The organism is Bradyrhizobium sp. UFLA06-06, from assembly GCF_054820065.1.
Map to the genome: position 1 here is coordinate 1 of NZ_JADFUD010000064.1, position 46564 is coordinate 46564.

At 62.7% G+C, this 46564-nt stretch carries 35 protein-coding genes; 12 read left to right on the top strand and 23 right to left on the bottom strand.

Features of this window, described 5'->3' with window-relative positions; all coding sequences use genetic code 11:
* From IF803_RS34745 to IF803_RS34785, 9 genes are all read right to left on the bottom strand, one after another.
* The coding region (locus IF803_RS34745) for a serine/threonine-protein kinase (RefSeq protein ID WP_461195308.1) at positions 1–1260 on the bottom strand (1260 nt) is incomplete at its 3' end.
* Complete coding sequence (locus IF803_RS34750) at positions 1257–2033, bottom strand: PP2C family protein-serine/threonine phosphatase (protein WP_461195310.1); 777 nt, start codon at positions 2031–2033, stop codon at positions 1257–1259. The genes IF803_RS34750 and IF803_RS34745, both read right to left, overlap by 4 nt.
* A 6-nt stretch (positions 2034–2039) precedes the next feature.
* Complete coding sequence (tagF, locus tag IF803_RS34755; RefSeq protein WP_461195312.1) at positions 2040–2741, bottom strand: type VI secretion system-associated protein TagF; 702 nt, start codon at positions 2739–2741, stop codon at positions 2040–2042.
* Positions 2738–6289, bottom strand: a complete 3552-nt coding sequence (tssM, locus tag IF803_RS34760; protein ID WP_461195313.1) for a type VI secretion system membrane subunit TssM — start codon at positions 6287–6289, stop codon at positions 2738–2740. Before tssM ends, tagF begins: the two co-directional genes overlap by 4 nt.
* A 45-nt stretch (positions 6290–6334) precedes the next feature.
* Complete coding sequence (gene tssL / locus IF803_RS34765; RefSeq protein WP_016843431.1) at positions 6335–7549, bottom strand: type VI secretion system protein TssL, long form; 1215 nt, start codon at positions 7547–7549, stop codon at positions 6335–6337.
* 308 nt (positions 7550–7857) lie between these two features.
* Positions 7858–9195 (bottom strand): type VI secretion system baseplate subunit TssK, encoded by a 1338-nt coding sequence (tssK, locus tag IF803_RS34770; RefSeq protein WP_028339365.1) that lies wholly within the window; start codon positions 9193–9195, stop codon positions 7858–7860.
* A 48-nt stretch (positions 9196–9243) separates the two neighbouring features.
* Positions 9244–10620: a type VI secretion system-associated FHA domain protein TagH gene (gene tagH / locus IF803_RS34775; protein ID WP_461195315.1), complete on the bottom strand. Its 1377-nt coding sequence runs from the start codon at positions 10618–10620 to the stop codon at positions 9244–9246.
* Positions 10621–10632: 12 nt separating this feature from the next.
* On the bottom strand, positions 10633–11196 hold the full coding sequence (locus IF803_RS34780) for a DUF6931 family protein (RefSeq protein WP_028339367.1): 564 nt from the start codon (positions 11194–11196) through the stop codon (positions 10633–10635).
* Positions 11197–11201: 5 nt separating this feature from the next.
* Positions 11202–13070, bottom strand: coding sequence for a type VI secretion system Vgr family protein (locus tag IF803_RS34785; protein ID WP_461195316.1), 1869 nt, complete (start codon positions 13068–13070; stop codon positions 11202–11204).
* Positions 13071–13422: 352 nt separating this feature from the next.
* Between IF803_RS34785 and IF803_RS34790 the strand changes: the two genes are divergently transcribed.
* The 9 genes from IF803_RS34790 to IF803_RS34830 all read left to right on the top strand — a co-directional run bounded on the left by IF803_RS34790 (position 13423) and on the right by IF803_RS34830 (position 25392).
* Positions 13423–14736, top strand: coding sequence for a type VI secretion system protein TssA (locus tag IF803_RS34790; protein ID WP_461195317.1), 1314 nt, complete (start codon positions 13423–13425; stop codon positions 14734–14736).
* 129 nt (positions 14737–14865) lie between these two features.
* Positions 14866–15393, top strand: coding sequence for a type VI secretion system contractile sheath small subunit (tssB, locus tag IF803_RS34795; protein WP_461195318.1), 528 nt, complete (start codon positions 14866–14868; stop codon positions 15391–15393).
* Between the two features lie 17 nt (positions 15394–15410).
* Positions 15411–16913, top strand: a complete 1503-nt coding sequence (tssC, locus tag IF803_RS34800) for a type VI secretion system contractile sheath large subunit (RefSeq protein ID WP_461195320.1) — start codon at positions 15411–15413, stop codon at positions 16911–16913.
* Between the two features lie 52 nt (positions 16914–16965).
* Positions 16966–17451 carry an Hcp family type VI secretion system effector gene (locus IF803_RS34805; RefSeq protein WP_028339372.1) on the top strand — a complete coding sequence of 162 codons (486 nt, stop codon included), beginning with the start codon at positions 16966–16968 and terminating at the stop codon, positions 17449–17451.
* A gap of 68 nt (positions 17452–17519) precedes the next feature.
* Positions 17520–18068 carry a type VI secretion system baseplate subunit TssE gene (gene tssE / locus IF803_RS34810; RefSeq protein ID WP_461195322.1) on the top strand — a complete coding sequence of 183 codons (549 nt, stop codon included), beginning with the start codon at positions 17520–17522 and terminating at the stop codon, positions 18066–18068.
* A 1-nt stretch (position 18069) separates the two neighbouring features.
* Positions 18070–20037 carry a type VI secretion system baseplate subunit TssF gene (gene tssF / locus IF803_RS34815; RefSeq protein ID WP_461195324.1) on the top strand — a complete coding sequence of 656 codons (1968 nt, stop codon included), beginning with the start codon at positions 18070–18072 and terminating at the stop codon, positions 20035–20037.
* The gene (gene tssG / locus IF803_RS34820) at positions 20001–21065 is read left to right on the top strand and encodes a type VI secretion system baseplate subunit TssG (RefSeq protein ID WP_461195326.1); all 1065 of its coding nucleotides are present in this window, start codon (positions 20001–20003) and stop codon (positions 21063–21065) included. Before tssF ends, tssG begins: the two co-directional genes overlap by 37 nt.
* A gap of 98 nt (positions 21066–21163) precedes the next feature.
* A complete protein-coding gene (gene tssH, locus IF803_RS34825; RefSeq protein ID WP_461195328.1) occupies positions 21164–23800 on the top strand; it encodes a type VI secretion system ATPase TssH in 2637 nt (878 codons plus the stop codon).
* A 5-nt stretch (positions 23801–23805) separates the two neighbouring features.
* Positions 23806–25392, top strand: a complete 1587-nt coding sequence (locus IF803_RS34830) for a methyltransferase regulatory domain-containing protein (protein ID WP_461195330.1) — start codon at positions 23806–23808, stop codon at positions 25390–25392.
* A gap of 89 nt (positions 25393–25481) precedes the next feature.
* Here the strand turns inward: IF803_RS34830 and IF803_RS34835 are convergent, their stop codons facing one another.
* The gene (locus IF803_RS34835; RefSeq protein ID WP_028339378.1) at positions 25482–26111 is read right to left on the bottom strand and encodes a hypothetical protein; all 630 of its coding nucleotides are present in this window, start codon (positions 26109–26111) and stop codon (positions 25482–25484) included.
* 129 nt (positions 26112–26240) lie between these two features.
* Here IF803_RS34835 and IF803_RS34840 point away from each other — a divergent pair, with 129 nt between their 5' ends.
* The 3 genes from IF803_RS34840 to IF803_RS34850 are packed head-to-tail and all read left to right on the top strand — an operon-like array spanning position 26241 to position 28763.
* Positions 26241–27119: a hypothetical protein gene (locus IF803_RS34840; RefSeq protein ID WP_057019602.1), complete on the top strand. Its 879-nt coding sequence runs from the start codon at positions 26241–26243 to the stop codon at positions 27117–27119.
* Between the two features lie 36 nt (positions 27120–27155).
* Complete coding sequence (locus tag IF803_RS34845) at positions 27156–27353, top strand: hypothetical protein (protein ID WP_461195332.1); 198 nt, start codon at positions 27156–27158, stop codon at positions 27351–27353.
* Between the two features lie 27 nt (positions 27354–27380).
* Positions 27381–28763 carry a hypothetical protein gene (locus IF803_RS34850; protein ID WP_461195334.1) on the top strand — a complete coding sequence of 461 codons (1383 nt, stop codon included), beginning with the start codon at positions 27381–27383 and terminating at the stop codon, positions 28761–28763.
* A gap of 222 nt (positions 28764–28985) precedes the next feature.
* Here IF803_RS34850 and dhaK read toward each other — a convergent pair whose 3' ends face one another.
* The 13 genes from dhaK to IF803_RS34915 all read right to left on the bottom strand — a co-directional run bounded on the left by dhaK (position 28986) and on the right by IF803_RS34915 (position 46558).
* Positions 28986–29969 carry a dihydroxyacetone kinase subunit DhaK gene (dhaK, locus tag IF803_RS34855; RefSeq protein ID WP_461195335.1) on the bottom strand — a complete coding sequence of 328 codons (984 nt, stop codon included), beginning with the start codon at positions 29967–29969 and terminating at the stop codon, positions 28986–28988.
* A 36-nt stretch (positions 29970–30005) separates the two neighbouring features.
* Positions 30006–30428 carry a hypothetical protein gene (locus IF803_RS34860; RefSeq protein WP_225159946.1) on the bottom strand — a complete coding sequence of 141 codons (423 nt, stop codon included), beginning with the start codon at positions 30426–30428 and terminating at the stop codon, positions 30006–30008.
* On the bottom strand, positions 30421–32037 hold the full coding sequence (gene ptsP, locus IF803_RS34865) for a phosphoenolpyruvate--protein phosphotransferase (RefSeq protein WP_461195349.1): 1617 nt from the start codon (positions 32035–32037) through the stop codon (positions 30421–30423). The genes IF803_RS34860 and ptsP overlap by 8 nt, the downstream gene beginning before the upstream one ends.
* 1 nt (position 32038) lies before the next feature.
* The gene (locus IF803_RS34870; protein ID WP_461195337.1) at positions 32039–32341 is read right to left on the bottom strand and encodes an HPr family phosphocarrier protein; all 303 of its coding nucleotides are present in this window, start codon (positions 32339–32341) and stop codon (positions 32039–32041) included.
* Between the two features lie 31 nt (positions 32342–32372).
* Positions 32373–32765 (bottom strand): dihydroxyacetone kinase phosphoryl donor subunit DhaM, encoded by a 393-nt coding sequence (gene dhaM / locus IF803_RS34875; protein WP_304495859.1) that lies wholly within the window; start codon positions 32763–32765, stop codon positions 32373–32375.
* Complete coding sequence (gene dhaL / locus IF803_RS34880) at positions 32762–33385, bottom strand: dihydroxyacetone kinase subunit DhaL (RefSeq protein ID WP_461195339.1); 624 nt, start codon at positions 33383–33385, stop codon at positions 32762–32764. Before dhaL ends, dhaM begins: the two co-directional genes overlap by 4 nt.
* 21 nt (positions 33386–33406) lie before the next feature.
* A complete protein-coding gene (locus IF803_RS34885) occupies positions 33407–34432 on the bottom strand; it encodes an ABC transporter ATP-binding protein (protein WP_028339387.1) in 1026 nt (341 codons plus the stop codon).
* Positions 34425–35522, bottom strand: a complete 1098-nt coding sequence (locus IF803_RS34890) for an ABC transporter ATP-binding protein (protein WP_461195341.1) — start codon at positions 35520–35522, stop codon at positions 34425–34427. The genes IF803_RS34885 and IF803_RS34890 overlap by 8 nt, the downstream gene beginning before the upstream one ends.
* Before the next feature lie 4 nt (positions 35523–35526).
* Positions 35527–35745, bottom strand: coding sequence for a hypothetical protein (locus IF803_RS34895; protein WP_461195343.1), 219 nt, complete (start codon positions 35743–35745; stop codon positions 35527–35529).
* On the bottom strand, positions 35742–36719 hold the full coding sequence (locus IF803_RS34900) for a carbohydrate ABC transporter permease (protein WP_016843403.1): 978 nt from the start codon (positions 36717–36719) through the stop codon (positions 35742–35744). The genes IF803_RS34895 and IF803_RS34900 overlap by 4 nt, the downstream gene beginning before the upstream one ends.
* The gene (locus tag IF803_RS34905) at positions 36716–37690 is read right to left on the bottom strand and encodes a carbohydrate ABC transporter permease (RefSeq protein ID WP_155258372.1); all 975 of its coding nucleotides are present in this window, start codon (positions 37688–37690) and stop codon (positions 36716–36718) included. Before IF803_RS34905 ends, IF803_RS34900 begins: the two co-directional genes overlap by 4 nt.
* A gap of 71 nt (positions 37691–37761) precedes the next feature.
* A complete protein-coding gene (locus tag IF803_RS34910) occupies positions 37762–39123 on the bottom strand; it encodes an ABC transporter substrate-binding protein (protein WP_461195346.1) in 1362 nt (453 codons plus the stop codon).
* 484 nt (positions 39124–39607) lie between these two features.
* Positions 39608–46558 (bottom strand): immunoglobulin-like domain-containing protein, encoded by a 6951-nt coding sequence (locus IF803_RS34915; RefSeq protein ID WP_461195348.1) that lies wholly within the window; start codon positions 46556–46558, stop codon positions 39608–39610.
* Positions 46559–46564 lie beyond the last annotated feature (6 nt).

Below are 46564 nucleotides of genomic sequence, written 5' to 3' on the forward strand. Positions count from 1 at the left end.
CAGGATGAAGAAGCAGTCGCCGCCCGCATATTGGGCGACATATTTGCGGATGCGCTCGGCTCGACCCGGCCCGTCGGGGGACGGAGACGGCGTCAACGTCGGCTGAGACGGCAGCTTCACCGGCTCCTGACGTGTCGGGGGTGGCGGAGCAGGCTCGCTCGGCGGCGTGGATGTCCCGGCGAGTTTCGGAGGTGGCGGCAAAGCCGCCAAGCCCGATGTCCTCCAGACAAATTTATAGAATGTGTACCCACCGCCGCCCAGCAGAAGCAGCAGCGCCGCGACGCAGGCGCCGAGCCAGATGCGGCGGGAGTTCCGCGTGGTTGATGGCGCCCGCTCCTGCGGCGCAGACATACCAGCCTGCGACTTCGCCAATGGATCGAAGCCGTAGAGCGGTGCTGCGGACGGCTGCGCCGAACCCGCCGGCGTCCAGTTGGCGACCTCCGCCATGGTCGGGCGCAAGGCCGGGTCCGGCTGCAGCATCCTCTCGAGAAGTGGCCTGATGCGCATGTCCACTGCGCCGAGATCGGGCACACGCCGGCGCTTCTCGACCAGTTGAAACTGGCTTCCGCCCATATCGAGCTTTTGTCCGGTCAAGGCATGGAACAGCACGAGACCAAAGCTGTAGACATCGGACTTCGCGGTGACATCGTTGCCGTACAAGCCGACCTGTTCCGGCGACGCGTAATTGTCCTTGCCGGCGAAGCCGGAACCGATGATGGTCTTGTCACCCATCTGCGTTGACCGGGCGATGCCAAAGTCGATGATCTTCGCCCGCCTCACATCGTCGAGCGGCACGATGATGTTGTCGGGGGAGACATCGCGATGGACAATGCCGTGCTCGTGAGCGGCCTGAAGGCCCGATGCGACCCGCTGCATCAACTTGATCAGCGCTTCGAAGGTCAGCGGCCCATCGTCGAGCATGTTCGACAGCGAGCGTCCGTTCACAAACTCCATCGCCAGATACGGTCGCTGCAGTGCGGGTTCGACCGTGAACAGGAAGTAGCGAACGATTGCTTCATGCGGAAGATTGTGGAGTGCTGCGGCCTCCCGCCGGAACAGCGCAAGCGCCGCCTCGTTGTCGACCATGTCGGGCAGCAGCATCTTGACCGCGACGGGCGATCCGGTCTGGATCTCGCGGCAGCGGTAGACCTCCCCCATGCCGCCTGCCCCGATCATCGCCTCGATCTCGTAAATGCCGTTGAGCCGGGTGCCGGCCGGCACACCGCGGTAGGATGACCGAAACGGATCGTTCGCGGTCATGGTCGCGGCTCCTGATCGAGCGGCGTCCTCGTGGGCTCTGAGGACCGTGGCGCGAGCAATCGCACGATCACGATCGTGACGTTGTCGAGCCCGCCGCGCTCAAGCGCGAGCGCGAGCATGTCGTCGCAGGCTGTCTGGGCAAGGCGAGTGGCCGCGTGCTGCTCGATCTCGTCGTCCCGCACGTGTCGGGTCAGGCCGTCACTGCAAATCACGAAGATGTCTTCCGGTTCGGCCGGACCGGTCACCACCTCGAGCTCGGGGTCGGCGACGACACCAACGGCCCGGGTGATGGCATTGCTCGGCCAGTCCTGGACCTCTTCGCGTGATAGCGCGCCATCAGCGATCAGTTCCTCCAACTCGCTATGATCGTGCGACACCTGTGTGATGCCGTGGCGGTTGATCAGGTACACCCGACTGTCACCCGCCCAGATGCAGGCATAATGGCCGTCGCGTACGAGCAGGACTGCCGTTGTGGTCCCGACAATGGCACCCTGCCTTTCATGGCTGAGGGCCAGGATCTGCTGGTTGGCGCTGAACAGGCGCGCCTCGCATTGAGCCAACAGGTCCGCCGCGGAGTCCGGCGCGCCGATGGAATCAAGCGACTCCACCACGATGCGGCTGGCAAGATCGCCTGCCTCGTGACCGCCCATACCGTCGGCGACGGCCCACAGGCCGACGTCGGTTCTTACCAGGTATGAGTCCTCGTTCCGCGCCCGCACCCGTCCGGCGTGAGTGACGCTACCGACATCGAACAAGGAGGGGACGTGTACCATCGCGCGTCATCCCGTCCCGGACACTTCGCGGCCAACGTCGCCGGTCAGCAGCGTGGAATAGCGAAACGGATCCGGCAATCCGCGGCAGCAGAGTGCGATCGGCGAGAACCCTTCGCCCCCGGTGGTCCACCAGAAACTGGCCGCAGCATAGACTTGAGGGTTGGCGCCGCAGAGCGTGCCGAACGACTCGGCAAACCCATCGACCGTCGAAACCATTCCCAGCGTCGCGTCGCTCAGCGACACGACCGGCGGTCCATCAGTCTCCCGCGTCCGCAGACGTGGAAGCGCGAGACGATCCAGTGCATCGGAGATCTGCTCGAAGGTCGCAGCCCGGTCCAGGGTCGAGAGCAGGAACGTCTCCACTTGCCCATACCACCCGTCCTGCGGATCGATGTGCGGCGGCGGCAGCGCGGCGTCGCCATCCGGCACCGCATGCAGCGTCAACGGATAGTATCGCCCCACGCCGTCAAGCGACGGCATGATCGCTCCTGCGACGGTGGTGCCGCAGATCGCTCCGCCAAGCCAGAATCGCCAAATCGGCGCGGTCAGGAATGCTTCCTGCCAGTCGGCGCCGAGTTGATGGCGGCTCGCGGAGATGGCAGCTTGCACCCACGGCTCCCAGACTTCCAGGAAGCTGCGCGGCGTCGCGATCGCGATGAAATCACGCTTCGCGCCGATCTTGCCGAATAAGCCGCATCGCATGGTCATATTCCGGTCGGGCAACGAAACTCGCGGAGCACTGACAGGTTTAGCGGATTGCGCAACGATCCGGTCGAAATCTGATAGTTGAGCTCACGTCCGGCAACAATGAACGTTGCGCTGGCGGATTCCGCCTTGGCGACCAGCGAGCCAGCCTCCAGCATTCGGAACAATGACCAGGGGCCGATGCGCTCGAGTACGGATGGCGAGCCGGTCTCGTTGCTGACCGAAATTGCCGTCCGCGGCGATGGGCCGGGCCAGAGCACCGTAGTCGGTGAATTGCTCTGCGGCGGCGGCGGCGGAGGAGCGGGTTGCGGCGCGCCAAACATGGAGGGAGCTGCGGCTGGTCCTGGTGTGGTTGGGCTCGTGATCGTCGTGCCGCCGATCTCGGTCTTGACTGTGATGCCCGGTCCGGCCGCAGCCGGCGGCCGGATTGCAAAGGACACTGCCGGCACACCGCCGCCAGTCTGGAAGAAGGCGTCGCGGATATAGGCGGCATTCTGGAACTGCTTCAATGTGTCGGGCGAGAACGATCGGCCGACGGGGCTTTCCTTCCGCCAGACCCATTCGGATCGCGACGTATCCGCATAAGGCGCCAGGAACTGACTGAAGAACTTGTCCATCACACCGTTCGGGCTGAACAGCTTGGCGAAATCCGCGAGCGGGACTTCCTGACCGCTGCTCCGGACGAACGGGTAGCGGTTGGTTACCGTCTGCTGACAGACCGGCGTGACCTGATCGCGCAACGACTGCAGGATCTGACCAGCCGTGGAGGCGGCGATGCTGCCTTCGAACTCCGCGGCCGCCGCCCGCAGCATATCGGAAAATGGCGGCGGCATACGCGAGGCATTGTTGCGTAGCGCTGCAACCTGGGTCTGAAGCCCCGCCGTTGCTTGCGCCGTCAGTTGCGGATTCTCGACCATCAGCGTCAGATTCTGCGCGATGTCGTTCAGGTTTGCGATCGTCGAGTCGATCGGCCGGCGGGTGCTCTCCCCTTCAAGGACTGCATGGTAGGGTTTGAACTGCGACTCGATCGCCGCGCCAGGCGTACCGTCCTGGGCATTGTTGAACAGCGCTGGCGTGGTCACCGCGGGCGGCGCGGCTGGCGTGCCGGCGTTCGCCGGCTTCGGGCGTTCCTTGGTCAGCATCGTCTCATCGCGCACCGACTCCAGGATTTGCCGCAGCGGCGAGGTCGGCGCCGAAAGCGCCCTCAGCACTTCGTATTTCGGTTTGTCCGCGAGTAATTTCTTCAGGCGCAGACTGCCGAGCGCAGTCCGCCACGTCGTCACAAATTCATTGGAGTAGATGCTGAGCAGATCGCCGGCCAGATTGTCATACTGCTGGTCGATTGCCGACTGCTGGCCGGCGTCGCCCAACACCCAGCGCTCCCGCTTCATGCGTTCCGACAATCCGGGCAGTCGAGCGATGAACTTCTGATTGAAGCCGTTGTAGGTGAAGAACTCGGGCACCCGCACATTGTCCAAGGGCTGCCCGGTCGTGGTTTCGAAGACAACTGCCACGTCCGGACCGCCTCGGCGGCTGGCGATCCAGTCGCCGGCGGTCGATCCACGAGCCTCCGACTTCAGGAACTCGTAGGCACGTTGCGAGACGCTGAGGCGCGCCAATGAATTCTGGGCCTGCTTGATCAGCCGTCCGTCAAGCTCGACCAGCGGCGGCTGCTCGGTTTCGAGGTCGAACATGGCGACGAGATTTTCATCGAGCAGACGCCGCCCTTCCGCGTTGGTCGCGCCAGGATACAGGTTGTCCGCCCAGTCGCGCTGCATCCAGGAACGGATCAGCTCGCGGTCCGGGGATTGCAGGCCGCCGAGCATCAGGTAGACCTTCAGCGCCTCATAGACGAAGGCAGGCTCGTTGATGCGCGCATTGAGCTGCTCTTCCAGGCGGTACAGCAAGCGAGGCCTGAACATGCGCTCAAGCGCGGTGTGATAGGCTGCCTTCGCGGGTGATAACAGGCGCGCATGTTGACTGAGCCCGTAGCGCGCCGAAAGTGCTACCGACTCATTCCGTGAGGCATAGCCGGCCGGGGCGTTCCGCAACCGATAGAGCAGCGGCAGCACCTTGTCGAGATCATGATCGGCGATCAGCGTTTGCTTGATGAGCGGCGCACCGGCGGTTGCATACTCGTTGTCCGCCTGCAAGCTCTGCTCGATCAGCTCGGAGTTGCGCTTGTAGCTGGTCAGCCACGCACCGATCAGCCCGATCGCCACCAAACCTATCACCGACAGCGCCGCAGTCTTGAGGATCAGGGCGCGACGCACCGCAGCACGGTCGGTCGAGACCCAGTCGGCCTCGCCGATGATGACCTTCGAAATCAAATCGGCGAGAAAATAGCTCTTGCCGGTTCCAGAGTACGATCCGGCCCCGACTTCCTCCGCGCCGAACGTCCGCGCCAACGATCCGATCAATTGATCGATCGGCGTACCCTGCTGGGTACCCGACGTGAAATAGAACCCACGCAGATTGGCGTTCACGTGATACCGCGTCGGCTCAAAAATCTGGTTGAGGAAATCGTGGATTTGCGGCTTGAGCCGCGCCATCTGCGCCGGGAAGCCGAACAACTGCACCCGGTGCTGCGGCGTCGGCTCGTCCTGCAGACGATCGAGCGTTTCCTCGCTCAAACGTTCCAGCAGGCGATCGAACTCGACCGGGACCTGCCCCACCAGATTCTGGGTCTTGTCGGCGGTCTGGAAAGTGGCCCCCCAGACCTGGCGCCGGCCGGCCTCGCCGAGATAGGCGAAATATTCGGTGAAACCGGCAACGAGATCGGCCTTGGTGAACAGCGCGTAGACCGGGAAGCTCACTTTCAGCCTTTGATGCAGCTCGAGGAGCCGCATCCGGATGGCATCGGCATGAAGCGCGAGCTCCTGCTTCGGCAGCGTCAGCACGTCCTCCAGACTGATCGCGACGAGAACGCCGTTGATCGGCTGGCGCGACCGATTCTTCTTCAGGATGTCCAGGAAGGACAGCCAGCTTTCCTTGTCGGCCTTGCTGTTTGAATCCTGGGTTGTGTAGCGACCGGCGGTATCGATCAGCACCGCCTCCTCGGTAAACCACCAATCACAGTAGCGAGTACCGCCGACCCCGGCGATCGCCGCCGGCGTTGCCCCGCGCGCGAGCGGAAACTTGAGCCCCGAATTGACCAGCGCGGTGGTCTTTCCCGCACCTGGCGGGCCGATGATGACGTACCAGGGTAGATCGTAGAGATAACCGGACTTGTTGCCGCTCGCGGTCTTGAGTGTTGCGAGTGCATCCTTCATGCGCTCCTTGAGCACCGGCTCGTCGCTGACAGCCTGGTCCGCACCGCTGACGCCGTCGGCGATCTCTTTGGCGTTCTTGCGTCGCTTGAAGAAATGAAGACCGGTGACGCCTGCTGCCGCGGCGCCGAGCAGTAGGATCGCGATCTGGCGAACGATGTGATTTTCCAACGGATGCCAGTCGCCGAAAGCAACGAAGGGACCGGCGAGGTAGATCACCGCCCCAAGCGAGCTGAGCCCGACTCCATAGAGAACGATGCGTAGTATGTCCTTAGCGAGCATATTGACCGGTACCTGTCGCTTATCGCGTGAGCTTCTGGCGTCCGCCTATTCGCTACGTTCGATGAAGATTTCGACCCGACGGTTTTTAGCTCGTCCCTCAGGCGTCGAATTGCTGGCAATTGGTGAATCCGATCCCTTGCCGTCGACATCGATGCGCGAACCATCGGCCAGTCCGGGCTTCAGCGCGGCGGCAACCGCCTTGGCGCGCTCGACCGACAATTCGAAATTCGAGGGGAAACGCACGGTGCGGATCGGCGAGCTGTCGGTATGGCCAACCACCCGGATTCGGCCGGGCTCCTTGTCGAGCGTCGCCGCGACGCGGGCCGCGATCGGCTTGAAACCATCCAGGATGGTTGCCTGGCCAGAGGCAAACAATGCGAGATCGCACACCCTGATCACGATGAAGCTCGCCGTCTGATCCGCCGTCATGGCGCACGCCGTCTTCTCCTGCGCAAGCGCGTTGCGAATGCGCTGCAGCTGGGTGATGCGGTCCGGCGGTGGCGGCGGAGGCGGTGGTGGCGGCGGCGCAACGACGCGGCGCTTGAGCTCGATCGGATCGCCGGGATGCAATGCCAGCGCGACTTGCGCAGCATTCTCTGCACGGCCAGCCAGCAACGTTCGCAGAACGAAATAGGATCCCGTCAGCAGCGCGGCGACCACAGCCGCCACCAGCCAAACCGGAATGCGCAAGTGCTTCCGCCGACCGGCCAAGGCCTGGCCCCGCCAGTGCGGCGACAAATCATTGGTCGGCTTGGGCCGAACCCGGCGCAGCGTTTCATAGAGGTTGCGCTGAATCACCTGGAGGTTCGCAAGCCCGCCCGGCGACGTCCGATGAATGCCCTGGAATCCGAGCGCAAGGCAGGCGTGCTGGAGTTCGAGCACCGGATAGTTGACGAGCGGATCAGTCTTCAAATGGTCGAGAATCTCGAAGAAGCGTACGCCGCCCACGCGCTCGCCGAAGAACCGGCTGAGCATCGAGTATTGGGCCCAGACGTGTCGATCGTCTGTCGGTATGTGTTGCACAATATCGTCGGCGGTCGCGCACAGGATATACTTCGCCGTATTGGCCTGGTGCTCGGAAATGCCCGCCGAGCGGATATCCTTCTCGAAGAACTTGATGGCGTCGGCGACCTGCTCCATCAGGCTCGCGAATGACGCCCGCATCAGTGCGACGCGTAGCCGGCCAAGCAACTGCAGCAAAGGGCCCCCGGCGCGCATCACCGGATTGGCGTTTGGCGCAACCAGATCGTCGACACGCAAGGGCGGACCGGGCGGCAGGATCGGTTGCGTCGCCTGAGCCTGCGCCGGTGTCGAAATCCATTCCTCTGAGGGCTGGCTGGTCGGCGGGGCGGCGTAGCTTGCGCTCTGCGGTGCAGGAGAAAATGAAGGCGGTGGCGAAGGGCCACCCGGCGAAGCCATGGGCGATGGCGAGTACCCTGGACGGCTGGCAGGTCCCTCGCCTGCCGGAGGTTGAGGAGCCGGAGCCGGCGGCATCTTCCCGCCGGGGTTCGGACGGATGATGGTCCGCTCACCCCGACCGAAAGGATTAACCGGCTTGTCCCTGTCGGTCATGGCCGCTCTTCCAGGATGGCCCAAAGGTACAACTCAAGCTCCGGCCAGTCGCCGGAAAAATGCATCCCGATCGAGGCCGCTGTGCTGAACTCGGGCCACAGCGGCGACTTGCGATCGAGATAGAAATAGACGTGGTCAGTGATCGCTCGGATGTGCGGTGGCGGCGTCGGCAAATGCACCAGGGTCAAACCCGGCAGGTTTGCGTGCACGATCTCGGTCATTTTCGTGTTGGGCCCGACCTTGAACAGGTGCGGGAATTCATTCTGAATCTCCACGAGGGGCCGCCGCGCGGCGACCTCAAGCACCAGCGTCGCATTCCGGAACAGCGCGCGATCGCGGATCGGCGATACAAATGCGTTCTGGGCGCGTTCAATGATCTCCAGACGAATCGCCCGCCTGCCCAGCCGCGCGCTCAGGAAATCCTGGATGTCGCGCACCAGGGGCGTGAAGACATATTCGAGGTTGTCGTGATCATATGCCGGGTAGTCCCGTGCGCGTCGTTCGGTCGTCGCGAAGGTCGCAAGCTCGCCGGCAAACCGCAGCAGTTCCTCGTACAGCCGCTCGGGATGTACGCTGCCGGACCGCTTGAAATGAGTCAGCACCGGAATGGTCCGGTTCAGCACCTGCAGCACGAGATAATCGACGCTCTGCAAACCGCCGCCGGACGAAGGGTCGACGGCGTAGCGCGCCAACTCGTCGAGCTTGGTCTCAACCCAGCCAATGATTCGATTGAGCCAGCCATCGACAACCGGATGCGCAGCGCAGACCAGCATCGGCGGCACAAACTTGTCGTCGAACAGGATATTCTTGTCGCGCACTTCGAGGATGCGAGCGATGCCGAGACCCATGTATCCCGGCTTGCTCGTCTTGCGCAGCTCGAACGAGAGCCGCGGATAGACAATGTCGATCTCTTCTTCGATGCGCAGCGCCGAGGTTGAATCGATAAACGTTTCGGCAGTCCGAACGTAGCGACTTGCGCTGTCGGTGCGATCCTCATCCACCTCCCGCGTATTGGGCGCCGCGACCGGCATCATCAGCCAGACGATCTGGCCTGCGGCCGAATCCGGCACTTCGATGGCTTCCGGGATCGGACTGTCGGCAGGGATATCGAACGGCGTTCCGTCCGGCATGACGCCGGTCGCACTGCGCACGGCGAACTTGCTCTGCTGGGTAAGATCGTTATCGATCTCGAGCTGGGCAAAGCCCCAGGGGTACGGTGTTGTATAACGAACACGCTTTTCCAGCAGATGCTCGAGATAGCGATCGTTCTGCTGCAGATGATGCGGCCGCAGGAACAGACCTTCCGACCAGAAAACTTTGCTGTACCAGGACATTCCTACATCCACTCGGCAATGATCGGCGACTGCATCGTCACCGACAGTTCACTTTGACCCCGACTTGTCTGCGCGGTCGTAATATTCGGAGAAATGCAGCATGAAGGTATCGATCGGCGCGCTTTCGTCGCGACCGAGATGCGCGTTCCAGCGCGTCAAGAATTCATCCCAGAGCTTGCTCTTGTTCGAGCCAAACAAGGACCTTGCGCCGCGCTGAAGCTCGAGCTCGCGCGCCATCAGCGTCGGATCGATACTGGCGATCAGTCCCCGGACGGCATGCTGCATTGCCGCATAGGTCTTCAACTGATGGGATTTGAGGTCCTTGAAGCCCTGGGCGAAGGCATGCGGCGCATCGAGGTAACTGCGCGTCGGCGGCCCGAACAGGATGCGCATCGCGTCTTCCGCGGTCGGCGAGAACTTCAGCGGATTGTTCTCGATGGCCTGGATGGTGGTTTGGCTGGTGCTGCGCGTCAGCTGCTTGGCCTGGGTCCGCGCCTGCAGCAGGGCCATCAGGTTTTCCACGGTCATGCGCAGGATGACGCCAAGCTGTTCCGCGAGTTCGGCTTCGGTCTTGTCGGCAAAGAAACCGTCCGGCAGTCCGGCAGCACGTGCGACCAGGCGCGCAAACTCGGGATTGCCGATCGACGCGGCCGTGGCCGGTGCCGGCTCGGACAGTTGCGGCCGCGGCGCTCCCACATGCCCTGCCGGTGAGGGAGCCGGCGGTGGCGGGACAGCCGCTTCGTCGTCGGCCCACACCGACGGTCGGCGCGGCGTCGGCATCGCGTGCAGCACATCGACCGGCGGTTTTGGCGTGGCAACCGGACCGGCTGCCCAGCTCATGTCGTCGTGCAGCGGCGGCTCGCGGTGAGGCATCTGCGGCGAATGGCGGACCGGATCGACACCCGCCGGCGGAACGCTCGCCGCCCAGTCCAGGAATTCCGGATTGACGGGCCGCGCGGCCTCGCGCGGCTTTCGCAACTGCTGCGGGTCGATTGGCGGCGGCACGTCGCGACCGGGAGCCCACAGCTCCTGGTAATCGGCGTGCTGCTGAGCGAGCGGAGCTGGCTGCTGCGCGCCATGGCTCGGAGTGCCCTCGGCAGGCTCATCCAGGTCCAGCGAAACGCCAATGACATAGTGGCCGATGACGAGCCGATCGCCGTTGCGCAGCCGATGCGCTCCCCGTATGCGCTGGTCGGCACCATTGAGAAAGGTGCCGTTGGTCGAGACGTCGTGCAACCAGTAGCCGCCGTCGCGATAATGGATCTCGCAATGCTTCCCCGAAATCATCCGTGCCGGATCGGGCAATGTCCAGTCGAGATGGCGGTCCCGGCCAATGTCGACCGAACGCCTTCCGGTGACGGTAAATGACACAGGGCCGCCGTCTGGAAGGTTCGGCTCGTTCTCGATGTTAAAGCGAAGCACCATCACATCGTCTCGTCAGCGTGGAGGGCGCGGTTCGCCGCGTGCCAATTGAATACCATCCTCCAGGCAGGCCGTCATTATCCGGTCCCTGGACTCACGGGTAAGCCGGCAGAGGCCGATCAAAAGGGCTGCGCGAACCGCTCGCGCCGTCTGATCCGGCTTGGCTTCGACCGGTGCAAATTCCGCGGGAACCACGCTTCCGCCAGACCAACCCGCCGCCAGCGCCAGCCAGGTCGCCGGCTGCTCGGGATCGTTGGCATTGCCGACCGCCAAAGCCTTGTTGCGCGATTGCTCGTCCGGCTGCCGGACCCAGGTCTCGGCAAAATTGAGCGACCTGCCTTCATTGCCGTCGAAATGGTCAAACATCTGCCGCAACGAGCGACAGCCCCAGGCGACGGCCACGCGCCTGGGGAGCAGATACGCGCAGAAGGATACAGCCTGGTGCCACTTGCCCGCATCGGCCGCCTCCTGCAGGAAATCCAACGACAACTTGTCCGGAGCGGCTTTGCCGACGTCGTAGCGCGCCAGCGGATAGGCTTCAAACAGGTCGTGGACTGTGCTGAACCGAACCTGATTCATGGCTGTCAGCCGACAATGGTTGGCGTGCCGTGTGCAACCAGCGGGCCGCCGGCCGCGAGCGCCATGGCGGCCTGCGCGGTCATGGTGATGGTCGGCGCGTTGATGACGATGCCGGCCGGAGACAGGATGATCTGGCTTGGACCAACCTGCAGGGTGATATTGACGTTGGCCGTGAGGGTGATGCTCAGGCCCGCATCGACGGACTGATCCAGCGCCAGCTTGATGTGCTGACCGCCCAATTGGATATCAAGCTTGTCGTTGCCGTTCTTGAGCGTGGTCTTGCGGGTATCGCCGCCGAACGCCGCCTCGCCGATGGTCCTGGTCTCGGTGTCGCGGACCGTGACGTCGTAGTCCTTCTCGGCGTGCACGGTGATCTTCTCGGACCCCTTCTTATCCTCGAAGTTCCATTCGTTGTAACCGCCGCCTCCCTTGGTCGAGTCGGACTTCAGACCCGCAATCGTCTTCTTGGACGGCAGGTCGTAAGGCAACTTGTATTCATCGTTGTAGACGGTCCCTATCACCAATGGCCGGTCGGGATCCCCTTCCAGGAATTCCACGACCACCTCCTGCCCGACGCGCGGGATGATCTGACCGCCCCAGCGCTTGCCGGACCAGACTTGCGCCACGCGCAATCGGCACGAGCGCTTCTTCTTCCGATCCCAGAAAAAGCGAACATAGATTTCGCCCAGCGACTCGACGTCGATTTCCTCGCTCGAATTGTCGTCCTTGGTCACCACCTTGGCTGTCTGAATGCCGTTGATCCTCGGCTTCGGCGTCGTCATGGGAGATCGAAACGGCCGATCGCTTGGCAGAAATTCGTAGCTGCCAAAGTAAACGTGCTGTCCGGCGTCGCCGGGGCCGCCAGTGCGATAGGATTCGATGGAAAACGAATGAGCGGCTCGTACCACGAGATATTCGACGTTCTGCGAGTCTTTCGAGTGCTTCTCGAGCTTGGTTAGTCCGCCGGGAAACAGATTAACGGCGTCGCCGTTGCCCCGGCGGCGCCGATCCATCGCCTGCTCGGCCTGAAGCTGGATCTTCGCGTATCGCTCGCCGTCGGACTTCTCCTTGAACTTGCCCGGGTAGTCGTAGAACTCCATCTCGGACCGTGTGTAGTGCTCGGAGCCCTTGGCGTCGCTGATCATCTGCGCGTTGGGCCTCTGGTAGTTGTAATCGTTGAGCTCGATCTTCCCGGTGCGGAACCGGCGCTCGGAAGCCCATTCATAAATGTGCTGCTCGCCGCGACGGTCGGAGCCGGTGAGCGGGATGTAGGGGATCTTGGCGAGACCGTTGATTGGGCTATGCGAGGACTTGGAGTCAGCCAGCACCAGCGTATGCTTGCCGCCTTCATGCTTGAAGAAGTAGTAGATCCCGTGCTGCTCCATCAACCGGCACACGAAATCCAGATCGGTCTCGCGATATTGAACACAATATTCGAGCTTTGGACATGAGCCCTCTTCGGTAAGCTTGGACTCATAGTCCGTGAAGCCGCGCTCGTTGAAGACCTCCTTGATGATGTCGGGCGCCTTCTTGTCCTGAAAAATCCGGCAATCGGTGGTCCGCGACAGCAGCCACAACCAGGGCCTCAGCACAATCCGGTAACTGAAATAGTCGTTCTTCACCCCCAGCCACTGGGCTTCCGTGAGAATGCCGCTGAACTCGCGTTCCTTCTCGTGCAATTTGATGGTGAGAGTGCACTGCTTGCCAATGGCCCGATCAAAGTCGAGATCGGCCTCCTCGCTGAGACACTCGATGCGATATTCGAACAGTTCACTCAGACCTTCGGCGGCCTCGAACCGGGCAAAAACCAGAACGTCCTTGCCAAGGGGGGTCTTGAGCTCGCAGAGGCGGGTATCCTGGGTAAGCTGGCCCATGTGGGCGTTAAACTCCCTCGTTGACCGCACCAGCTGCGCAACCGGCGCATCGGGCGGTCAAGCACGAACAACCGAAATCCGAGCCGGCCATCGGTGGGATGGCCGACAAGTCCGCCCGGGGGTCGCCCTCACCTGACGCGGCAAAGCACGCGCCCGAGGAAACCGCCGCGGCACTCATGTAGTCGGTTCCAAGCGCTTGCTGGTTCACGGGAAACTGCCATCATGCCGGGAATGAACCGAGGCCGGCGTTGATCTGACCTAACAGTCAATCGGATCATGATCCCCCGCGTGATCCGCCAGATGTCACGGACCTGGTGGAGGGACCAGGGCCCCGCAGACGGATCCTCTTTGCATGCTCGACATCGCATCCCTGACCCAGCCCATCGACCCGGACAATCCCTGCGGGCCTGACCTCGATGCGGCCGGCGACGTCCAGTACCTGAATTTCTTCGCAGCTGCGGAATCGCTGCTGCCGATGTCGTATTTCGAGGTCGTCAATGCAAACGGAGAGCGCGGACGGTTCGACCCGAAGGCCATCGATATTGCCGGCCAGTTCGCCGCTGCGCAGCCCCTGTTGGCTCGCACCCGCGATCTGCGCCTGACCATGCTGCTCGCCAAGTTTTCCATCCTGAACCGCGATCTCGATGGCTTCCTCGACTGCCTGAAGGCAACCACCCTGCTGCTCCGCGAACAATGGGAAGCGGTTCACCCAAGGGGCGAAGACGGCGACTATGCTTTTCGGGCCGTCACCATCGAGGCGATCGACGTGTTTCCGACGGTGATCAACCCGCTCCAATTCCTCCCCCTGATCGAAAATCGAAGGCACGGCAGCCTCAACTACCGTGCCTATCAGATTGCCAAGGGCGAAATTCCCGCCGCCGATGCCGATGTCGACATGCCGGATCTCGGAACCATCGAGCGCATCGTCGGCGAGACCGATCTCGACACCCTCAAGGCGGTGAGCGCCCGCTGTTCCGCGGTCGCTGCCGAGATCGCCGGCATCAAATCGGTTTGGCACGAAAAGTTGAACTCGGGGCAACCCATCAGTCTCGACAGGCTGGCGGGTGTCGCGAATGGCATGGCCGGCTGGCTCGCGACTCTGGTCACCGCACGCGATCCAGCCGCAACTGCCCCATCACAGGACGCGACTGATCAAGACGGCCCGCAGCTTCCGATTGAAATCGCCGGCGCAGTGACCTCACCGGGACAGGCATCCGCGGCGCTGGCGGCGGCTGCCGACTATTTCGCTCGGAAGGAACCGTCGAGCCCGGCGCTGTTGCTGGTGCGGCAGGCGCAGGACATGGTTGGCAAATCGTTTATCGAAGTGATGCGGATGCTGATGCCGGCGCACGTGGAGACCGCCGCCATCAATATCGGTCGCGACAAGGTCTTCGACCTGCCGATCGAACGCATGGCGGAATTCGCCAGCTCGCTCCCATCCGCGGCGGAAAACGAGGCTCAAGATGCTGTTTTTGCGGCAGAAAACAGAGCGCAGGCGTTGGACTTGCTGAGCAAGGTCGCGTCCTTCTTCCGGGCCGCGGAGCCGTCCAGCCCGATCCCGTTCCTGGTCGATCGCGCACGCGAACTCGCACAGCGAGACTTCCTCAGCCTGCTGAACGAAGTGCTGCCCGAGGGCGCTCTGAAGGCGATCGATAAATCGAATTGAACCCGCCTTCCGTTCGACGGGACTAACTGAACGGAAGGAAGCTCCGCCGACGAAAGACCGAGGCACTTCCCCTGCCTGCGTCGCGCAAGTCGGCTTCCGCAGAGATTTTTTTGTGAAGAGGGCAACCCAATGGCAACCGACAGCGGTCAAAAATTCATTCGCCGAAACCGCGCACCGCGCGTGCACATCACTTACGAAGATCCCTACGACGCCGAGCGGCTGATCGAGCTGCCGTTCGTCATGGGCGTCCTATCCGATCTTTCCGGCAACAACCCCGGCGTCGAGAAGGCGAAGGTCGAGGAGCGCAAGTTCCTCGAGTTCGACATGGACAATTTCGACAACCGCATGGCGGCGATCCAGCCCGGCGTGACGGCGCGCGTCGCCAATCGTCTCAGCGACGGGTCTGACGAAAAGATCTCCGTCAACCTGCGCTTCAACAAGATCTCCGACTTCACGCCGGTGGCGGTGGCCCGCCAGGTGCCGGCGACGGCCAAGCTGCTCGAAGCGCGCGAACAGCTCGCCAACCTGCTGCGCTACATGGATGGCAAGGTGGGCGCCGAGGACCAGCTGAAGAAGCTCCTCGCCGATCCTCAACTGATGGCCGCACTGCGCGAGCGCGCGACCAGCCAGTCCACCGACGCCGACACCAACAGCTAAGGGAAGGAATGGGGACCATGGCAAAAGAAGCAATCCATAAAGAGACCACCACCAAGGTCGGGACCGTCGAGGCTGACGAGTTTGCCGCCCTGCTGAAGCAAAGCTTCAAGCCGCGCACCGAACGTGCGGCAACCGAAGTCGAGAACGCGGTGTCCACGCTCGTTCAAGAAGCGTTGAAGGATACGAGCGTCATCAAGTCGGACGTGCTCGACACCATCGAGGAGATGATCGCGCGGATCGACCAGAAGCTGACCGCGCAGATGAACGAGATCCTGCACGCGCCCGAATTCCAGGCGATCGAAAGTGCCTGGCGCGGCCTCCACTACCTCGTCTTCAACTCCGAGACCGACGCCAACCTCAAGATCCGGGTGATGAACGTCTCCAAGAACGAGCTGTATCGGAATCTGCGGCTTTATCCCGATGCGCGTTGGGACCAGAGCCCGCTGTTCAAGCAGATCTACGAGTACGAATTTGGCCAGCTCGGCGGCGAGCCGTTCGGCTGCCTGATCGGCGACTATTATTTCAGCCACCTTCCCACCGACGTGCAGTTGCTCCGCGATCTCAGCAAGATCGCCGGCGCCGCGCACGCCCCCTTCTTCAGCGGCGCCGAGCCTACGCTGATGGGAATGGACTCGTGGACCGAACTGTCCAACCCTCGCGACATCGGCAAGGTGTTCGACACCCCGGAATACGCCGCATGGAAAGGACTGCGCGATCAGGACGACTCGCGCTATCTCGGCCTGTGCATGCCGCGCGCGCTGGGACGCCTCCCCTACGGCGCCAAATCGGAGCCGGTGGAAGAGTTCGCCTTCGAGGAGGAGACGGACGGGCACGCTGGTGACAAATACGGCTGGATCAACGCTGCCTATGCGATGGCAGTCAACATCAACCGCGCCTTCAAGGAGTTCGGCTGGTGCACACGCATCCGCGGCGTCCAGTCCGGCGGCGAGGTCATCAACCTGCCGACGCATACATTCCCGACCGACGACGGTGGCGTCGACCTGAAATGCCCCACCGAGATCGCCATCAGCGATCGTCGCGAGCACGAGCTTGCAAAGGCGGGACTCATCCCGCTGATCCATCGCAAGAACACCGACAAGGCCGCCTTCATCGGCGCCCAGTCGCTCTACAAGCCGAAGAAGTATTTCGGCGACAAGGGCGTGGATGCAACCGCGTCCGACAACCTGTCGTCACGTCTGCCCTACATGTTCGCAGTATCCCGCTTTGCGCATTATCTGAAGTGCATGGTTCGCGACAAGATCGGATCCATGAAGGAAAAGGATGAGCTGACGGTCTGGCTGCAGACCTGGATCAACGAATACGTTGATGCCAATCCGGCCTTGTCGTCAGAAGCTCAGAAAGCGCGCAAGCCGCTGGCCGCTGCGAAGGTTGAGGTCATAGCAAACGAGGAGAACCCGGGATATTACAACGCGCGCTTCTTTCTCCGTCCACACTTTCAATTGGAAGCGATGGACGTCGGTCTCAGTCTCGTTTCGCGCCTGCCAGGCCCGAGCTCCTGACGCCGCGTTATCGCAATCGTCTATCATCAGAGAATTTTGAAAGGGCTATGCTATGGCTGTCGACATCTTTCTGAAACTCGATCCGATCAAGGGCGAGTCGCTCGACGACAAACACAAGGAGGAAATCGACATTTTGAGCTGGTCGTTCGGCGAGAGCCAAAGCGGCACATTCCACAGCGGATCGGGCGGCGGCGCCGGCAAGGTCGCCGTTCAAGACCTCCACTTCACCCACTTCGTGGACAAGGCGACACCCGAGCTTTTCAAGGTCTGCGCCAATGGAAAGCACATCGACAGCGCCATCCTCACGGTACGCAAGGCCGGTGAACATCCGCTCGAATATCTCAAGATCGAGATGAAGCACGTTCTGGTTTCCAGCGTCTCGACGGGCGGATCGCACGGCGAGGATCGCCTCACCGAAAACGTCAGCCTGAACTTCCAGAAGGTCAAAATGACCTACAAGACCCAGACGGAAAAAGGCGGCGCCGGCGCGTCTCCGGTGTTCGGATGGGACGTTGCGGCCAACAAGGAATGGGCCTGATCGCAAGCTTCCTGCCCGGCGCCGGTTGCCCATAGCGGCAATCGGCGCCAGCTGTACGGGGACCGTCAATGACCGTTACGCCAAGGAAGGACCGGCTCTCTCCGCCATTGATGCTGGCCTTTCGTGCGGCTCATGACGCGCGCGATGCGCGCAAACCACTCGAACTGCGGGATCAGTTCGGTGAGCGAGTGATAGCGGGACGGCGCAGCGCGGGTCGGTTCCCGATCTCGGAGACGCTGCTAAGGCGCGAGGTTTCGCAGGACGTCGAAACACTCCTCAATACCATTGCCCTCGAATCGACGCTTGACCTGACGGGTCGCGGCTGCGTCCGCACCTCGATCCTGAACTATGGTTTCCCCGATATCGCAAACCGTTCGATCGACGAAGTCACCGACGAGGAGCTCAGCGATGCCCTGCGGATGTCGCTCACGACCTATGAGCCGCGACTCGATCGCAAGTCCATCCGGGTGCAGCGCGACACCTCCGTGGGCGCCGAGCAGCTCAAGCTGCGCTTTGTCGTGCATTCCGACCTGAAGTGCGAACCGCTCAACGTGCCCGTGGAGTTCGTCGCGGACGTCGACCTCGACAGCGGCGATATACAGATCAACCGATTATAGCATGAACCGCGAATTCCTCGACTTCTACAATCGTGAACTGTCGCTGCTGTACGAGCACGCGGAGGGTTTTGCCGAGGAATATCCTGGTATCGCCGAGCGCCTCGGCGGCCTGGTCCGCGACCGCTCGGATCCGATGATCTCAGGCCTATTGGAGGGCGCTGCATTTCTCGCCGCCCGTGTTCAGCTCAAGCTCAAGCACGAGTTTCCGGAATTCACGGCGAACCTGCTTGAGCAGTTGGTTCCGAACTATCTCGCGCCGACTCCGTCCGCCATGCTGGTCAAGGTGCAGCCGACCTACGCCGATCCGGCATTGCGCGACGGCAGGAAGATTGCGCGGGGCGCCTATTTCGACGCGAACTATCGCGAAAGGGAGCGGAGCCTCGCCTGCCGGTTCCGGCTTTGCCGCGATATCGTACTTTGGCCCTTTGATGTCACCGGCGCCGAATATTTTGCGAGCGCGGGCGCGTTGCAGGCCCTCGGGATTCCAGTCGGCGGAGAAGTCATCGCGGGGCTCAGGCTTTCCTTGACGCACCGTACCGCAGCGCGGCTCGACGAGGAGCCGGCGGACGCGGAGACTCGCAACAAGCCGGACACCTGGTTCGCCGGCTGCCGCACCAGCGAACTGCCTATCTACCTGACCGGCGCCGAGTCGGATGCCATCGCACTTTACGAACAACTGACCTCGAACTGCGTCGGGCTCTATTTTCGCTATCTCGACGATTTCGGCGATCCGGTCGTCATCCGGGCTCCGAACGACTGTGTACAGCAAGTCGGCTTCAGCGAGGACGAATCCCTGTTTCCTAACGACAACCGGGTCTTTCGCGGCTCGGAGTTATTGCGGGAATATTTCGTGTTTCCGCGCAAGTTCCTTGGCGTCAATCTGACGCAACTTCGCGCTGTGATGCCGCGGTTACGCAGCAAGTCCATCGATATCGTCTTCGCATTCAATGAGCACAACTCGCGGCTCGCCGCCTCGGTCCGGGCGGATACTTTCAGTCTCTACACCGCCCCGGCGATCAACCTTTTCGAGAAGACCAGCGATCGCATCCCGATCAAGTCGAATACCTACGAATACCACGTGGTACCCGACCGAAGTCGCTATCTCGAATACGAGCCGCACCAGGTGCTGGAGGTTTACGCGCACTTTCCGGCGGAAAAGGACAAGCGCCGCGTGCGTCCGTTGTACTCCGCCGCCGTCGACAGGACAGCCGGATCGGTCGAGGGACTTTACTTTACGGTTCGCCGGCTGCCGCGGCGCCGCACCGTCGAAGAGAAGACCTATGGCGCAGCCTCGGACTACACCGGGACGGACATGTTCCTTTCGCTGCTCGAGCCCGGCGACCCGAGCGGCGGCGGATCCGCCGCCGAACTGAGCGTCCGGGCGCTGTGCTCCAACCGGCATCTCACGGAACATCTGCCGGTCGGCCAGGGCGGAGCCGATTTTCGCCTGCTGGACGACACCTCGCTCGAGCTGATGTGCATAGCCGGTCCCACCCGGCCACGCGAGCCGGTGGTGGCGCAGTTGCGCAGTCGCAGCGAAATCGCCAATAGCGGCGTCGTCAGTTGGCGCCTGATCAACATGCTGAGTCTGAACTATCTCGGCCTCGTGGAACGCAGCGGCGGCAAGAACGCCGGGTCGTTGCGCGAGATGCTGTCCTTGTTCGCCGATCAGTTCGACGACGCTACGGAACGAAAGATTCGTGGCGTGCGCAGCGTCGAAAGCAGGCCCGTGGTGCGGCGGGTGCGTGAGCGTACCGGCAGTGGCGCAGCGCGCGGCCTCGAGATCACGGTCACGCTCGACGAGAAGGCATTTGAGGGCAGCGGCGTGTTCCTGCTCGGGGCGGTGCTGGAACGCTTCTTCGCCGACTATTCGGGCTTCAACACCTTCACCCAGACCGTCATCTCGACCCCGGAGCGTGGCGAGATCATGCGTTGGCCTGCCCGCATGGGCACCCGGAGGCCGCTGTGACGCTGATCGACCAGATGAAGGCCGAACCCTGGCGGTTCGATTTCTTTCAGACGCTCCGCCAGCTCGAGCGATGCAATCCGGATCGGCCGCGGATCGGCGACAGTGCAGCGCGTCGCGAGGAGTTTGTCGACCTCGGTCAAACCCCCTATCTGGAATTTCCCGCCTCCAATCTGAGCTCGGTCGACGATCGTGACGGCAGGCTCAGAATTCTGGTCAAATTCCTCGGCCTGCTCGGACCGCAGGGCGCGCTGCCGCTGGCCACCACCGATGAGAGCGTCGGCTGGCAGTTGATGCGGGATGACGCCTTCCCTCGTTTTCTCGACCTGCTGAACGGGCGCTTCCTGCAATTGTTCTTTCGAGCCTGGGCAGACGCGCGGCCGATCGCCCAGCACGATCGCCCGTCCGACGACCGCTTCATTGCCTATGTCGGATCCTTCGCCGGCCTCGGCTCCGATATTTTTGCCAATCGCGATACCGTGCCCGACATGGCGAAGCTGAGCTTCGCCGGACTGGTTTCACCGAGAGCGAAATCCGCATCGCGACTGGCGCGGCTCCTGCAAGGGCTGTTCGAAGTCAGGGCCGAGATCGACGAGTTCGTTGGCACCTGGCTCCCGTTCGACCCAAGCCATTGCAGCCGGCTCGGCGGGACGCACGCCAAGCTTGGCCACGACGCGCTTCTGGGCTCCCGCGTGTTCAGTATCGAAGACAAGATCAGGGTTCGCGTGTTCGTGAAGGATTTTGCTCAATACGAGCAGTTCCTGCCCACCGAAGCACCTAACCTGTCCGAGCCCCTGGCTGACGCCGTCTACTTCTACATCGGCGACGAACTCGAGTGGGAGGTGGAACTCGCCATTCCGGCGGGAGCAGTCGTCCCGATGAAGCTGGGGCAGAGCGGACGCCTTGGATGGACCAGCTGGGTTTCGCCGAACTGGGCCTCGACCGAGGAGTACCGGCGCGACGCGCGCTTTCACCTCGCCGAGCGTCTGAGAGCCCGGCGCAGCGCTGCGACAGGTACGCCGCCGGTTTGAACCTAAGCATCGCTCGGATTGTCCTAACATCATGGGAATTCGAGCCGATTTCCGCGACGACCCCGGCATCGTCCAGGGATTGAGCAGGAGGCGCCATCGTGACCGACATCAGTCTTGAGGCCGTAACTGGCAAACTGAACCGGGCCGGATACGACGCCTTCATACAGGCCCTGCGCCACGCCAAGAGCGCCAGCAATCGTAACGTGGAGCTTGCGCACTGGCTGTTTCACATCCTGCAACAGGAGCGGACCGACCTCAGCTTGTCGGTGGATCACTACAAGCTCGACCGCGCGCGGCTGCTGTCGGACCTCGCAGGCGTCATCAACGGTTTTCGCAAGAACGAAACCGACATGCCGGGCGTCGCCAATTCGGTCATCGATATTCTCGACCGTGGCTGGCACTATGCCACGCTGTTCTTCGGCGAGACCCAGATCCGCACCGGCCATCTCCTGGTCGCCGGATTGAAATCGAACGAGATCCGTCGTGCGCTCAACAACATCTCGCAGGAATTCGCCAAGATAAACGTCGACGCATTGGCTGCGGAGCACCGCGCCATCTGGGCGGGCTCCGAGGAGGAGACCATGCGTCCGATGGACGGCTCCGGATTGGCCGGTGCCGGCACCGATGGTGCGGACCAGGCAAATCCGAAAGGGACAACACCGCTCGACCGGTTTTCCCAGGATCTCACGGCAAAGGCCCGGTCGGGTCAGATGGACCCGATCCTCGGTCGGGACGACGAGATCCGCCAATTGATCGACGTGCTGATGCGCCGGCGGCAAAACAATCCGATCCTCACCGGCGAAGCCGGCGTCGGCAAGACCGCCGTTGTCGAGGGATTTGCCCAGCGTATTGCCGCCGGCGAGGTGCCGCCGCCGCTGCGCAACGTCAGGCTCTGCGCGCTCGATATCGGCCTGATGCAGGCCGGCGCCTCGATGAAGGGCGAATTCGAGCAGCGCCTGCGCTCGGTGATCGACGAGGTTCAGAACTCGCCTACCCCGATTATCCTGTTCATCGACGAGGCTCACACGCTGATCGGGGCCGGTGGCACGGCCGGCACCGGCGACGCGGCCAATCTCCTCAAGCCTCCCCTCGCCCGCGGCACGCTGCGGACCATCGCCGCGACCACCTGGGCAGAGTATCGCCAGTACATCGAAAAAGATCCCGCACTCACACGACGCTTTCAGCCGATCCAGGTCGATGAGCCGGATGTCGAGACCTGCTGCATCATGCTGCGGGGCCTCCTCGGCCCGATGGAGAAGCACCACGGCGTTCGCATTTCGGACGCCGCGATCGTGACCGCGGTCAACCTGTCGCATCGCTACATTCCGTCTCGACAGCTGCCGGACAAGGCGGTCAGCCTGCTGGACACGGCTTCGGCCCGAGTAGCCATCAGTCAAAGCGCGACGCCGGCGCTGATCGAGGACGCTCGCGTCGCCATCGCGGCACGCGAGGCCGAGCGATCGGCGCTGGTCAGCGACGGCGATCTCGGGGACGAGAACAGCGAGCGCATCACCGCGATCGACGGCGACATCGCGGCGCTGAAGGACAAGCTGACCGGCCTGGAGGCCGACTGGGCCAAGGAACAGGAGCTCGTCAAGGACATCCGCAGCATTCGCGAAATCCTGTCCGAGAATGGAGACGAAGATCGAGCCACCAAACGCGTGGAGTTGCGCGGCAAGTTCGAGACATTGGAGGGCATCAATCCGGAAAAGCGGATGATCTATGCCCATGTCGACCAGCAGTCGGTCGCCTCTGTCGTGTCCGACTGGACCGGCATTCCGACCGGCAGAATGATGCGTGACGAAATCGAGACCGTCCTGAAGCTGCCCGAGATTCTCAATCGTCGCGTGGTCGGCCAGTCCCACGGGCTGACGATGATTGCCAAGAGAATCGAGACCAGCCGCGCCAAGTTGGACAACCCGTCCAAGCCGATCGGCGTTTTCATGCTGGCTGGACCGTCCGGCGTGGGCAAGACGGAAACCGCCCTCGCGCTTGCCGAAACCCTTTATGGCGGCGAGCAGAACATGATCACGATCAACATGTCGGAGTTCCAGGAGGCGCACACGGTCTCGACCTTGAAGGGCGCACCTCCGGGTTACGTCGGCTACGGTGAAGGTGGTCGGCTGACCGAAGCGGTCCGGCGCAAGCCCTACAGCGTTATCCTGCTCGACGAGGTGGAGAAGGCCCATCCCGACGTCCATGAGATCTTCTTTCAGGTGTTCGACAAGGGAGTCATGGAAGACGGCAACGGTCGGCGAATCGACTTCAAGAACACGCTGATCATTCTGACCACAAACGTCGGCACCGATCTCATCATGAGCCTGGCGCGCGATCCCAAGTATCGCAACGAGCCGGAAGAACTCGCCAGGCTGCTACGGCCGGAATTACTGAAGGTGTTCCCCGCCGCGTTGCTTGGGCGCATTGTCTCGATCCCCTACTTTCCGCTTTCGGACGAGATGCTTGCCGGCATCGTCAGATTGCAGCTCGACCGGATCGGACAGCGCCTCCGCGATAACCACAAGGCTGCCTTCGGCTACGACGATGCAGTCGTCGAGCACATCGTATCCCGTTGCAACGATCCGGACTCCGGCGGGCGGATGATCGATAACATCATCACCAACACGCTGCTGCCCGAACTGTCGCGCGAATTCTTGAGCAAGTCACTCGCCAAGGAAGAGGTCAAGCAGACGCGCGTCTCGATCGTGAACGACAAGTTTGCATATTCGTGGAACTGACTGCGATGAACATCCAGACCGAGCACCGCCAGCCGACCGCCGGTACCACAGCATACGATGAAGTATATTATCCCGGGCATGTCTACGGGCTCACTCACCCGAACCATCTGGCGACGATCGCTGCGGTCTATGGCATGCAGCCGGCTCCGGTCGAGCGCTGCCGGGTCCTGGAACTCGGCTGCGGCGTTGGCGGCAATCTGTTGCCGATGGCTTTTCAATATCCAGACAGCGAGTTCATCGGTATCGACCTGAGTGGCGTGACGATCGAACGCGGGCAGCGAAACATCGCCGCATTGGGCTTGAGCAACATCAGGCTTTTGCATTGCGACATCATGGACGTCGACGCTGCCTTCGGACAGTTCGACTACATCATCGCCCATGGCGTGTATTCATGGGTACCACCGAACGTGCGCGAGAAGATGATGTCCATCTTCAAGCAGAATTTGGCGCCACAGGGGCTCTGCTACGTCAGCTATAACGCTCATCCGTTCTCGCATCTTCGCGACATGGTCCGCGACATGATGCGCTACCACACCCGGCGCATCACCGGGATGAAGGAAAAAGTCGGACAAGCTCGCGCCATCGTGAAATTTCTCAGCGAAGGATCGAAGTCCAACTCGGTGCACGGTACAGTCATGCGCGATCAGTGCAGCCGCGTGCTCAACGCTCCGGACGAGTTGCTTTTTCACGACGACCTCGATCAGGGCGCGACGGCCTTCCTTTTGCACGAAGTCGTCGAAGATGCCGGTCGGCATGGCCTGCAATATATGAGCGACGCCGATTTCTCACGGCGCTATCTTGCCGGCTACACCGAAGAGGTCCGCGCCACGCTGCAGCGCTTTCCCGAAAGCGAGTTCATGGCGCGCGATCAATATCAGGACTTTATCGACGGCAACGGGTTTCGGCGTACGTTGCTCTGCCACGAGGGTATCTCCCTTGACCGCCAGGTCGATCTCGACTTCATCACCGCCTTCTATCTGCTGAGCACCGCCAGCCCATGTCGGCCCGACGCCTGCCTGACCGACGATTCCGAGATGGAGTTTGAAAATCAGGACGGCAGCCGGATCACGGTGACCGATCCGCTCCTGAAGGCCGCACATCTTTGTCTCGGCCGGGCCTGGCCGCGCGCGCTCTCCTTCACCGAACTGCTCGATGGCGCGCGGACGCTGCTGGAAGGCCGGCAAACAGTCGATGACCAGCGGATATTGACGGAAGCGCTCTATATCCTGGCCTGCAGCGGCGAGGTCTCCTTTCTGAAATCACGGCCCTTTCTCGTGAAGGAAATCACGGACTGCCCGCAGGCCAGCCTGCTCGCCCGCAGACAAGCGCAGACCGGTCCGCTGGTCACCAATCTGCTCCACCAAACCGTACAGTTGGAGGACGACAGGACGCGCCATTTTCTGCAGTTGCTCGACGGCTCCCGGACGATCGAGCAAATCACGGCCGAAATGACCAAAATCTTCGGACCGACCGTCCAGGTCAAGCAAATGGATGATGCCGGCCAGCCGGCCGATCCGTTGCTGCTGTCAACCCGACAAAGCGTTGACCGTTCGCTGGCGACGGTCGGCAAGCTGGGTTTGCTGGTTGCCTGAGGCTTTCGACGGCGTCGACCTCAGTATGGAAGTGGCAGCAGGGAGCCGGGCCAGCAGCCAGTTTGTGGGAGCGGACGCCCCGCGTCCCATCAGCCGTCGTGCGTGTATTGTTGGCCGAGCAGCCATCCGGTGAGAATGCCACCAGGTCCGCTGGCATAGACCGCACTAAGGCCGACACCGGCGCGCAGCATCCGCCATTCATGCTCGCCGACCCAGGGAATGCCGGGATCACCCTTTTGGTATTGCGCCAGCAGCGTTCGGGCGACCTCCGCGGCATTGGCGTAGATCGGGCCGTTCGCCCAGCGGGGTCGCGGCAGGCCTGTCATGCGGCAGTAGAGCGCCGTGCAGACATAGGCGGACGCCTCCTCCGCATTGCCGTCAAGGCCGGTCCGCAGCAGATCGTAAGCCGCATGCAAGGCCTCGTGGACGATATAGGCCTCGTCCATTCGCCCCGTCGCCGACACGACCTCCAGCGTATTCGCCGCAACGACCGTACCGTCCGCTCGGGTTCGCGCGACGTCGTTATATTGTGCCGCAACATTTGCCGCGAGGTCCGTCGGAACTCTGACGCTGACCTGCCCCAACCGGATCGCGCGAGCGACGTGATGGAACGTTTGCGGTGCAATCGTCACGTGGCTGCCACGGATCGGAAACCGGAAGCGAATGCGTGCGACCGCCGGGCCATTGAGTACGTCTAGCACCCTGCTCCGAAGTGACATCGGATCGTCCTTGCTGTTGACACTGCTCCACGAATGGTGGTCGGCGTTTCCGGTTGGGAGGTTCAGTTGAACCCGGCCTCGCCCGGACCAGACAAATCAGAGACTGGCTTTGACTCGGAGGGCAGCCCCGTGACGACCACCGACCCGACCACGACCGACACTTACCGCAAGATCGCGGCGCGGCTGACCATGCTCCGGCCGCAGATCGATCTGTCGAAATATTTCGCGGGGCCGAATCCCAATGTCCGCCTCTATGACGAGAAGGCCTATATCCGACGCCAATTGGAGAAGTATGGCGTGGCGGCTGCGACGAGCACGCTCGACGGCGTCACGTTCCTGCCCAAGGACTGGGAAGACCTGATCAAGACGCTGCGTATTGCCAAGACCTCGGACGGATTTGACGCCTTCGCCGAAGGCAAAAGCCCGGAGAAGCCGTCGCATTGGGCCCTCGACCTGTCGATGGCAGCCACCATCGGCAAGGGCTTTCGGGAGATCTGGCGCCCGAAGCTATCCGACCGGCCGCTCTCTACGCGAGACCTACCGGGCCGGCACGGCTTCGGGCTTGGACGCGGCCGAGGACAATGGAGCGACGACTATAGCGCGCAGTTCGGCAAGGACCCGCAGCCGCAAGACATCACGTCGCTGCATTTCGCGGTAGCGCCCGACCGGGTCAATGTTCACATCGACGAGACGGGCTTCGTGTTCGAGGGCGCAGACGGCGCCCTCACGGTCGGACCGAATTTCGGGCACCACGCCGTCAATGAACTGTTCTGGAAGAGCAATCCTCACCTGCCGCGCTGGGCAATCGATCACATCGACCTGATCCTGCCGAACAGCGCCAATGATTTTTCGCGATTTGGCGTTTCGGTCGACCTGTACCAACGCAAGGACTTGCGCGTGACCGTCACCGGATCCTGCGGAATTTTCGGGGGATTCGAGTGCTCGGGAACGTTAAGCGTCAGTGGGACGCACGATCTGCTTGGCTCCAAGCCGAAGGGCGCGCGCTGACGATCGCATTTCTGGAATCCAGGCAGCGGCAGCCTCATGGCCCTCGATGGATCTCACTGTGGCGAAGCGCATCGTCGATGCAAGGTCGCCAAGGGCTCCAAGATACTGCATCAGTATGGATATTATTTCGGAACCGACCCGCAGGCGCTGTTTGAGTACGAATTCATCGACAAGCTTGCCTGGACGCTTCAGCCGACCACCAACGCGATAGTTGAACCCGCAATACGCCACTGAAAACGAACATATTGCTGGTGATTGGTCATGCCGCAATTGAAAGACAAAGTCGGTCGGTTTGCCGCGACGGGTCGCAGCTGCCAGAACTGGAAGCAAGACCAGGAGCTGGTCATCTCGCTGCTCAACAAGATCGCCATTTCCGACGGAGGCGCCGAGACCACCCTCAAACCGCAAATGATCGTGACGGGTCACGCCGGCGACAGCCTCTACAACTCGATCCTGTATTTCCAGCAAAAGAACTTCCCGGGCACGCCGGACGGCTATATTCGGCCTGGCGGGCCAACATACACTCGGCTCGTTGACCTCGCGACAAAGGCAGCCGCCAAGCCTCCTCCTCCCAAGGGTCAATGGGATGGGATCGCGACGCCATCCGTCGATGCCGCACTTCGCAAGGGTTTGCTCGACGATTCCAGGCTGGATTACGCGGAAGTGGTCGACATTATCAGGGCGACCGTCGCGGACGGCATGGTCACCGCATTCGAGCTGGACGACCTGACCACCATTGCAAACACCTCCAGAACGCTTTCTCCGACTTCGAAGAAGCTCATCACGCTCTTCGTCGGCGACGAAAAAAAGAAGTGGCTCGGGGTTGGTCCGTACGACCTCAGCTCGGATCAAAAGAAGCTCGCCGCGGAGATGGTCTGCGATTTCCTCAAGAACACGAGGACCACATTCTTTCCGAAGCTCGACCCGCACCGCGTCGGGATAGGCATTCTCAGGCGAATTGCGAAGCCGAGCCTCATAGATCAGGATCAGGCGAGCATGTGCGGCCCCTCCGCGCTGATGTTCAGCTACGCATCCGACAAGCCGGGACAATATGCGCGGTTCGCCATCGACCTGTATCAGAAGGGGCAGGCGAACCTCGGCCGCCTGCTGATCAAGCCGGGAAAGGACGTGAAGAACTACACACCGCCCTACTCGCTGGATCACGTCGATTGGTTGACATGCGCCTCCATTCGCGATTCCGAAAATTGGTTCCTCGATTTTGACGACACCGGCAGAATAAGCGATGCCGCGGGGATCACCTTGCCGAGCGAAATGGAGCAATGGTTCCGCAAGGCCGGATACCAGGACGTGCGCGAGGAGACCAATCTGAAATTAAGCAAAGGCCTCGACAGCGTCAACGAAGCCAACGCCCTGCTTGCCGGTGGATATCGCGTATGCCTGTTCATAAGCGCCAACATGATCGAATACGACGACCAGTCGAATGAAGGCTCCGTGTTGACGCGGCACTGGGTCGTCTTGCGTGACAGGATACAAGTTTCGAACGGAAACGTGACGACAACGATTTTCACATGGGGCAAGGGAGATTACGCGATCCCGCATCCGGGCAAAGGTGGCGCCCAGAAGCCTCTCTCAATTGGGGACTTCCTCATGAATTATTACGGGTACGTTGCTGCCAAAGCGTGAGTGGAGAACGAGCGCTCTCACCACGCGTTGAGGAATCACTTGGCACTCACGATCATCGATCGTCGGAGATCTCGTCTACTCCACACAAAAGGATGCCGTGCCCGAAGGACACGGCAAGTTTCAGGGAGGATGAACCGGCCGACTTCCGGTGCATGCCTGAGACCCCGGCCCCATCGTCGGTCAGGGCGCAATCTGAAAATCAGCGGCCGCTCGCCGCGGTGGTCACCATTTCAATGCGGCCGTGCGCACGGGATGATCCCAGAGCGCTGTGGACTCGCTGTCGAGCAGGCTCACGGTGAGCGAGCAGCCCGCCATGTCCAGCGACGTGACGTAGCTGCCGACCAGAGAACGGGCGATGCGCAGGCCCCGCTCCTCGAGCATCCGGCGCGCCGCGTTGTACATCAGATAGAGCTCGATCGTCGGCGTGCCGCCGAAGCCGTTGACGAGAAGCAGCGCCTCGGTACCGGCGCGCGCGCCAAGATCATCGGCGATCGCGGTGATCATCTCGGCTGCGATCGCGTCGGCCTGCGCAAGCTTGACGCGGCGGCGGCCCGGCTCGCCGTGAATGCCGACCCCCATCTCCATCTCGTCTTCACCAAGTGCAAAGGTCGGCGTGCCCGCAGCTGGAACGGTGCAGCTGGTCAGCGCAACGCCCATCGAGCGCGTCTGTGCGTTGATGCGCTCGCCGAGCGCCACGCAGGAGATGAGATCGGCGCCTCTCTCAGCGGCGGCGCCGACGATCTTCTCGACAATCAACGTGCCGGCGACGCCGCGCCGTCCGATGCTGTAGGTCGACTTCTCGACCGCGACATCGTCATCAGTCACGATGGTGGCGGTGCGGCCTTCGGCGATCTCGGCCGCCATCTCGAAATTCATGCGGTCGCCGGCGTAATTCTTGACGATGAACAGGACGCCGGCATCGCCCGCGACCGCCTGTGCGGCCTCTACGATCTGGTCCGGCGTCGGCGAAGTGAACACCTGGCCGGGACAGGCGGCATCCAGCATGCCGTAGCCGACGAAGCCCGCATGCAGCGGCTCGTGCCCGCTGCCGCCGCCCGACACCAGCGCGACCTTCTTGCCGTTCAGCTCGCGGCGGCGAACGAATTTGCGCTCGGCGCCCAGCACGACCAGATCGGCGTGCGCGGCCGCGAAACCGTCGAGGCTTTCGCCGAGCACGTTGTCGACCGCATTGATGAACTTCTTCATGGTGTCCTCCCGCCTCGTCCGTTCGGCGTTTCTCGCCTATTTTTCCCGCATGATGCCAATCAGTCGCCGTGTGAACTCCTGGAGCAGCGTGTCGAGCTCGGCATTGCGCTTGGCGCTGCCGAGATCCGGCAGATGCAGCGTTAGCGTCCGCTCGTGCGAGCCTTCGCTCAACCGGCCGACGCGGCGCGGATGTGCGCGCGCATAGGCGCGAAGGAAGGCTGCCTTGGCCTGGGGCGGGAAGTGGCAGACATCGAAGATCGTGTTGAGATGCTGCACCGGGATCGGCACCGGATAGGCCGGGTTGCTGATCTGGCTGACGAAGCTGCGGTTCTTTCCCATGGCATGGGCGAGCCGCAGCCGCATGCCGGACGGGCGGCTCTCAAGCACTTCCTTGAAGATGCGCTTGTAGACCGCAACCGCGCCAGCCTCGGGCGCGTCATCGGCCGCAGTGTCAGCCAACGCTGCCTCCGCTGCTCAGCCGGTCGATGGTGTGCTTGATCTGCGCCAGCGCCGAGGCGTTTACGGACAATTCGCGCAGTCCGCAATTCAGCAATGCGGGCAGGCAGCGCGGATCACCGGCCATGTCGCCGCACAGGCTGACACTGATGCCGGCGCGGCGGCCGTGCTCCGCGGTCCGCGCGATCAGTTCGAGCACTGCGGGATGCAGCGGGTCCATCAAGGGGGCGAGAGCTCCATTGGAACGATCGCAGGCCAGGACATATTGCGCGAGATCGTTCGAGCCGATCGAGAAGAAGGCGGCCTTGAAGCTAGATACCGCGAGGGCCGCCGCCGGGACTTCGACCATGATTCCCAGCTCGGGAAGCATTGCGGCAATGCCGTCCGCCTGCAAGCGCTGCACGATATCGGCGAACAGCTTCCGTCCCGCCTCGAGCTCATCCGCCGAGGTGACCATCGGGAACATGACCTTGAGATTGCCACGCACCGCCGCGCGTGCCAGCGCGCGGAGCTGGACGGCAAAAATCTCAGGCCGGGCGAGGCACAGGCGAAGACCGCGCACCCCGAGGAACGGATTGGCTTCGCCGTCCATCGTGAAGCCCGGCACCGGCTTGTCACCGCCCGCATCGAACGTGCGGATGGTGACGGGCCGCTGGCCGGCCCAGCGCAACACCGCGTCATAGGCCTGGAATTGGGTCTCCTCGTCTGGCACGCTCCGGCCGGCGAGCAGGAATTCAGTCCGCATCAGGCCAATGCCGTCGGCATATTGCGCGTCGGCATGCTCGAGATCCTCGACGCGCTGGATATTGATGAAGAGCTTGATCCGCTCGCCGCGCCAGGAGGCTGTCGGCCGCCGCAGGATCGCGCGCGCGGATGCCCTGCTCTTGAGATGGCTGTCGCGCCGCTTCTCGAAAGTGCGGACCTGTTCGGCATTGGGATCGAGCTCCAGCGTCGCGCCTTCGCCGTCGAGCAGCGCCGTGGCGCCGATGTCCGGAATGGAACCGAGCTGCACCACCATCGGGATGCCGCGCGCGCGCGCCAGCATCGCGACATGGCTGGTCGGGCTTCCGCGCAACAGAGCCAGGCCACCGCCGCCGGACCAGTCAATCTCGAGGAATCGCGATGGCGGCAGATCGTCGGCGCAGACCACACCCCCGCTCGGGACCTTCAGCGGCTGCCCCTGGTCGCCACGCAGAATGTGGACCACGCGGTCGCGCAAATCCGCAAGATCGGAGGAACGCGCTTTCAGATAGTCGTCCGGTGCGGAATTGTAGTCGGCGATGTGCGCGTCGAGCGTCGAACGCCATGCGATATCGGCTGGACGTCCCTCGCCGATCGACGCGAAGATCGCCTCGATCAAATCCTCATCCTCCAGCAGCGCAACCTGGAATTCGAGAATCTGCGCAGCTTCGCCGCCGGCGCTGGCGGCAAGATCCGCGATCTGGCCACTCGCGACGTCGATCGCATTGCGCAAGGCCAGCGCCTCCTCGACCAGTGTGCCGGCCACACGCTCACCGGCCGCGCCCGCGTCGACACGGACGAACGGGCCATGGGCAAAGCCGATCGAGGCGGTCCTGCCGCGGTAGGCCAGCCCTGCAGCGCCGCCCTGCATGCTATGATGCTCCATCCGGGAAATCGCTTGCGATCAGATCGACCAACGCTGTGACCGCAGCCTCGGCATCGCTGCCGGAGGCCTTGATCTCGATCGTGCTGCCGTGTGCCGCGCGCATGGCCATGATCTTGGCCACGCTCTTGGCATTGATCCATTCAGGCGCGCCCGCGACCCGCACCGAGATCTGAGCCTGGAATTTCTTGGCGAGCTTGGTCAGCTTGACCGCGGGGCGCGCGTGCATGCCAACCGCGTGCACCAACCGCACATTGCCGGTGAAGATCTGTTCGTCCGCTTTATCAAGCATGCTCGTCATCCATCATCGCTTCGCCGCCGCCTCAGTCGGCAGAGAGTTCCTCGGCCACGGCCCTGACCTCGGCCAACGAGCTGCCGCCCGCAGCTTCGGTCGCCGCCATGACGGCGCCCTCAACGATCGGCGCGTTGCAGACGACAACGAGGTCACGCCGCGCCGGCTCCAACATCTCGACCGCCATTTCGCTGTTCGTCTCGGCGCCGCCGAGGTCGACAAGCACAGCAACGCCTTTCGACGACCAGGCGTCGTTGATGGCGTCGATGATCAGCGGCACGCTGGTGCCGAGACCACCGTCGGGATTGCCGCCACAGAAGGCGACCTTGACCTCGCTGCCGACCATTTGCCGGACCATGTCTGCGGTTCCCTTGGCGATGTCCCGGGAATGCGAGACGATCACGATCCCTACGGTATCGGTCATTGCCGCGCCTCCAGGCCAGCGCACACAGCGTGCAGCAGAACGCAGCTCGATCGCGCCCCGGGATCGACATGGCCGACGCTGCGCGCGCCGAGGAACGACGCCCGGCCCTTGGTGGCTTGCATCGGCACCGTGCGCTCGACCGCTTCAGCCGCGGTGGCGCGCACCCGTGCGATCAGATCGGGTTGGCCGGCGCCCGCTTTCAGCGTCTCCAGCACCGGAACGAGCACGTCGAGCATCGTCTTCTCGCCGGCCTGCGAGCGGCCGCGCGCGCTCACCGCGTCCACTCCGCTGCCGAACACGTCGGCGAGATCATCAGGCAGATGCTTGTCTTGCGACAACGCCTCGCCCGCGGCGAGAAAGAAGCTGCCATAGAGCGGGCCGGAGGCGCCGCCAACCGTCATGACCAGGGTCTTGCCGATCGTCTTGAATGCCTCGTTGAGCGGCTGCGCCGAGATGGCATCGAGCTTGCCGAGCACGGCTTCGAAGCCGCGTTTCATGTTGGTCCCGTGGTCGCCGTCGCCGATCGCCTGGTCCAGACTCGTGAGCTCCGGCGCGCTCGCGATGACCTGCTCGGCGGCCGCCTTGAGCAGCGACTTGAATGTCTCGGGTTGCACAGACATCTATCTGAACCTCTCGCTCCTCTATTGAACCATCGCGCCGATACGTTGCCCCGCACGGTCGAAACACAGCGGCCGCACCAGTTGCAATTCAACCTCCTGGCCGGCCCGCAACGGCTGATGCGGATCCGCCAGCGTCACCAGTGTTTCGCCCTTATAGTCGAGGTGAACGTGATTCTGCTCGCCGAGGTGCTCGACGCGATGCACCCGGCCGATCATCTGCCCGCCGTTGCGCGCGGCGATCTGGAGGTGCTCGGTGCGGATGCCGACCGTCTCGGTTTCCGGCGGTATCGCCACATCGGACAGCAGCCGTGCGGGCAGGAAATTGATCTGGGGCGTCCCGAGCCGCGACGCGACATAGCTGCTGGCTGGATTTTCGTAGATCTCCCTCGGCGTGCCGAGCTGAAGCAGCCGGCCGTCCCTGATCACGCCGATCCTCGATGCCATCGTCATGGCTTCGACCTGATCGTGGGTCACATACAAGATGGTCGCGCCGAGCTCGAGCTGGATCCGCTTCAGCTCGAGGCGAAGCTCGGCGCGAAGCTTTGCATCCAGCGACGACAGCGGCTCGTCCATCAGATAGATCGAGGGATCGCGCACCAGTGCGCGGCCGATCGCGACCCGCTGCATCTCACCTCCCGACAGGCGGGTGGCGCGATTATTCAGCTTGCTGGCGATGTGCAGGAGCTCCGCGGTCTGCTCGACACGCTTGCGGATCAGCGGCTCCGGCACGCGCCGCGCCGGAGAGCGCAGCGGGAACGCGAGGTTGTCATAGACCGACAAATGCGGATACAGCGAATATTGCTGGAACACGAATGCGATGTCCCGTGCACCCGGCGGCTCATGCGTCACGTCGCGCCCCCCGATCATGACCGAACCCGCGTCGGGGCTCTCGAGCCCGGTGATCAGTCGCAGCGTCGTGGTCTTGCCGGCACCGCTCGGCCCGAGCAGGACGAGGAATTCGCCGTCGCTCACCGTCAGCGAAAGGTCGCGCACCGCCTCCACCGCGCCGAAGCGCTTGCTGATATTGCGCAAGCTGACGTCAACCATGGCGCACGCCCTCCTCGCCGGCGGTCCTGATTGCAAGGCCGCTGCCGGCATCGAACAGTGAGAGCCGAACAGAGTTGAATTCGAGGCCGACCGTCTCTCCGATTCGCACCGAGGCGCTCGACGGCAGCCGCGCCGCGAGCCGCCCATACGCCGTGTCGATGGTGACGATCTGCGTCGTACCGAGATATTCCGCGCCGAACACCTCGCCACGAACGGATCCGGCGTCGGTGAATCGAATATGCTCCGGACGAACTCCGAGCGCCAGCGCAGCGCTGGCGCGGTCCTCGCGGATCTCGGGCACCGCAAGCCTGGCGTCGTGGAAATTGATCGCCCGGTCACCAGACCGCAGGCCGCTCTCGAAGCGCAGGAAGTTCATCGGCGGCGAGCCGATGAAGTCCGCGACGAACATGCTGGCGGGCCGGTCGTAAACCTCCTGCGGCGTACCGATCTGTTCCACGCGCCCCTTGTTCATGATCGCGATCTGGTCGGCCATCGACATCGCCTCGAGCTGGTCGTGGGTGACATAGACCGTGGTCGCCTTGATGCGATCGTGCAAATCGCGCAGCTCGCCGCACATCAGATGACGAAACTCGGCGTCGAGCGCGCCCAGCGGCTCGTCCATCAGGAAGGCCTTCGGGCGCCGCACCATGGCGCGCCCGAGCGCGACGCGCTGGCGGTCGCCGCCCGAGAGCTTTGATGTCTTGCTCGACAGCAGATGCTCGATCCGCAGCATCCGCGCGGTCTCCTGCACCCGCTCACGAATCTCGTGCCGCGCCATGCCCTGGCACTTCAGCGGGAAGCCGATATTCTCCCCGACATTCATGTGCGGATAGAGCGCGAACAGCTGGAACACGAACGCAATATCGCGGGCGGCGGCGCGGTGGAACGTGACATCCTCGCCATCGAGCAGGATCCGGCCTTCGGTCGGCAGCTCGAGGCCGGCAATCATGCGCAAGGTGGTGGTCTTGCCGCAGCCGGAGGGGCCGAGCAACGCGAAGAAGGTGCCGTCGTCGATGGTGAAGCTCGACCCTTCCACCGCGGTGAACTGATCGAACGACTTGCGAAGATTTTCGATGCGGATCTGAGCCATGGCCCTATTCCGGAAAGTGGCTGACGACGACGAAGCCGACCGTGCCGGCGAGAATCGTCACGAATGAATAGCTGTACAGATCGATCGAGAAAGGCTGCACCAGCATGAAGATGCCGCCTCCGATCAGGATCATCGCAACGGCCTCCCAACGCCCGCGGCTGAACAAGCGATGCAATGTCCCTTTGGTCCCCTTGGTCCCCTTGGCAACAACAGAACCGCTCATTTGCGCACCGCTCCAAAGGTGATGCCGCGCAGCAGATGCTTGCGGAGCAGCACGGTGAACATGACGATCGGGACGACGAACAGCGTGGTCGCGGCGGCAACCGCCGGCCAGTCCTGCCCGCCCTCACCGATGATGAAAGGGATGAAGGGCGGCATGGTCTGCGCCTCGCCGCTGGTCAGCAGAACCGCGAAGGCGTATTCGTTCCAGGAGAAGATCAGGCAGAAGATCGCGGTGGCCGCAATTCCGGTGACGGCCTGCGGCAGCACCACCTTGCGCAGCGCCTGCAGTCGCGTGTAGCCGTCGACGAGGGCCGCCTCCTCGTACTCGCGCGGGATCTCGTCGATGAACCCCTTGAGCAGCCAGACCGCGAGCGAGACGTTCACGGCGGTATAGAGCAGGATCATTCCGAGCCTGGTGTCGGTCAGGTTGAGCTGCCGGTACATCAGATAGATCGGGATCGCGACCGCGACCGGCGGCATCATCCGCGTCGAGAGAATGAAGAACAGGAGATCGTCGGCCAGCGGAATGCGGAAGCGCGAGAAGGCGTAGGCCGCGAGCGTACCGAGGAAGACGGCGAGGAAGGTCGAACCGAACCCGATGATCAGCGAGTTGACGAAGCGGGGGACGACTTTGGACGGTCCGGCAATGACCATGTCATGCTTGCGGACGAGCTTGTCATACCAGGTTTCCGGCGGCGGCAACTTGGCGATGAAATCAGGTGTCTGGCGGGTGCGCACCGTGAACAGGTTGACATAACCTTCGAGCGTCGGCTCGAAGATCACCTTGGGCGGATAGGCGATGGCATCGCTTTGCGACTTGAAGGCGGTGGCAACGATCCAGACTAGCGGCAGGATCGTGATCAACGCATAGAGGATGACGAGAGCACCAGCAAATGCCTTGGTGCGCGGCGAGGCCTCGACGATCGAGTGCGCGCTGGATCTGGCCAGGACGGATTTGGCGACGGCAGCGGTCATCGTTGCTTCACCTTGTTGAGCGCTTTGACATAGATGTTGGCGGCACCGAACACGGTCACGAACAGGATGATGGCGAGCGCGGAGGAATAGCCGGTGCGCCACTTCTCGAATGCCGCGCGCTTGAGTGTGATCGATACGAGCTCGGTGGTCGACCCCGGCCCTCCCGAGGTCAGCAGGTTGACCATGTCGAACATCTTGAAGTTCTCGATCGCGCGAAACAGTACCGCCAGCATCAGGAACGGCACCGTCATCGGCAGCGTGATCGACCAGAACTGCCGCCAGGCCGAGGCACGATCGACTTCAGCCGCCTCGTAGATATAATCCGGGATCGAGCGCAGCCCGGCGAGACAGATCAGCATCACGTACGGCGCCCACATCCAGGTGTCGACGAGCACGATGGTCCATGGCGCGAGCGCGACCTGCCCTGTCATGCTGAAAGAGCTCGGCGGCACACCGGTGAACAAGCTGATCAGATAGTTGAACGGGCCGATCTGCGGCTGCAGCAGCAGCGTCCAGAAATTGCCGACAACCGCCGGCGACAGCATCATCGGCAGCAGGATGATCGTGGTCCAGAAACTGTGGCCGCGGAATTGACGGTTGATCAGAAGCGCCAGCCCAAAGCCGACCACGACCTGCAAGGCGACCGAGCAGATCACGAATTGCGCGGTGGTCTGGAGCCGGAACCAGACGTCCTCGTCGTTGAGTATGTCGCTGAAATTGTCGAGCCCGACAAACCGCAGCGGCAGATAGGACATGCTGAGGTTGAGGCTGGTGAAGGACAGCCGGATCATCCAGACCAGCGGAAAGATGTTGATCGCGAGCAGCAGCGCAATCGTCGGCGCGACGAACAGCCACGCGATGGTCCGGTCGGACAGACCATGGACGCGGCGCGCGGCGCGGGATTTGGCGGGCTCGCTCACGCCCGGGATCGTAGCATGATCGGGTTGCAGGATCGTCGTCATCTTGTCCATCGGCTGGGCTGGTTCGGCTTCCCCGAGGCTGACCTCGGGGAAGCCAGTTCAGTTGGGACGCGGAGTTCGGGCTATTGCGAGGAGGCGACTTCCTTGCCCTGTTCCTTGAACACCTTGGTCCAGTCCTTGACCAGGAGATCGAGCGCCTGCTGCGCCGTGCCCTTGTCGGCGACGACGTAGTCATGCACCCGCTTCTGCATATCAAGCAGCAGCTGGGCGTAGGACGGCTCGGCCCAGAAGTCCTTGACGATGCCCATCGACTCCAGGAATTGCGGCGCGAACGCTGCGCTCTTCGGGAAGTCCGGCGCGTCGACCACCGCCTTGAGCGCCGAGTAGCCGCCGATCTGCCACCATTTCTGCTGTACGGCGGGCTGCGCGAACCACTTGATATAGGCGAGCGCGTCGTCCTTGCGGTCGGAGGTCGCAACCACCGAGATGCCCTGTCCGCCGAGTTGGGTGAAGTGCCCCTTCGGGCCGGCCGGATTGACGAAGAAACCGATCTTGTCGCCGCCGACATTCGGATCCTTGTAGAGGCCGGGGAAGAAGGCGAACCAGTTCATTTGCATCGCCACCTGGCCTGACTTGAAGGCATCGAGGCCTTCCTGCATGTAGGCGTTGGTCATGCCCGGCGCGGTGCAGCACTTGTAGAGCTCCTTGTAGAACTCGAGCCCCTTGGCCGCCTCGGCGGAATTGACGATGCCCTGCATCTGGTACGGCTTCTTCGGATTGTCGTAGCTGAAGCCGTAATTGTAGAGCACGTTGGTCACGCCCATCGTGATGCCTTCGGAGCCGCGCTCGGTGAAGATGTAGGCGCCATAGACCTTCTTGCCGTCGATCTCGCGGCCCTGGAAGAACTCCGCGATCTGCTTCAACTCGTCATAGGTTTTCGGCGGTGCCAGATCACGACCGTACTTGGCCTTGAAAGCCGACTGAATGTCGGGCCGCGAGAACCAGTCCTTGCGGTAGGTCCAACCCACGGCGTCGGCCATCGCCGGCAGCGCCCAGTAGTTCGCCGTGTTCTTCGGCCACTGCGAGTAGCCGACGACGGTCGCCGGGACGAAGTCGTCCATCGAGATCTTCTCCTTGGCGAAGAAGTCGTTGAGCTTGACGTACCACTTGTTCTCGGCGGCGCCGCCGATCCACTGGCTGTCGCCGATGATCAGGTCGCAGAGCTTGCCGTGGGAGTTGAGCTCGTTGAGGAAGCGATCCGCGTAGCTCGTCCAGGGGACAAACTCGTACTTCATCTCGATGCCGGATTGCTTGGTGAAATCCTTCCCGAGTTCGACCAGCGCGTTGGCCGGATCCCATGCCGCCCAGCACAGCGTGAGCTGCTTACCCTGGGCCGCAGCTTCGCCTCCGCCAAATATCCCCAGCAGCGCCGCCCCGAGAACCGTGGTGGCCGCCGAGCTTCTCAGCCAATTGAATGTTCGCATATCCGTTTCCTCTCTCGTTGAAGCATCCAACCCGCTCGGCGCGCTCTGCCGGAGCGACGCCAAGACCCTGAAACCGAGTTTGAGGAGCGACGAGTGAAGGACGAGACGGACCGTTGCCGGAGACGGCTCCGGCATTGGCTTGGGCTCCTCCTGCACATCGGCGCTCGATGCGCGATGTTTAGTTTTTTGCATTACTAAACGTAGTACTAAAATTTTTCAGCCGTCAAGCCGGTTCTCGCGACCCTGGCGAAAATATTCGCGACGCTCGCACGGGCAAGCGCCGACGTTTGCAATGCAACAAAATGTCCGAGATTTGCAGCGGATGTGGCGGACAACGCTTGCCGATCTGGTCCGACCGACGCAATTCGGCCCGTCCCGATAACAGGACGCCGGAAAGTCAGCCACAGCCGGTATGTTTAGTACGCTACTTTACTGAACGTTCAACAAAACGATTGAGAGCGCAAGCAGCCTCGCCGGCAATGTCTTACAGCAACACGTGCGGATCGAGATACTTGATCAGAGTTCCGCCGGCACCATCTGCTCCGACTTCGAAAGCGCCCGTTGAGTACTGTCCCAGGAGAGCGATATGAGCTGTGTGGGTACCATCGCTTATGCTGAGCATTCCCCCGTCGCCTGCCGCATTTGCCGCATAACTGGCCGTCGTTCCTGCACCGGACAGAATATCGGCCAGGTCGAGTTGATCGTCCGCGTTTAGACCGACGATGGACCCCGTGAAATTGACGGAATGATCGAGCTTCAGGGTTCCGATGGCATCAAAGTCAAACTTTACGTCGGTTGATGCCATGTTGCGCAGTTCGAGCGTTGCGGTGCCACTAATCTGCGCCGCACCCCCGCTGACATCGTGATTGGCAATGATATTGCCGCCGTTGGCCCAGAGCAGACCGGAGTTGGTGACCGCGCTGTCGATCACCAAACCGCCGGGGCCGGTCGCCTCCAGGGTACCGGAATTGATGACCGCGTTCTCTCCGGTATCGATCTCCAGCACATTGGCCCCGGTCGCGACGATCGTACTCTGGTTGATCAGCGTCATCGTGCCCGCGCCGAGCTGACCGGCGCCGGAAATCGTATTGTCGACGTTCGTCAGCGTCACATCGGAAACCGCACCGCTGACGACATTTCCGATGTTGTCGGACAACAGCATTTGACCGCCGCCTTCAAGCGATATGCCGTGCTCGATGAGCCGCAGGTCGGTCTCACTGCCGGTCGAACCCAGCGAAATTGTTCCTGTATTGTGGATGATGCCGGACAACGGCAGGATTGCGCCATCGCTGATGGTCATCGTGACAGAGTTCTCGACCACCGGTGTCTGATCGAATACGAAGTCGTCGGCCGAGAGCGAGCCGGCATCGATGCCGTCCAATGTGATTGTTTGACCATCACCCAGCGTGATCACGGCATTTCCCGCCGCGTTATTCGCCGTATGCGCCTGGATATCGGCGAACGCCGTGAACTCGGCGTAGCCGATCAAGTCAATTTTGTCGTACATCAGATCGAAACTGTAGACGACATCGTGTCCGATCGGCTGCGCGAACACGAGCAGATCGTTTCCGCCCGAGGCGGTGAGATTATCATCGCCGGAGATGGCAAAAATCGGATTGCCCGGTGCGTAAGCTTCGACGTTGTCGAGAACGGTTGCTCTTCCGGTGCTGCCGTCGGCATTTATCCAGGTCTCCGTGACATTGAGCACCAGCGCGCCGGCGTAGGACGACGGCGTTGTTACGGTCAGCGAACCGACGTCATTGGTCACCACCGTCCACGAACCGTCTGAATTGTGTGTTCCTCCGCTGATGGTCCAATCGGATGGAGCCCCCGCTATGGTGAGGGACACCTCGCCGTGGTTTCCGGTGGGATCGGCCAAACCTAGGTTGATGGGTTCTCCCGCGACGCCCGCCGGTGCCTTATGAGTCTGGGAGGACGAATTTCCCACAGCATCGGTTATCGTCACCGTTATGGAGTCGTTTTGAATGGTCGCTCCATTGTCGATACTGTTGAAGGTCCAAGTCGTGCCATTCTTGGTGATCGACTGCCACGTCAAGTCTCGATTTTGCGTGTTGTCGAAAATCCTGAAAGTGGCATTTGGATCGTCGATCCCGGTTACGACGATGCGCTTGTTCGAACCGCCCGACGTTACGTAGGACCAACTCGTGAAAGTCGGTTCCTGGCGGTCGATGGAGACGGTGTCAGATCCCGCGCCGCCGAGATTGCCGGCGGCGTCGGTGTAGCTGCCCGCAGTCACCGACACCGATCCAGTTGCGGCAACGCCATCGGTTGCCGTGAAGGTGGCATGGTAGTGCGTGGTATCGTCCTGGATCAGGCCGCTGATCGTGCCATTGGTCGTCGTAATGTCGGCGGCCGTGAAGCTGGCACCCGGCGCCTCGCTGAAGGTGAAGGTCACGTTCGAGCTCGGCGTGCCATCGCTCAACGACGTGGCGACGATGTCGACCGTAACGGTCGGGTTGAGCCGATCGATGGACACAGTGTCAGACCCGGCGCCGCCGAGATTGCCGGCCGCGTCGGTGTAGCTGCCCGCCGTCACCGACACCGATCCCGGAGCAGAGACGCCGTCGGTTGCGGTGAAGGTCGCATGGTAATGCGTGGTATCGTCCTGGGTCAGGCCGCTGATCGTGCCATTGGTCGTCGCAATGTCGGCGGCCGTGAAGCTGGCACCCGGCGCCTCGCTGAAGGTGAAAGTCACGTTCGAGCTCGGCGTGCCATCGCTCAAGGACGTGGCGACGATGTCGACTGCAACGGTCGGGTTGAGCCGATCGATGGCGACCGTGTCAGACCCGGCACCACCGAGATTGCCGGCGGCGTCGGTGTAGCTGCCCGCCGTCACCGACACCGATCCGGCGGCAGAGACGCCATCGGTTGCCGTGAAGGTGGCATGGTAATGCGTGGTATCGTCCTGAGTCAGGCCGCTGATCGTGCCGTTGGTCGTCGCAATGTCGGCGGCCGTGAAGCTGGCGCCCGGCGCCTCGCTGAAGGTGAAGGTCACGTTCGAGCTCGGCGTGCCGTCGCTCAGCGACGTGGCGACGATGTCGACTGCAACGGTCGGGTTGAGCCGATCGATGGCGACCGTGTCAGACCCGGCACCACCGAGATTGCCGGCGGCGTCGGTGTAGCTGCCCGCCGTCACCGACACCGATCCGGCGGCAGAGACGCCATCGGTTGCCGTGAAGGTGGCATGGTAATGCGTGGTATCGTCCTGAGTCAGGCCGCTGATCGTGCCATTGGTCGTCGTAATGTCGGCGGCCGTGAAGCTGGCACCCGGCGCCTCGCTGAAGGCGAAGATCACGTTCGAGCTCGGCGTGCCGTCGCTCAGCGACGTGGCGACGATGTCGACCGCAACGGTCGGCGGTGTCGTGTCGATAATTTGCGCAGTGGCTGTCCCGGTTCCGACCACCAGATGCTCGAAGTTTCCGCCTTCGGTCCCCGTGATCGTCGCGGTCAAACTCGACGAGTTGGGGGTGCTAACGACCAGTGTGCCCGTGGTCTGGCCGTTGGCGATGGTGATGTCGCCCTGATCGGTATGCACCGTGGTGACGCCTTGCGAGGCGTTCGACAGCGTCGCCGTGAACGTGATGGTTGGATCATGGTCGGTCACGTTCGACGTGGAGAGGTTGACTGCCGCATCGGTGACGGTGTCATTGACATGGGCCGTCGCCGTCGCGGTGCCGACCACCAGATTCTCGAAGTTGCCGCCCTCGGTCCCGGTGATGTTGGCGGTCAGCTGGCTGGCATCGTTGTAGACGTCCTCGCCATTGCCCGAGGCGATCACCAGCGTCCCGGTGGTCTGGCCGTTCGCGATCGTGATGTCGCCCTGGTCGGTATGCACCGTGGTGATGCCCTCCGAGGCGTTCGACAGCGTCGCCGTGAAGGTGTAGTTCGCGACCGCGCCCTCCAGCACCGTCGAGGCACTCAGGTTGACCGTCGCATCGGTGACGGTGTCGTCGACATGGGCCGTCGCCGAGCCGGTCCCCACCACCAGATTCTCGAAGTTGCCGCCCTCGGTCCCGGTGATGTTGGCGATCAGCTGGCTGGCATCGTTGTAGACGTCCTCGCCATTGCCCGAGGCGATCACCAGCGTTCCGGTGGTCTGGCCGTTCGCGATCGTAATGTCGCCCTGGTCGGTGTGCACCGTGGTGACGCCTTCCGAGGCGTTCGACAGCGTCGCCGTGAAGGTGTAGTTCGCAACGGCACCCTCCAGCACCGTCGAGGCGCTGAGGTTCACCGTCGCATCGGTGACGGTGTCGTCGACATGCGCCGTCGCTGCCCCGGTCCCGACCACCAGATTCTCGAAGTTGCCGCCCTCGGTCCCGGTGATGTTGGCGGTCAGCGACGATGCATCCTGATAGACGTCCTCGCCATTGCCCGAGGCGATCACCAGCGTTCCGGTGGTCTGGCCGTTGGCGATCGTAATGTCGCCCTGGTCGGTATGCACCGTGGTGACGCCTTCCGAGGCGTTCGACAGCGTTGCCGTGAAGGTGTAGTTGGCGACCGCGCCCTCCAGCACCGTCGAGGCGGTCAGGTTGACCGTCGCGTCCGTAATGGTGTCGTCGACATGCGCCGTCGCAGATCCGATGCCGACGACGAGGTTCTCGAAGTTGCCACCGTCGGTCCCGGTGATCGTCGCGGTCAGACTCGTGGCGTCATTGTAGACATCCTCGCCATTGCCCGAGGCGATCACCAGCGTTCCGGTGGTCTGGCCGTTCGCGATCGTGATGTCGCCCTGGTCGGTATGCACCGTGGTGACGCCTTCCGAGGCGTTCGAGAGCGTCGCGGTGAAGGTGTAGTTGGCGACCGCGCCCTCCACCACCGTCGAGGCGGTCAGGTTCACCGTCGCGTCGGTGACGGTGTCGTCGACATGCGCCGTTGCCGAGCCGGTGCCGACGACGAGGTTCTCGAAGTTGCCACCTTCGGTCCCGGTGATGTTGGCAGTCAGACTCGTGGCGTCGTTGTAGACGTCCTCGCCGTTGCCCGAGGCGATCACCAGCGTTCCGGTGGTCTGGCCGTTCGCGATCGTGATGTCGCCCTGGTCGGTGTGGACCGTGGTGACGCCTTCCGAGGCGTTCGAGAGCGTCGCGGTGAAGGTGTAGTTCGCGACCGCGCCCTCCACCACCGTCGAGGCGCTGAGGTTGACCGTGGCGTCGGTGATGGTGTCGTTGACCTGGGCGGTCGCTGCCCCGGTGCCGACCACGAGGTGCTCAAAGTTGCCGCCGTCGGTGCCGGTGATGTTGGCGGTCAGCGACGATGCATCCTGATAGACATCCTCACCATTGCCCGAGGCGATCACCAGCGTCCCGGTGGTCTGGCCGTCGGCGATCGTGATGTCGCCCTGATCGGTATGCACCGTGGTGACGCCTTCCGAGGCGTTCGACAGTGTCGCCGTGAACGTGTAGTTCGCGACCGCACCCTCCAGCACCGTCGAGGCGCTGAGGTTGACCGTCGCATCGGTGATGGTGTCGTCGACATGCGCCGCCGCCGTCGCGGTCCCGACCACCAGATTCTCGAAGTTGCCGCCCTCGGTTCCCGTGATGGTCGCGGTCAGACTCGTGGCGTCGTTGTAGACATCTTCGCCATTGCCCGAGGCGATCACCAACGTTCCGGTGGTCTGACCGTTGGCAATACTGATGTCGCCCTGGTCGGTGTGCACCGTGGTGACGCCTTCCGAGGCGTTCGACAGCGTCGCCGTGAAGGTGTAGTTGGCGACGGCGCCCTCGAACACGGTCGAGGCGCTGAGATTGACCGTCGCGTCCGTGATGGTGTCGTCGACATGCGCCGTCGCCGTCGCGGTCCCGACCACCAGGTTCTCGAAGTTGCCGCCCTCGGTCCCGGTGATGTTGGCGATCAGCTGGCTGGCATCGTTGTAGACGTCCTCGCCATTGCCCGAGGCGATCACCAGCGTCCCGGTGGTCTGGCCGTTGGCGATCGTGATGTCGCCCTGGTCGGTATGGACCGTGGTGATGCCTTCCGAGGCGTTCGACAGCGTCGCGGTGAAGGTGTAGTTGGCGACGGCGCCCTCAAACACCGTCGAGGCGGTGAGGTTGACCGTGGCATCGGTGACGGTGTCGTCGACATGCGCCGTCGCAGATCCGGTGCCGACCACCAGGTTCTCGAAGTTGCCGCCCTCGGTTCCGGTGATGTTGGCGGTCAGCTGGCTGGCGTCGTTGTAGACGTCCTCGCCATTGCCCGAGGCGATCACCAGCGTTCCGGTGGTCTGGCCGTTGGCAATAGTGATGTCGCCCTGGTCGGTATGGACCGTGGTGACGCCCTCCGAGGCGTTCGACAGCGTCGCCGTGAAGGTGTAGTTGGCGACCGCGCCCTCCAGCACCGTCGAGGCGGTCAGGCTGACCGTCGCATCGGTGATGGTGTCATTGACCTGCGCCGCCGCAGATCCGGTGCCGACGACGAGGTTCTCGAAGTTGCCACCGTCGGTCCCGGTGATGTTGGCGATCAGCTGGCTGGCGTCGTTGTAGACGTCCTCGCCATTGCCCGAGGCGATCACCAGCGTCCCGGTGGTCTGGCCGTTCGCGATCGTAATGTCGCCCTGGTCGGTGTGCACCGTGGTGACGCCTTCCGATGCGTTCGACAGCGTCGCCGTGAAGGTGTAGTTCGCGACCGCGCCCTCGAACACCGTCGAGGCACTGAGGTTGACCGTCGCATCGGTGACGGTGTCGTCGACATGCGCCGTCGCTGCCCCAGTGCCGACGACGAGGTGCTCGAAATTGCCGCCCTCGGTCCCGGTGATGTTGGCGGTCAGCTGGCTGGCATCGTTGTAGACGTCCTCGCCATTGCCCGAGCCGATCACCAGCGTTCCGGTGGTCTGGCCGTTGGCGATCGTAATGTCGCCCTGGTCGGTATGGACCGTGGTGACGCCCTCCGAGGCGTTCGACAGCGTCGCGGTGAAGGTGTAGTTGGCGACCGCGCCCTCCAGCACCGTCGAGGCGGTCAGGTTCACCGTCGCGTCCGTGATGGTGTCGTCGACATGGGCGGTCGCCGTCGCGGTCCCGACCACCAGGTTCTCGAAGTTGCCGCCCTCGGTTCCCGTGATCGTCGCGGTCAGGGTGCTGGCGTCCTTGTAGACATCCTCGCCGTTGTTGGCATCGAGAGCCAGCGTGCCGACCGTCTGGCCATCGGCAATCGTGATGTTGCCACGATCGGTGTGGATCGTGGTAATACCTTCCGAAGCGTTCGAGAGCGTCGCCGTGAACACGTACTGCGCCGACGCCCCCTCGTCCTGCGTCGAGGCGCTCAGGTTCACCGTCGCGTCGGTCACGGTGTCGTCGACATGGGCGGTCGCAGTGCCGGTGCCGACCACCAGATGCTCGAAGTTGCCGCCCTCAGTCCCGGTGATGTTGGCGATCAGCTGGCTGGCATCGTTGTAGACGTCCTCGCCATTGCCCGAGGCGATCACCAGCGT

Coding starts and splice junctions, on each gene's coding strand:
- ptsP (WP_461195349.1), bottom strand. CDS start 32,037: ATGCAGGGCGGCGCTGCAGGGCTGGCCTACCGCGGCAGGACCGCCTCG.
- tssK (WP_028339365.1), bottom strand. CDS start 9,195: ATGTCCTGGTACAGCAAAGTTTTCTGGTCGGAAGGTCTGTTCCTGCGG.
- dhaM (WP_304495859.1), bottom strand. CDS start 32,765: ATGACCGATACCGTAGGGATCGTGATCGTCTCGCATTCCCGGGACATC.
- IF803_RS34750 (WP_461195310.1), bottom strand. CDS start 2,033: ATGGTACACGTCCCCTCCTTGTTCGATGTCGGTAGCGTCACTCACGCC.
- tssF (WP_461195324.1), top strand. CDS start 18,070: ATGAACCGCGAATTCCTCGACTTCTACAATCGTGAACTGTCGCTGCTG.
- IF803_RS34905 (WP_155258372.1), bottom strand. CDS start 37,690: ATGGACAAGATGACGACGATCCTGCAACCCGATCATGCTACGATCCCG.
- IF803_RS34850 (WP_461195334.1), top strand. CDS start 27,381: ATGCCGCAATTGAAAGACAAAGTCGGTCGGTTTGCCGCGACGGGTCGC.
- IF803_RS34790 (WP_461195317.1), top strand. CDS start 13,423: ATGCTCGACATCGCATCCCTGACCCAGCCCATCGACCCGGACAATCCC.
- tssC (WP_461195320.1), top strand. CDS start 15,411: ATGGCAAAAGAAGCAATCCATAAAGAGACCACCACCAAGGTCGGGACC.
- IF803_RS34910 (WP_461195346.1), bottom strand. CDS start 39,123: ATGCGAACATTCAATTGGCTGAGAAGCTCGGCGGCCACCACGGTTCTC.
- IF803_RS34785 (WP_461195316.1), bottom strand. CDS start 13,070: ATGGGCCAGCTTACCCAGGATACCCGCCTCTGCGAGCTCAAGACCCCC.
- IF803_RS34885 (WP_028339387.1), bottom strand. CDS start 34,432: ATGGTTGACGTCAGCTTGCGCAATATCAGCAAGCGCTTCGGCGCGGTG.
- IF803_RS34900 (WP_016843403.1), bottom strand. CDS start 36,719: ATGACCGCTGCCGTCGCCAAATCCGTCCTGGCCAGATCCAGCGCGCAC.
- tssM (WP_461195313.1), bottom strand. CDS start 6,289: ATGCTCGCTAAGGACATACTACGCATCGTTCTCTATGGAGTCGGGCTC.
- IF803_RS34895 (WP_461195343.1), bottom strand. CDS start 35,745: ATGAGCGGTTCTGTTGTTGCCAAGGGGACCAAGGGGACCAAAGGGACA.
- IF803_RS34870 (WP_461195337.1), bottom strand. CDS start 32,341: ATGCTTGATAAAGCGGACGAACAGATCTTCACCGGCAATGTGCGGTTG.
- tagH (WP_461195315.1), bottom strand. CDS start 10,620: ATGGTGCTTCGCTTTAACATCGAGAACGAGCCGAACCTTCCAGACGGC.
- tssB (WP_461195318.1), top strand. CDS start 14,866: ATGGCAACCGACAGCGGTCAAAAATTCATTCGCCGAAACCGCGCACCG.
- tssE (WP_461195322.1), top strand. CDS start 17,520: ATGACCGTTACGCCAAGGAAGGACCGGCTCTCTCCGCCATTGATGCTG.
- IF803_RS34845 (WP_461195332.1), top strand. CDS start 27,156: ATGGCCCTCGATGGATCTCACTGTGGCGAAGCGCATCGTCGATGCAAG.
- dhaL (WP_461195339.1), bottom strand. CDS start 33,385: ATGTCTGTGCAACCCGAGACATTCAAGTCGCTGCTCAAGGCGGCCGCC.
- IF803_RS34780 (WP_028339367.1), bottom strand. CDS start 11,196: ATGAATCAGGTTCGGTTCAGCACAGTCCACGACCTGTTTGAAGCCTAT.
- tagF (WP_461195312.1), bottom strand. CDS start 2,741: ATGACCATGCGATGCGGCTTATTCGGCAAGATCGGCGCGAAGCGTGAT.
- IF803_RS34805 (WP_028339372.1), top strand. CDS start 16,966: ATGGCTGTCGACATCTTTCTGAAACTCGATCCGATCAAGGGCGAGTCG.
- IF803_RS34890 (WP_461195341.1), bottom strand. CDS start 35,522: ATGGCTCAGATCCGCATCGAAAATCTTCGCAAGTCGTTCGATCAGTTC.
- IF803_RS34835 (WP_028339378.1), bottom strand. CDS start 26,111: ATGTCACTTCGGAGCAGGGTGCTAGACGTACTCAATGGCCCGGCGGTC.
- dhaK (WP_461195335.1), bottom strand. CDS start 29,969: ATGAAGAAGTTCATCAATGCGGTCGACAACGTGCTCGGCGAAAGCCTC.
- IF803_RS34830 (WP_461195330.1), top strand. CDS start 23,806: ATGAACATCCAGACCGAGCACCGCCAGCCGACCGCCGGTACCACAGCA.